The organism is Komagataeibacter melaceti (assembly GCF_003403295.1).
In the GTDB taxonomy this organism is placed as follows: domain Bacteria; phylum Pseudomonadota; class Alphaproteobacteria; order Acetobacterales; family Acetobacteraceae; genus Komagataeibacter; species Komagataeibacter melaceti.
In genome coordinates, this window is the sequence record NZ_QUWV01000028.1 from 1 (window position 1) to 42,368 (window position 42,368).

Below are 42,368 nucleotides of genomic sequence, written 5' to 3' on the forward strand. Positions count from 1 at the left end.
CCCCCGGCAGCCCCTCGAATGAAGCCGTGATGGTGCCGTCCGGATTGGTCTCCAGATCGACCGGGTAAGCGTAAAGCATCCTCATACCTCCAGATCGGTTTCGGTCAGTCCGAGATCCTTGATGATCTTGCGGAATGTCCCGGTGGCAATGTCACCGCGATGGTTCGACACCACGGTCGGCCTGCCGTTCAGCCGTACCACGATGTGCGACCCCTTTCCCTTACGTTCGGTCATGTCCCAGCCATTCTTGTTGGCAAGGCGGCGGAGACGGGCGAGGAGGTCAGCGGCTTTCATGTCCACAATATCGCGCACATATGCGCGAGTGTCAAATGAAATCGGTCATAAATGAACGAGAAAAACCACCCGCTTGCAAACCTGCGTAAACTCGGCTGCCGTCCGGCTGCACACCGGCCCGGGCAGCCGCACCTTTCCGCCATGCGTGGCTTCATGGCCCGGCAGGCCCCGGCAAGGCTGGACCGCAGCCATATCGACCCGCACCCGGCCATGCTGGGCAATGACCAGATCGGGGACTGTACAAGTGCGGGCATCGGCAACCACCTGCACGCCACGGCGGCGCTGGCCGGTTCCGATGTGGCGGGGATCACCACGGATGCGGCGGTACGGTTCTACAGCCTCTCCACCGGCTACGTGCCGGGCAACCCGGCCACGGATAATGGCGGCATCGAGGTGGACGTGCTGGGATACGCACAGCGTGAGGGCTACGCTCTGACCACACAGACGCTGTTCCCCCTGTGGGGCAGCGCCGACCCGGCCGACCTGAATGGGGTGCGCAACATCGCGGCTGGCCTGTCCGCCGCCTATCTGGGCGTGCAGCTGGCGGATGCGGATATGTGGCAGGACCAGGACGGCAACCTGCCGCCGGTGTGGGATACGGACAGTCCCGCAGCCCATGGCGACCCCACGCCGGGCAGCGCGGGCGGGCACTGCCTGCTGCTGTGGGATTATACCGGCACGGCGGATACCGACCTCGTGACGCTGCTGACATGGGGCACGAAGCAGAAGGCCACGTGGCGATGGGTGCGCTCGCGCATCATGGAGGCGCACGGCCTGGCATGGCGGCAGCTCCTGCCCGCAGGGATGCTGTCACCCTCGGGGCAGGACTGGGAGGCACTGGTGGCCGCGAATGATGCCTATCTGGATGGCGCAGCATGAGCGGCCCCCATGGGGCTGACCGGGTGGTGTTCGTCCTCGCCAGCCTGTTCGGCATGGCCGGGTGCGCGCTCCAGCCCGGACCGGTGCACACCACCATCCCGCAGGCCATGGCCTCCATCCAGAGCAGCCTCGCGCAGGCCGGGGTGGTTTCGGTCTCGCATGCCGGTGACTGGACGGCCGCGCAGCAGGCCCGGTTTGCGCAGGCGGTGCGCGCGGCCCAGTGCGGGCAGCACACGCCCGACCCCGTGGTTGGCACGATTGCGGGGGATGTGACGCTGCAACTGTCCGGCGGCTTCACGCAGGGCGGGCAGTTCAGCGTGGGAACGATCACCACAGCACCGACCTTCGGGATCGAGGGTGACGCCAGCCGCACGCGCGGGCAGACGGTCAGCCTGCCGGTGGCCTACGCCCCGCTGTCATCCCTGCCGGATGTGGAGATGTCACGGCAGCTTGGTTACGAAACGGAGATGCTGTCTCAGAACGATGACACCCGGCACACCGAAGCAGCCCGACTGACTGCTGATCGGGATGAGTTGGAAAAAAGGGTTCGCAGCCTGCTTGATAGCTGGAGCATAAGCGAGTGCATCGACCACATACCGGTCAAGCCATTCGCGGGCATCCACAGACGATCCAGATAGAAGCGAATCGCAAGAATCCGCTCTGGTCCACTGGACCAGAATCACATATTCGAATCGCAGCGATTTTTAATTTATTGGGCAACAATATAACGGAAAACTACCATTTTTGCGGGAGTGCCCTGTTTTGGTAAGGGAGAGGTCGACAGTTCAATCCTGTCCAGCAGCACCATGATTTCCCCCGATATTTCCATATTCCCGGTTTACCTGCCATATGCGCGGGTCAATCATGCATATCCGCCCGTGGGGCCTGTGCATGTCCGGCCCTGCCATGCCCCCGCGCTATGGGGGCGGAAAAGCTGGTGGAACCCCGGTATGTCCTAAAAGCGGTTTCACGCCTGCTTTCCCACGCGCTACGTGGGGGCCGTGCGGGAAAACGCCCATAATGCAACGCCCGTCAAAACCGGACAGGACATGCCCACATGGATGGCCCATGGGGTTGCCTGTATTTTCTGGAGTTACGGATGCGTATTCTTGTTACTGGCACGGCGGGATTCATCGGCTATCACGTCGCCCGCCGCCTGCTGCGCGACGGGCACGCCGTAACGGGCATTGATGGCATGACAGCCTATTACGACGTGGCGCTCAAGCGCAGGCGACACGCCATGCTACGCGAATCCGCCGGGTTTACCTGCCATGAATTCCTGCTGGAAGACGCACAGGCACTTGCGGATGTCTTTACCGGATGCGAACCGGAACTGGTGATCCACCTGGCGGCACAGGCAGGCGTGCGCTACAGCATGGAAAATCCGCAGGCCTATATCAACGCCAACATCATCGGCACCTGCAACGTGCTGGAACAGGCCCGCGCGCACCCGCCCCGGCATCTCATGCTTGCCTCCACGTCCTCGGTCTATGGGGCAAACCGGAGCGTGCCGTTTGCCGAATCCCAGCGCTGCGACCATCCGCTCAGCCTCTATGCCGCAACCAAGAAGGCGACCGAGGATCTGGCCCACTCCTATTCCCACCTGTGGAACCTGCCCATTACCATATGCCGCTTCTTCACGGTTTATGGCCCGTGGGGGCGCCCGGACATGGCGCTGTTCCGGTTTACGGCCAATACGCTCCAGGGCAGGCCGATCGACGTTTACAATAACGGCGATATGGCGCGTGATTTTACTTATATTGATGATGTGGTTGAGGCGGTCCGCCGTCTCTCCACCACGCCGCCACGGGGGCCGGGGGAGAGTGACGCCGGCGCAAGCCCGGTCGCGCCGTGCCGGGTCGTCAATATTGGCAGCGGCAGGCCGGTCAGCCTGCTGGCGTTCATCGAATCCATTGAAAAGGCATTGGGCACGCCGTGCATCCGCAACGACCTGCCCATGCAGCCCGGTGACATGCCACGCACATGGGCAGACTGTTCCGCCCTGCGTGCCCTGACCGGCTTTACGCCTGACACCTCCGTGCAGGCGGGGGTGGAGGCGTTCGTTGCGTGGTACAGGACCTGTTACGCCACCACTGTGGCCAGCCCGGCCGCGCAGTAGCGAAAAGCCTCAGCCCCGCGCCGCGTTATCCAGCCCAAGCGCCGCCATATCGGCTGGCGGGGCGGCCAGCATGCAGGCAACGCCGGTTGTGCTGTCCACGACCATGCGGATATCCACCGGACCTTCCGCGCCGAACAGGTCCGATGTCACGCCATAGGCCGGGCGCAGCGGTTCATCCTGACCGGCCTCATGCCGGGCGATCTCGGTCATGATGCGGGCCAGCGCGCGCTCAAGCCCCTCCATCACGCGGGAGGGGGCAAGGCGGGGACGGTCCGGCGCGCCTTCACCCGTGCAATGCAGTTCCAGCAGTCGCGCCCAGGACGCTGCCGGAATGAACATGGGCATACGCGTGCCGTCATTATGGCGCTCGGCATGCATGATGCGGCGCGTATTGGCCAGGCCGATCACGTCAATGCGCGGCAGGTCATCGCCAATACGGGCGTCAATGGTGCGGGGGGTCTCAGCCATGGGGCATTGTCCGGTCAAATTTCTGCGGAAGTTTCAGGATATCCTGTGCCGACAGCGCGGGAGAAATGAAGAAGCCCTGTATCCGCTCCGGCGCCATGTCCATGACCAGATCAAACTGCTCACGGGTCTCGACCCCTTCCACCGTTACTTCCATGCCCAGCCCCTGCCCCATCTCAATCAGGCTGGACAGGACCATGCACGCACCGGGGCTGCCTACGATGTTCTCCACAATGGACTGGTCGATCTTGATCTGGGAAAAGGGCAGTTCGCGCAGGTGGCTCAGGACGGTCATGCCCTTGCCGAAATTATCCAGCGCGATCCTGAACCCGCCCTGCGCAAGGTCGCGCAGGTGCCGCAGGCCCTGATCCGCCCGGCGGCCATGCAGCATGGCTTCGGTCACTTCCAGCACGAAACTGTCCGGTGACATGCCAAAGCGTTTCAGCGCGTCTTCCAGTTCGCGGCGATAGTCATCCCGCACCAGATCCATCCGTGACAGGTTGATGGCAAGCTGGCGTGGCGGCAGGCCGTGATCCTTCCAGATGGTGGCGTCACGCTGGAAGGATTCGATCATGCACGGGCCCATGGCCTGCGCCAGCCCGGCATCGGTAAACACGTCGGAAAAATCTTCCGCCGCAAGCAGCCCGCGCTGGGGGTGGTGCCAGCGCAGCAGGGCCTCGATCTGGTCAATCTGCAGGGTGCGGCAGTTCAGGACGGGCTGGTAATATACCTCGAACTGGTTGCGCTCGACACCACAGCGCGCCTCGCTCAAAATCGTCACACGGGCCTGCGCGCGCTCACGCAGGGCCTTCGTGAACATCTGGGACTGCTTGCCCCCTGCGCGCTTGGCGGCGTACATCGCCATGTCGGCGTTTTTCTGCACGTCCTCCATCGTATCAGTGCCGTCCAGCAGCACGGCCCCGATGCTGCCCGCGACACTTACGGTAACCGTCTCGATATCTATGGGGCGCTCCAGAATGGCCTGAAGGCGGTCCATGTACCGATCAAGCGGCATGTCCTCAAGCGTGCGGTGCAGAATTACCGCGAACTCATCACCCCCCAGCCTGCTGACCGGATCATCGGGGTGGGTCAGTTCGATCAGGCGCGAGGCAATGGCGCGCAGCACCGTGTCGCCCGCGTGGTGGCCATGCACGTCGTTGATCTGCTTGAAGCCGTCCAGGTCAAACATGAGCAGCGCGGGCTGGACCGTGCCCGGTTCGCGGCAGCGCGCGATCTCGTCCGCCAGCGCGGTGTTGAACCCGCCACGGTTGAGCAGGCCGGTCAGCGTATCCGTTTCCGCCAGTTCACACAGGCGGTCGCGGGTGTTCATGAGTTCGGTAATCTCGAAACGGCTGGCGACATAGCCCTGAATCTGGCCGTTTTTATCAATTTTTGGGATGATGGTGGTCGCGACCCAGTACAGCGTGCCGTCCTTGGCGCGGTTGCAGATATTGCCCTGCCACAGTTCGCCGGTCGTGATCGTGCGGTACATGTCACGGAAGAAATTCGCGTCATGATACCCGGAATTGACGATACGATGGGTGGAACCGATCAGTTCCTCACGCGAATACTGGCTGATTTCACAAAAGCGGTCATTTACATACGTAATTACGCCCCTGCTGTCGGTAATGGCGACAATCAGGATATTATCTACCAGATCCGCCCAGAAATCCGCATCCTGACGTGTCAGTGCCCGCAGCCGGTCATCGTGTTGCAATGCCATTTTCCCGTCTGGAAATCATAATAGATAATATGGAATACTTCATTAAAATCAACTCGGCATTCAGCCTGTTACACGCGTACTATCTGCCTGCGCGTGGTCCTGTTTTTGGTTATGACTGTACACCCGCTCCCGCCGGGCCCTGCTTACCTGCCGCGGGGGTAATAAACGAGCCACGCTCCTGACCAGTCCGGAACCAATTTTCCAGTTCGGCCGGGGGCAGTGGTTTGGCAAAAAGGTAACCCTGCATAACATCGCAATGCAATTTTTCCAAAAGACGATGCTGCTGTACCGTCTCCACCCCTTCGGTCACGACCGTCAGCCCCAGCCTGCTGCCAATCCCGATCACCGCCATGGTCACGGCCTGGGCGTTGGCGTCATGCTCGAAATCATTGATGAAGCTGCGGTCGATCTTGATCTCGCTCAGCGGCAGGCGTGTCAGCCGCGAAAGTGAGGAATAGCCCGTGCCGAAATCATCCATCGACAGGCCGACCTCAAGCTTGCGGATGGCATGCAGCACGTCTTCCGTATCCCCGCTGCCATCCATCATGACGCTTTCGGTAATTTCCACCGTCAGGCGGTCAGGCGTCAGGTTATGGTGCGCCAGCAGGTTGGCGATGAATTCAGGCAGCGCGCGGTTGCGGAAATGCACAGCCGACAGGTTGACCGAAACAGTCGGCACATGCATGCCCGCCTTGTCCCATTTGACCATCTGCTGGCACGCTTCCTGCAGGGACCACCGGCCGATCGCCTCGATCTGGCCGGTTTCCTCCGCCACCGCGATGAAGCGCGAGGGATAGATGTTGCCCAGCTTGGGGTGATGCCACCGTGACAGGGCCTCCACCCCGTACAGGCCGCCGGTCATGGTTTCCACCTGCGGCTGGTAATGCAGGTTGAGCAGGCCCTTGGCCAGCGCATCCCGCAATGCCGAGCCGAGCATGAGCCGCTCCTGCGCCACCTGGTTCTTTTCATGCCCGGCAAAGCGATAGACGCCGCGCCCGTCTTCCTTGGCCTGATGGGCCGCCACGTCGGCCAGGCTCAGCAGGGTCTCGCTGTCCGGCCCGTTCTCGGGGAAGGTGCATATCCCCACGCAGCAGGAGATGCTGAGCGTGTTTTCACCCACCTGCAGCGGCTTGCCGATGGCGTTGATCAGCTTTTCGGCAAACTGTTCGGCTTTTTCGTGCGTACAGTCGGGAATGACGATGATGAATTCATCCCCGCCCGAGCGGCTGACGATGCAGTCATCATGCACCTGCGAGCGGATGCGCCGCCCGATCTCGATCAGGAAACGGTCGGCATTTACATGGCCAAGCGCGTCATTGATGTCACGGAAGCGGTCGATATCGACCATGAACAGCGAAAACCGGCTGTCGCCACCGCGCATGATCAGCCGGTCGATGATGTTGTGCAGCGAGGTCCGGTTGAGCAGCCCGGTCAGGCGGTCAAAATTGGAGAGCTTGGCGATATGCAGCCGTGTCTCGTTCTGCTCGATCGCCAGGGCGCAGAACGGCACGCATGTCGAGACCACGCGTTCGGGCCATTCCCGCGCCGTATCACCGCCGCGCATGTAAACGGCGAAAATGCCCATCACCTGCCCCGTGCGCGAGATGATGGGGGAGGAACAGCACCGCTCCAGCCCCAGCGAACGGGCGACGGACTGGTAGCTGGACCACACGACCGCATTGGTGGCCGCCGGGTCCTGCCCCAGTGCGGCAAGCTGTTCGTCCGTAATGACAATGCTGTCCAGCGCGGTGCGGAAGCGCGTGGGCATGCCGGGCGACGCCAGTACCTGAAGGTGGCGCGCACGGTCGATCAGGATCAGGGCCGCCATGGCATCGGGCACGAAGCGGTCCACCCGGCGGCACAGCAGGTCGCCCACTTCCCTGATCGTCTGGTCGGATGCCAGGGCCTGGAGCACGTCGTTCTGGAGGATGAGGATCTTGCGCTGGCGGCTCTGTTCCGTCACATCCTTCATGACGGCGATGTAGTAGATCTTGCTGGTGTCAGTCAGTTGCACGCGCGAGATCGAGAGCTCACCGGTTACATGCTCGCCATTGGCGCGCTGGAACTCCACCTCACGCGATGTACCAACAATCCGGCCGATTCCCGTGGCGCGGTTACGGTCAATGAACTCGTTATGCTGGACGCGGTCGGGCACGGGTACGAGACAGTCCACATTCTGCCCCATGACTTCCTCACGCGACAGGCCCCATATCTTCTCGGCCGCCGGGTTGAAGAAGATGATGCAGTTATGCTCATCAATCACAACCATGGGATCAATCGCCTGCTCCATGGCGGAAAGCAGGACATCGGCGCTAATCTTCGGCTGATCCACCGTAAACTCCAGACATCGGCGCGACTGCTGCACCACTGAGACTACCCTATCCTGACTCGTGCAGGCCCGCAGCCCATACCATGCCAGTCCCGATTGCGTCAGTCCCGTCATGGGCCAGCAACAAAGCGTCACACGCATGGTTGCCCTGTGCCGGGGCCGTGCGTGCGGTGGGCGTGAAGCGGCGCGATACGCCCGTTCGCCCTGCCATGCTCACAGTCTGCTCAGCCCCGCCAGCGTTCGAGATCCTGTGGTAACATGCCAGCCAGCGGGCGGCAGGCGTAAGCACTTTCGCTTTCGGGCTGGGGTATGTTCTGGCGCAGTTCGGCAGCCCCGGCCGAGACCGCGCGCCACGCCGCCTGTGCCAGCGCCTTGCGGCTGGGGAAGTCCGCCGGGTCCAGCGGCGGGTGCAGCAGCACGGTTGCCCGCATCGACCGCCATTTGAGCAGCTGCCACACATGCGGGCCCAGCTCCATATCCCCATACCATGCGAAGACCGGACGCCGCGCACGGTTGACCGGCACGCCCTCAAGCTGGTCATACACGACCGAAACCGGCTGGATCAGCGGGATCATGCCAGGCTTTGCCGCAATCAGGGCGGCCTCGCTGGGGGCTTCGGCCGGTTCCTTGCCCGGCGGCAGGCGTGGCGGCTTGGCTATGGCGAAAAAGGCCGAAAGGAAGGGCAGGACACGCGACCCGTCCGATGATGTCCCTTCGGGGAACAGGATCAGGTTGTCACCTTCCACCATGAGCCGGTGCAGCATCTCGTCACGTTCACGGCCCGTGGTGCTGCGCTGGCGGCTGACGAATATGGTCCGCCCGATGCGCGAGACCAGCCCCATGATGGGCCAGCCCTCAATATCGCCCTTGGCCACGAAATTGGAGGGCAGCACCGTGCCCAGCACCGGCACGTCAAGCCATGTGGAATGGTTGGAGACGTAAATGACCGGCCGCTCGCCACGCTGGCGCGCGCGCCGCCCGCCCACGCCGCCCGCTCTGCGGCCCACCACGCGGATACGCAGCGAAAGCAGCAGGCACAGCCCGCCCCAGACCATGCGCGTCCAACGTATCTTGGCCGTGCCGGGAAATAGCAGCAGCACCGCCTCGAACCCGACGGACAGCGGCACCCATACGGTAATGGCCGCAAGCCGCCCCACGCATCGGGCGGTGCGGGCATATTCACGCACCCGCCCCGAAGGGGCCACGGACATGGCGGCAATGGCCCGCGCGGCGTCCGACCCGGCTTCCGGCGCGATCACCCGCCGCGACGCACGCCGCGCGGACAGGGAGGTTACAGGTGACGGGGAACGACGCCGGATGAAGCGGCGGATAAAATCGGCGATCATGCGCCTATCCATAGCCCGCCATCATGGCGCACGACAATATACGCGAAACCGACAGCGGCCTGACGTGTCATGCGCGCAACGCCCGCAACATCGCGCAAGGCCCCGCCTGTAACGATCCGCACGCACCGTGCACGATGTCCGTACAGCCACGCGGCCACACCTGTCATTACTTGCGCCCCTGCGTGCCCTGACTGCTGGACCATGCGGAAATAGCGGTCCATGCTAGGGTCTGGCTTTCAGGAGTTTGTTTCATGTCCCGATGCAGCCGTCACGGCAGGGCCGCCGCCGTAACGACCGCCTTCATCATCCTTGCCACCCTCCCGCCCGCGCCGGTGCGGGCGGCGGATGGTGTGCTGAATGTGCTGACATGGTGCGATCATGAAGACCCCGAACTGCTCACCCCCTTCGAGCAGGCCAACAGCGTGCGCATCCACTTCAAGGACATTGACAGCACTGCCGCCGCCCGCGCCATCCTGCGCCAGTCACAGGCAGGGGACTGGGACGTGCTCATCATGGACGAGACCGATACCGCAGCCCTCGCCGCTGACGGGCTGCTGATGCCGCTGGACCCGGCAGCGTTCCCCACGGCGGAAGTGCCCGCCACGATCGGTGACCCGGCAATGGGGTCCTACCGGGGGGAACTGTATTCCGTGCCGGAAAAATACGACTACAACGCCGTGGCCTTCAACCGGGCGCGGGTTGACGCGGCGGACATGGACGACATCAACGCCATCTGGCAGCCGCGCTACCGTGGCCGCATCGCGATATATGACAGCTACCTGCCCGTGCTTTCCTATGTCGCGCTGTCCCTCGGGCGTGATCCCGCGCATCTGGATGATGCCGACCTGCCTGCCCTGCGCACCCGGCTGGCGGCCCTGCGCGCCAGCGCCGCCATTGTGGATGACATGCCCGGCGTGCAGCAGGCGCTGGCTGACGGGCAGGTGGATATTGTGGTGGGCGGTGGCGCATGGACCACCGCGGGCGTGGACGAGGACGGCACGGTCGCAACACCCGCCAGCCCGTCATCAGCGCCGCCGTCGGCACATCCCGACCTGACCTTTACCGTGCCCCGGCAGGGCGGCATGCGCTGGCAGCATGGGGTTTCGGTGCTTGCGACATCGCAGCGCAAGGCGCTTGCCCTTGCCTTCGCGCAGTACCTGCGCACACCGGCGGCGCAGGCGCGGCTTGCCACGTCCTCATGTTACTGGGGCATGCCGGCCAGTCCCCTCGCCCCGCTCGATCCCGCCGCGAAGACGGCCCTGCACTGGGATGACCAGCCCGCCTACATCGCGGCCAGCCATCCCTATCCCGTCATAGACCATGCGATGGACGGCAAGCTGCGCGCGCTGTGGGATGATGTAATGAAACAGGGCGCGCCCGTGGCACCGCCCACCCCCGCGCAGGAGGGCGGCGGCGATACGGCTCAGCCGTAATGCGGGCCGGGCTGGCGGGCCAGCGCACGCTCGGCCAGCAGGCCGAAGATCAGCCCCAGGCTGCCCCACAGCACAAGCTGCATGCCCAGCGCGGCCTCACGGAAGCGCCACAGCACGACGGCGGGGAAATTGTCCGGCACTTCACTGATATCCGGCAGCGCCCATTGCAGCAGGCCGACCAGCACCACGAAAATGGCCCCGCCACATAACGTGGCATTCCAGTTCCCCAGCCGTGCCGCCAGAGCGCGCCCGGCCAGCACCGCCAGCGTCAGCGCGCACAGTGAGAACACCACCATCTCGAAATACGCCGCAGTGCGGATGCCGATCGTCTCGGGCTGGCCCACGGCGGGCGGATTGGCGGGGTATTTGAGGTCAGGCACCATGACCACCGCCAGAAAACCCGCCCCCGCCAGCAGCATGGCCAGCATACGCGGTGAAAAACGGCCGATCCGGCCATAGGCGGTTGCGAAAACGAGCGAAAACAGGCCCCCATAGGCCGCGCCGTACATGACCGCGGCGGTCAGCAGGCCAAGGGAGGCCTGCACCCCACGGCTGACCAGTTCCGGCTCCGGCGACTCACCGGAGGCCGCATCCATGGCGGCCTCGACGGCAATGGCGAGATTGACCTGCGGTTCCCCGAACACCCGGGCGAACACGAAAGCAAGGCAGGCCGCGAGGATACCGGCCAGCATGCCGCGCAGCAGAAGGCGACCGGCCATTAGCGGGCACCCCCGCATGGGGCTACGGAAAGGATAATCATGGAAATCGGGTCTCCTGTCGGGAAAGCGCGTCCCGCAACGGAATTGGCCTTATCCACCTGAGGGGTCTGACTTCCGCATGCGCGCATGCGGTGCACAGTGGCGCGACCGTGCCGGACTCTCACCGGCTTCCCTCACATGGATGACGAAGGCGGCAGTCAATACCGCGCCTGCCACCAAGTCAATGCCGCCCCCGCCCTTACGGCGTGGTGGCGGACGGGGTGGTAGTGGCAGGGGTGGAGGCAGGAAGAGAAACCGGGCTGGCCCGGCCCTGCGCCGCGCGCCACTGGCGCAGCGCATCAAGCGTGTGGGTGACATGGCCATCGGGCGATAGCGCGCTGTAGGCGTAGATGACCCGCCCATCGGGGGCGATCACGTAGGAGGTGCGGTTGGCGCGGTTGAGCAGCGGCAGGCGGCTGTCATACATGCGCGCGATCCGGCCCTGCGGATCGGTGGCGACAGGAAAGCGACCATGCCCCTCGCTTACGGAAAAACGGTCCAGCGTGGGCATGTCATCGGTCGAGACGCCAATCACCGTAGCCCCCAGCGCCGTGTACTGGTCCATGGCGCTGGCGAAGTCATGCGCCTCCATGGTGCAGCCACGGGTAAAGGCAGCAGGGTAGAAATACAGCACGACCGGCCCCTTGCGCAGGGCATCGGCCAGGTGGAAGCTGAACTCGCTGCCATTGCGCGTGGCCTGCGCATCGAACATCGGGGCCTGGCTGCCAACCGGCAGGGCCGCACGCGCGGGCGAGAAGCAGACAAACCCGGCAAAGGCCATCACCCCCACCAGCGGCAGGCACAGTCCCGGCAGGCACCAGCGTGAACGCCTGTAAAAATACCGCATGCTTCCCCTCACCCCGCAGACAGGGTTACCAACTTCATGTGGTGGGTGGCAGGATCTGGCACCCTCCGCCGCCCAGCCGCTGGCAGACTTTCTGCGCAGCCTCGTGCGACAGGCCGGTCAGCCTTGCACGATAGACATGACCATGATGCGATGCAACGCTTGCGACCTGCGTTCGTACCCCGCTTACGGAAACTTTTGCCCGGGCCTGTCCTGCGGCCTGTTCCGCCTGCCCGGCCGAACCGAAGGCTCCCACCTGCACCGACCAGTCATGCCCGCCCGCCATGCTGATCACACCCGGCTGCCCGGCGGCCGGGGCCATGGGGGCGATGCCGCTCCGCTCACGCGCGCTCCATGCTGCGCGCACGGCCGCCGCCTGCGGGGAAAGGGCCAGCGTTTCGGTTGGCGGGGTATGCTGGGCCGAGGCCAGAAGCTTCCGCCCCCGGCTGCGTCCCTGCTGCTGCGCCTGTGCGCGGGCAAGGGCGCGCGCCTCGATCAGCATATCGGCCTGTGAGCGGTTGGCCGGGGTGACGCCGGCGATCCGTGGCCCGATGGAGGCGACGTAATCGCGCGTTTCCTTAGGCAGGGTGTGATAGCGGTCCAGAAAGTCATCCAGCCGCCCCGGCCCGCTGTTATAGGCGGCCAGAAAGCCGGGCGAGCCGTAAATATCGTACATTTCGCGGATATAGGCCGTGCCCGCGACGATGTTGTCATGTGGTTCGAACGCATCGGGACCGAGATTGTAGCGTGCGCGCATCTCGTCATAAGTGGGCGGCATGAGCTGCATGAGCCCCATGGCGCCGGGCAGCGAGGTCACGAACTGGCCGTTACGATAGAGCTGGCCGCCCGATTCGCGCTGCATGACCTGACGTATCCAGATGGCGGGCACGTCGAACCGCTGGGAGGCTTCGGTAATATAGGGACCCCACGGGTCCTCGGGCGGGCCGGGGGGGGTATAGCTGGCATGGGCGCGGGCACGGTAGGAATCGGCTTCGTGCAGCATCTGCTCGTCGCTCATCTGCCGTGGCCCGCCCTGGGCGCAGGCCGCCAGCAGGCCAACCAGCCCGAGCGCCAGCCATTGCAGGAAACGGCGGCTGGTGGGTGGCCTGGCCGTGTCGCCACCTATGTCAGATACCGCCCCTGCGCGCGCTGCCGCCATCTATTGTCGTGATCCCGCTCATGCCCCTGTCATCCATGCCGGATGGACCCGCATGGCCCACCCCGGGGGCAAAGGCCACGCACCATAACAGCGTGGCTCCGGCTTGTGCAATCCCGATGCGGACACCATGCGGAAATGGCGTTCCACGCCGTGGCGGGCGCTATTCCTCCACATAGGTGGCGGGGTCGCCCCCGGTGCGGTGGCCCGGCGCGTCCAGCGTGGCGAGGTCGCGCATGTCCTCATCCGTAAGCTGGAAGCTGAAGGCCTGCAGGTTGGCGCGCATGCGCTCGGGGTGGGCGCTTTTGGGAATGGGCACGGCGCCGGTCTGCACCACCCAGCGCAGCATGACCTGCGCGGGTGATTTGCCATGCCGCTCCGCCACGCGGCGCAGGGTCGGGTTTTCCAGTATCTGGCCCCGGCCCAGCGGGCTCCAGGCTTCGGTCAGGATGTCATGGCGGGCGTGGAAGGCGCGCTGCTCGGTTTGTGCGAAATCGACATGCATCTCGATCTGGTTGACGGCCGGGACCACGCCGGTCTCGTCAATCAGGCGCGTGATGTGCTCGGGCAGGAAGTTGGATACACCGATGGAGCGCGCCCGCCCCTGGTTGCGCAGCTCGATCAGGGCCTTCCAGCTTTCCACATACAGGTCCTTGCCGGGCAGCGGCCAGTGGATGAGGTAGAGGTCCACGTAGCTCATCTTCAGCAGTTGCAGGCTGCGGTCGAACGCGCGCAGCGTGCTGTCATAGCCCTGATCCGCGCCCCGCAGCTTGGTGGTGACGAAAATGTCCTCACGCCCGACATCATAGCTGACCAGCCCCGTGCCGACCCCGCTTTCATTGCCATAGCGCGATGCCGTGTCGAACAGCCGATACCCCACATCAAGCGCCTCGCGCACCGCGCTTTCGGCCTGCGGGTTGTCCATCGGGTAGGTGCCGAAGCCGATGGCGGGAATCCTGTAGCCGTCATTGAGGGGAAGCAGGGGGATGGTTGTCATGGTCGTTCCTTCGCCAGATGCGCCCGGCCGCGTGATGCCCTACATTGGAAGGGAGGACACTGGCGCGCTGGCCGGGACGGGACGTGATCGCCTGTACCCAGCCTAACGACACATGGCCGCATCCGGTTTATGCGCAGTTTTCAGGACTGGACTGCATATGGTTCATTGTCACCGCTCAGAAAGGACATCCATGACCGATCCATCCCCCACGCCCACCGCCGACCTGCACCACCAGATCCTGACGCTGGATACGCATGTCGATATTCCATGGCCCGACCGTGACGACTTCGCCACCGGCGCGCCATCACGGCGGGTGGACCTGCCGCGCATGCGCGCAGGCGGCATGGGGGCGGCGTGCCTCGTGGCCTATGTGGGCCAGGGCGGGTGCGATGCGGCGGGGCACATGGCGGCCTCCAGCCGGGCGCAGGCCATGCTGCGCGTGATCGGGGGGCTGGACCGGATCGCGGGGGTGCAGGTGTGCGACAGCGCCGGGGCCGTGCGCGCGGCCCATGCGGCGGGCGACATCGTCATCATCCCGGCGGTGGAGAACGGCTATGCGATCGGCGAAGACCTTTCGCTAATCGCCACGTTCCGCGATCTCGGCGCGCGTTACATGACGCTGACGCATAACGGGCATAACCGGCTGGCCGATTCGGCACGCCCCATGCTGCATCTGGGCGACCCGGACAGCATGCATGGCGGCCTTTCGGCGCTGGGGCGCGCTGCGGTGGCGGAGATGAACCGCGTGGGCATGCTGGTCGATATTTCCCACACGTCGCGCGATACGATGATGCAGGCGCTGGAACTGTCACGCGCGCCGGTCTTTGCCAGCCATTCGTGCGTGCGCAGCCTGTGCGACCACCCGCGCAACCTTGATGATGGTCAGCTTGACGCCCTGAAGGCCTGCGGGGGCGTGATCCACATCACCGCCATGGACGCCTTCCTGCGCCCGCGTGACGTGCGCGAGGTGCGCGCGGTCACGGTGGCGGATTTCGTGGACCATATTGATTACGCCGTGCAGCGAATCGGCATCGAGCATGTGGGCATCTCGTCCGATTTCGATGGCGGCGGCGGCATACGCGGCTGGGCCAACGCCGCGGAATCGGGCAACCTGACGGCGGAACTGCTGCGCCGGGGCTACGATCGCGCCCAGATCGCCGCACTGTGGGGGGAGAATTTCCTCCGCCTGATGCAACAGGCCGAGGACGTGGCCAGCGCGATGGCGTAACCACCTGTTTCCGCCTGCTCTGGATCACTTGCCCGCGACCGGCTATATCCTTTGCCGGATTGATGAACATGGGACAAGAAATGACCACCAGCACCGACTATAAAGTCAAGGATCTCTCTCTGGCCGAGTGGGGACGCAAGGAAATCTCCATCGCGGAAGGCGAAATGCCGGGTCTCATGGCGCTGCGCGCGGAGTATGGTGAGTCCAAGCCGCTGAAGGGCGCGCGCATTGCGGGCTGCCTGCACATGACGATCCAGACCGCGGTCCTGATCGAGACCCTGACGGCGCTGGGGGCCACGGTCCGCTGGTCTTCGTGCAACATCTTCTCGACGCAGGACCAGGCTGCCGCCGCCATCGCCGCGACGGGCGTGCCGGTCTTCGCATGGAAGGGCCTGACCGAGGACGAGTTCAACTGGTGCATCGAGCAGACGGTCCGCGGGCCGGATGGCTGGACGCCCAACATGATCCTGGATGATGGCGGCGACCTGACCATCCTCATGCATGACAAGTACCCCGACCTGCTCGAAGAGGTGCGCGGCATCTCCGAAGAGACGACAACGGGTGTCCACCGCCTGTGGGAAATGGCCAAGAAGGGCCTGCTGCGCGTTCCGGCCATCAACGTGAACGACAGCGTGACCAAGTCGAAGTTCGACAACCTGTACGGCTGCCGTGAAAGCCTGGTGGACGCCATCCGCCGTGGCACCGACGTGATGATGGCGGGCAAGGTTGCCGTGGTTGCCGGTTACGGTGACGTGGGCAAGGGTTCCGCCGCATCCCTGCGCAACGCGGGCTGCCGCGTGCTGGTGACGGAAGTCGACCCCATCTGCGCGCTGCAGGCCGCGATGGAAGGCTACGAGGTCGTGACCATGGAAGAAGCCGCCCCGCGCGGCGATATCTTCGTGACCGCCACGGGCAATGTGGACATCATCACGCTCGACCACATGCGCGAGATGAAGCACCGCGCCATCGTGTGCAACATCGGTCACTTCGATTCCGAAATTCAGATCGGTGCCCTGCGCAACTTCAAGTGGGACAACATCAAGCCGCAGGTCGATGAGGTCGTCTTCCCCGATGGCAAGCGCCTGATCGTCCTGTCCGAAGGCCGCCTGGTGAACCTGGGCAACGCGACGGGCCACCCGTCCTTCGTCATGTCCGCGTCGTTCACCAACCAGACGCTGGCCCAGATCGAACTGTGGACCGCACCGGAAAACAAGTACGAGAACAAGGTCTACACCCTGCCGAAGCACCTTGATGAAAAGGTCGCGGCACTGCATCTGGCCAAGGTGGGGGCCCACCTGTCCAAGATGACGCAGAAGCAGGCCGACTACATTGACGTGCCGGTGAACGGTCCGTTCAAGAACGACCTGTACCGTTACTAAGACCCCGCCAGAAGCCCCTGATACGCGTAACCGGCCCGGCATTCCGCCGGGCCGGAGCCTATGTTGGAGAACGAGACCATGAGCATCTTTGGTTCAATCATGTCCAAGATCTTCGCGTACACGGGCCTTGGCCATGCCGCCGCCACAACACCGGCGGCGGCCCCGGCAGCCACGGCCACGCCCGCCACGCCTGCGGCCACCCCTGCCCCGTCCCCCGCGCAGCCGGTGGATGTGGATGCAGTCCTGAGCGCAATGGCCGCGAAGAACCCGGAAAAGCTGAACTGGCAGACATCCATCGTTGACCTGCTCAAGCTTCTGGGGCTGGACAGCTCCCTGACCGCGCGCAAGGAACTGGCGGCCGAACTGCATTATGACGGGGATACGAACGATTCCGCGTCCATGAACATCTGGCTGCACGCACAGGTCATGCACAAACTGGCGCAGAACGGCGGCAAGGTTTCCCCCGACCTGCTGAAATAGTACCGGGCGGGATTGTTGCCGGGCGGGCGGACAGGTGGGTGGCCAGCGGCCACGCCACACCTGCCCGCCCGTTTCGTATGGCCCCGGACAGAACCGACACGACCACCGCGACACGCGGCATGATGGAGGGATACGCGATGGAGACCGTGCCCGATTTCCCCTTGACCGACAGCGCATCCCTGTCGTCGGACATGCCGTCGGCCCCCTCCGTTTCCAACGGGCTGGTCTGGGCCATCGCCTGCCAGCCGGGCCACCGCCCCGTCCGCCTGGATGACGAGCAGATTGTCCACGCGCTGGATGGCGGCTCCCCCGCCGGTCCCGAATCATGGGTCTGGCTGCATTACGATATTGTCCATACGGCCAGCCGCGCCCACATCCAGTCCATACCCTGCCTGCCCGAGGAGGTACGGCTTGCGCTGGGCAGCACCGACCGCGGCACGAACGTGGAGGCGGAAGGCGACATCGTGTACGGCGCACTGCCGGGCTTTGACGATGCAATGTCGGAAGATGACAAGAACCTTTCCGCATGGCGCTTCGCGGTGCTGCCCAACCTGCTGATCACCACACGCCGCCAGCCGGTCCCCGCACTTGGCATGGTCTATCGTGTGCTGCAACGCTCCGATTCATTCGATTCCCCCGCCGAGGTGGTGGATTATACCCTGCTGGAATTCGCCGATACGGTGCGGCGCAATATCGCCATGCTCGATGACAAGCTCGACCGGGCCGAGGACCTGCTGCTGACACTGGACCAGCACACGGATTTCGGGCGCATAAGCGGGCTGATCGGGCGCGTGCGCCGCCGTTCGACCGAATTGCGGCGCGTCATCTCGCCAGTGGACCGTATTTTCCATAACGAGGATCTGGAACTGCCCGAATGGGCGGAAGATGACATACGCGACCGTTCCCAACGCCAGATCCATGCGGCCCTTGATGACCTGCTGGCGCTACAGGACCGCGCACGCTCCCTGCAGGACGAACTGGCATCGGGCCAGGCGGAAGAAACCAACCGCCGCCTTTACACCGTGTCCATCGTGACCACGCTCATGCTGCCCGCAACCTTCGTTACCGGCTTTTTCGGCATGAATACCGGCGGCATGTTCCTAGCCTCGGGCGAACTGGGCACGGTCGAGGCGGGGGGCATCTGCTTCATATTCATGATGATTACATGGCTGCTGCTCAAGGTCATGAAGCTGCTGTAAGCCATGGCCCGCACAGCATATGGAATGTCCCGGCGGCATGGGGAGAGGGACATATTTCATTACGATCATATGTCCTTCTCAGCCGCCTGCCGCGCTGCTACCGTCATGTTCAGGATGCCATAAGCCATCCCGCCCCTAGACCTGCCTGGATATGAAATGACCGATTCCACCTGCCTGCCCGCCCTTGACCATGAACATTTCCTGCGGCGCGCCTTTGCCGTGGCGGAGCAGGCGCGGCTGGGGGGTGACCATCCCTTTGGCTGCATTCTGGTGGATGGGCAGGGCAATGTCGTGCTGGAACAGGGCAATGGCTACACGGCGGAAGGCGGCGACATGACCGCGCATGCGGAGCGCCTGCTGGCCACGCGCGCTTCCAAGAAATTTCCGCCTGCCGAACTGGCGTCATGCACGATGTACACCTCCGCCGAACCCTGTGCGATGTGTGCGGGGGCGGTGTACTGGAGCGGGATCGGCCGCGTCGTGTTCGGGCAGAGTGAACACGACCTGAAGGAAATGACCGGCAACCACCCGGAAAACCCGACACTCGACCTGCCCTGCCGCACGGTGTTTGCCGCAGGCCAGCGCCCGGTAGAGGTCATTGGCCCGATGCTGGAGGCAGAGGCGGCAGAACTCCAGCGCACGTTCTGGCGCACCAAGGAAGCCTGATTTCCCAAAGACTGTAGCAAGAATAATAAAAGTTTTTGGGTGCCGCCTTTTTTCAAAAAGGCGGCGTTACCTGATGCTTTTTGGAAAAAGCCTCACCAAAAACTTTCTTCTGACTGCCTGAAAATCACCCGGAACCTAAAACCCGGTCACGGTCTGCTGCCCGCTGGCCATGGAATAGGAGCAGGCGCGCTCCCCATCCGTTACGACCAGCCAGATGATGTTGCGCAGCCCCATGTAGAACTGCCCCGCATCACGCAGGGATGTGTAACCATGATGGCGGAACCATGAGGCCACGATGGTGGTCGGCTGGTTGCCAAAGGATTTACGGACCGTGTCCAGCAGCTTGCCGCACTGGTCGCGGTTGAAGCTGTCATGGTTTTCGTACCAGATCCCGACAAGGATGCTGTTCCGGCGCGGGTCGAAATCGGCCACGGGTGCGAGGTCACTGTCATAGCTGTCGGGCAGGCTGTCGATTTCATGCTGCATGGCGCGTTCGGCGCGGATCAGGCCCAGATCCATCATGGTCAGCTTGTCGGCAAATAATGTGCTGACCACCTGGGCCGCTGGCGTCTGGGCAGCAGCCGTGCCGCAATAGCTGCCAGCAAGGGCAAGAATCAGGAACAGATAACGCAAGATATCCCCCATGTCCGGACCGGTTCCCTGCATCCGTGGCATGGATGGGGTCTGCCGCCGCACGTCAATGGCCGCAAATTACATGTCATGACATGAATTAAATAAAAATAACCTTCCGATCCACGTGGGTTCCCTTGAAAGTCATGCAAATAAATCCTATCTGCCATGAAGGCAATGACTGACTTGGAGATGAAAGGGAGCCTGCGGCATGGAACGGATGAAGCTTGCCCTGCGGGGGTGGTTGCAGGTGCTGCGCGGTCAGATCGTCCGTGAAATGGGTTACGCCATTGGCAATGACAGACTTCAGCACCGTGGCGTGCTGATTGAAAAACGCGGGCACGGACTGATGTACCGCGCCCACCGCATGGGCATGACGGCCGCTCCGGCCCAGCCGGACCCGTATTCGCTGCCGCCCCGTTCCTGAAATCCGGGCGCCATATGGACCGGGGGAAAGACTCCCGGCCCCTGTTCACGAGTCGCCGGGTTTCCTCACATTATCCCCGCCTGCGCACAGGGCTATCCACAGGGTTGCCCGGATATTCGTCCCCCGAATCTGTGGATAAGGATACCGCCGGGGGCGTTAACGATGCCCCACCAGATGCTGGATATCGTCGCCCACATGGCGCAGCGCGTCACGGATGGACATATGGCGGCGGTTGCCCGCGGCCGAGACCACGGTAACGGTGGAGGTCATGCCCGCTGCCAGCACAAGGTCAGGTGGCACCCGGTCGATATGGACCCGCACCGGAATACGCTGCGCCAGCCGCACCCAGGTATAGACCGGGTCCACCGCGGGCAGCCCCTGTGTCGAGGTGGTGGCGTTGTTGCTGGCGATGCCGCGCGTAATGCTTTCCACATGACCGAACAGCGGTTCATGAAATCCCATGAGATCCAGCCGCACGGGGTCGCCTGTCCTGATGGCGTGGATTTTCGTTTCCTCGAAATAGCCATCCACCCAGTAGGAATCGGTATCGATGATCTGGATGTTGACCTGCCCGGCATTGGCATAGTCGCCTGAACGCATGGTCAGGTTGGTGATGTAGCCATTGATCGAACTGCGCACCTCGGTCCGTTCAAGGTTGATGCGCGCCTGCCGCAGGTCCGCCAGCGCGGCGGCATATTGCGCTTCCGCCTGTTCGGCCACGGCTTCGAACTGCTGCTTTTCCTCACCCGACACCGCAACGCCGGAAATCTGCTGGCGGCGCTCGAACTGTGATGTCTTGAACTCCAGGTCCGCGCGGCGCTCATTCACGGCGGCGGTGGCGACATCCACCTTTACCTGAAAGTCGAACGGGTCGATCACGTACAGGATGTCGCCCTTGTGGACGAACTGGTTATCGTGCACGCGCACTTCGTTGATCTGGCCGGAAATGCGCGGCGCGATATTGGCCACCTGCGCGCGGACCTGCCCGTTCCGTGTCCACGGAGAGGCGGTATAGTAATCCCACAGCACGACCGCCACGACCATCGCGACAAGCAGGATGATCAGCGTAATGGCCAGACGTACAAGACGGTTTGCATAAGCGAACAAGTCAGTATTCTTTCACAGGATCAGTGTATAGAGACCAACAAGGCAGATCAGCAGCCCGAATTGCGCCAGTGGCGGGTTCCATACGAACCGCCACAGCCGCAGCCATGACAGCACGGCCCGCAGCACGAACAGCGTACACAGCGCCAGCCCGAGGTTCATGACAAAGGCGGAAACAAGCACGCCCTCCACATCAACAACCTGTCGCATCAGCCTGCCTTCCGTCCATCAATGACGCCATAATGCTGCAGGTGCGGCCGGGCGGCCTGCCACGCACGCTGCACCGCGTTCAGCCCCGCCATGAGGTTCACCGCCGCGTACTGCGTCTGTTCGGGCAGGTGGCGCGTGGGGCCGGGCACGGCCTGCAGCGCCCTTTCCATCTGCCGGGTCACATCCCACGGGGCATGCAGGACCAGTTCGCGCTGCGCGATCTCGGCGGCGGGGCGCAGCATGCCAATCCTGCGCGCCTGCCTGGCATAGGCGCGCGCACGGGCCAGCGCGCTGTCCAGTTCCGTAAAGGCGGCGAAGCTTTCCATCTGGTTGCGGTTGGTGGGGGTGGGCGGCAGGCGTTCGATCCAGAACTGCACCTGGGCCAGCCGGTCATAGGCGCGGGTCAGGCGGGGGGCACCTTCGGCCTCGCCGCGCCCGGCCATCTGGCGTTCCAGCGCGCGCACGATGCTCGCGGCCATCCAGAACCGCTGCCTGCGCGGGGAAGGCGGAAACAGCAGCACAAGGATGATGAACGCCAGAAGGGCCGCCAGCAGGTAGAAGATGTTGCGGTTGAGGAATTCGGTCGGGTTATAGCTCTGGTGGTTGTCCAGCCCCAGTATGGCGAAGAAGAACACCCCGTAATTGAAACCGATGGCCGCCGTTGTGGGGCGCATGAGCAGCAGGCAGGCCACCAGTGTCTGCGGGAGCAGGCTCAGGGCCAGGAACGGCATGTCCGCCCCGTGCAGCAGCACGACAAAGTTCAGCACCGCCGCCGTCAGCACGCTGCACGGGATACCGATCACGGCCCCCATGCCAAAGCGGGCCGTATCCACGTTCGTTGCAGCCAGTGTCAGGGTCAGCGCGGTCTGGGCCAGCGCCACCGTCGCCCCCGGCAGGCCGGTGATGACACAGACCCCGGCGGCCAGAGAAAAACCGATCAGCACCCGCAGCGCGCCAATCAGCGCCAGCCCGTAATTGGGCTGCGTGGCGATCCGCACGGTGCCGGTATTGGGAAAGCGCCCTTCCTCCCCCGCCAGCCGGGCCTGCCCGGCATGGATACCGGTGCGGGCCTCCAGCATGCGGGCCGCGCGTTCGATGGCGAAGGCTTCATCCGCATTGGGAATGTGGTGGGGCAGTTCCGCGCGCATCCTGTCGAGGATATGGGCACTGAATCCCGCCTGGTCGGTGCGCAGGTCGGTCTGGCTGGCGATGCGGGCAATGGCCTGCTCAATGACGGGATGGATATTGCCATGCCCCGTATGGCGGCCAAGGCCACGTGCACAGTCCAGCACCGTCAGCATGGAGACCATGGCCAGCCGCGCGCCGTTGGCCCGTGCGCCGCCACCTTCCAGTTCCGTGCGTGCGTAGGAAAGCTTCGTGGTCAGCGCGAGGATGCGCGCGGCCAGCTGCACATCGGCCTGTGCGCCACGGTCATACATGTGCACCAGTGCGGCACGCGCGGTCTCGCTTATGGGGCGGGTCAACTGTTTCAGCCCGTCCGCCAGCCCGCGCCATGCCTCGGGCGAGCCGGACATGATGTTGACCACCGCCACCGCGAACACCCCGATGGAAATGGCCGATGCGCGCGACAGGGCGACGTTGAAGACATCCTGCGGCCGGTCAATGCAGTTTACGGCCACCAGCGCCACGGTATAGCCCGACAGCAGCGCGCCATAGGAGCGGAAATCCCGCTCCAGCGAGCCCACGAATGCGCAGGCGGCCAGCCACAGCGCCACACCGCCCAGAAACGGCCCGCGCTGTTCATTCCAGACCGCCACCAGCACAATGGACACGCCCATGCCCACGACCGTGCCCAGCAGCCGGTAAAATGCCTTGGAAAGGGCCTGCCCGCGCAGCGGCTGCGCCAGGATCATGACCGTAACCCCCACCAGCAGCGGGTTGTCGATCTGGACCCAGAAGGCCGTTGCCAGCCCGATGACAAGGGAACACCACGTACGCAGGCTGAAACCCGCCCAGCCCGGGGGCAGCCTGTCCACCCATGGTAAGAACGCGCGCGCCATGTCGTGCAGGCGTCGTGCGCTTCCTGCCTCTATGTCTGGCATGGGCTCCCTGACCGTTCAGTGGCTTACTGTACCTGATACACCCAAAGTTGCTGTATATTCATAACAAATCATGAACACGAAAGTATCCGCCCGCCGCTCAGGCCGGGGAGACCACACGGTGGAGGACGACCTCACCCACGATGATCAGCGCAGGGCTGCCTATACCTGCCCCGGTTGCCTGCTGGACCAGCGTGCCCAGTGTTCCGGTCAGCACGCGCTGGTCCGCGCGGGTGCCGCGTTCGACAATCGCGGCAGGCCAGTCCGGCGGCAGGCCGTGATCCATCAGTTGGGCGCACAGCGCAGGCAGGGCGGATACGCCCATGTAGATGACAACCGTCTGCCCCGGCCGGGCCATGCTGTCCCATGGCAGGTGCAGCGTGCCATCGGCGCGGGCATGGCCGGTCACGAACATGCATGCCTGCGCGCAGTCGCGGTGCGTCAGGGGGATACCGGCATAGGCCGCGCACCCGTTTGCCGCCGTAATGCCGGGCACGACCTGAAAGGGGATGGCCGCGTCCATCAGGGCCTCGATCTCCTCACCGCCGCGGCCGAACACGAACGGGTCGCCCCCCTTCAGGCGCAGGACCCGCTGGCCCGCCTGCGCGCGGCGCACCAGTTCGGCGTTGATCTCCTCCTGCGGCATGGTGTGCCTGTTGCGGCGCTTGCCCACGAAAACCAGTTCCGCATCCCGGCGCACCCGGTCCAGCAGCGCGGGGGAGAGAAGCTGGTCATACAGCACGCTGTCCGCATTCTGCATCATGTGCAGCGCGCGCAGGGTCAGCAGGTCCGGATCACCCGGCCCCGCGCCCACCAGCCAGACCTCGCCACGCGCGGTGGTTCCGGCGATGATGTCATCCAGTATGGCGCGCGCGCGGGCGGTTTCGCCCTGCCGGGCCGCCTGCGCGCCCGCCCCGTCCAGAAAGGTTTCCCATACCCGCCTGCGGCGCACGATGTCAGGGCAGACGCGGCCGACATACTCACGCTGGGCCTGCATGAACAGGGCCAGTTCACCCGTGCCCTCGGGTATGGCGCTTTCCACCTGTTCGCGCAGGCGACGCGCCAGCACGGGCGCTGCCCCCCCGGTCGAGATGGCGATGCGCACGAGGCCCCGGTGGATCTGCGCGGGCGTGATGAAGCTGGAGGGCAGCGGGTCATCCACCGCGCAGACGGGAATGTTCATCTCATGCGCGATGGATGCCGCCGCGCGGTTGATCTCGCGGTCATCGGTGGCGGCATAGACCAGACGGCAGCCCGGCATCGCGTCGCGCAGCGTGGTGGCGTCGGCGCTGGTGGCGATATGGGTGATCGTGCCCTCCTCCTCCCACCGGCGCATCTCGTCATCCAGACGGGCGGCGATGACCTGCACCCGCGCGCGGTGCGCCAGCAGCAGGCGCACCTTGTTGGCGGCGATCATGCCCCCGCCCACCACCAGCACCCGGACATTGTCCAGACGCAGCGCAAGGGGGAACCATGCGGGTTCGGAAATATTGGTCATACAGTCAAACAGCCGGTCACGCCGGCATCCCGTAGCTGGTGAAAGGCGGGGCAGTCATGGCATATGGTGCGGCATGCCGCGCCATATCAGTGGGAGGCGACGTTCTTCAACCCCTCGACATATCCCCAGCGGGCCCATGTCGAACGGTCCTTGACCGATCCCGGCGTGTTGGTGGCGCATGCGGCCAGCGACAGCATGATGGCGCAGAGACCAAGAACGGGAAGAAAACGGGCCAAAAAAACCTCCTGCATGACGCAATGGCCGACATAGCAGAAAAGCCCTGCCACCACCACGCCAATACATGAATTGATGTCGGCCGCCCCCCTCACACCGGGGCGGGAATGGTGGTAAGCACCATCCGCCCGGCCTGCCCCCGCATGCCGGGGCCGTGGAAAGGAACAGCGTGGATGCAGCCCATGGAAACCATAAATACCGTGAACGACCTGCGCATGCGTGTCAGGGCATGGAAACAGGCCGGGCTGCGCGTGGGCGTGGTGCCGACAATGGGCGCGCTGCATGCGGGCCATCTGTCGCTGGTGCGCGCGGCACGCGCGCAGGCGGACCGCGTCATCACCACGGTTTTCGTCAACCCGATGCAGTTCGACAACGCCGATGACCTGACCACCTACCCCCGCACGCTGGAGGCGGATGCCCGCCTGCTGGCCGATGCCGGGGTGGATGTGCTGTACGCCCCCACGGCGGCGCAGATGTACCCGCCCGGCTTCGCCACCCGCATTACCGTATCCGGCGTGTCGGAAGGGCTGTGCGGCGGCGCGCGGCCAGGGCATTTTGATGGCGTGGCGACAGTGGTGTGCAAGCTGTTCATGCAGACGCTGGCGGACTGCGCCTTTTTTGGGGAAAAGGATTTCCAGCAGGTGCAGGTCATTCGCCGCATGGTGGCCGACCTTGATCTGCCGATCGAGATCGTGACCTGCCCCACAATGCGGGAGCCGGACGGGCTGGCCCTGTCATCGCGCAACCGGCGGCTGGACGCGGAACAGCGCAAGGCGGCACTGACCCTGCCCCGCACGCTGGAAGACTGCGCGCGCGAGATCGCGGCGGGGGCGGATGTGGCGCAAACCCTGGCGCAGGCCACGGCCCGGCTGGCCGCCGCCGGTTTTGATCCGGTGGATTATGTGGAACTACGGGCCGAGGCCGACCTGCAACCCGTGGGTAAGATGGCCCCCGATACGCGCGCACGCCTGCTGGCGGCGGCGTGGATGGGGAGCGTGCGGCTGATAGATGGCGTGCCCGTCCCGCCCGTGGGCTGACGGAGGCTTCGGGGCCGGGAGACGCTTCCCGGCCTTATCCCGCGCGTATCAGGCGTCGAGCTTGCGGGCCTCATCGGGCAGCATGATGGGGATACCGTCACGCACCGGAAAGGCCAGCCCCGCGCGCTTGCTGATCAGTTCACTGGCCTCACGGTCATAGACCAGCGGCCCCTTGGTCACGGGGCAGACAAGAATGGACAGCAGCCGGGAATCAAGCGGCGGTGCGGGGGGCGTCGTTTCGGTCATGGCGGCATATCCCATGCAGGTTGCGATCATTCATGCGACATCGGTCATGAGGGGGATGCACCCTCCTCAGGCTCATGTCCAGCCCCGTCCAGCAGATTGCGCAGGATCTGCGCGCGGGCGGCGGGGGTCGGGGCTTCCAGCATCATCTGGCGCGGCGCGGTGCCAAACGGGCAGATCATGGGCAGCGTGACCAGAAGGGCGGCATCGTCCATCTGGCGCAGCGCGTCCCATTGCGTGCTTACGCCCTGCGACTCGCAGAAATCATGCAGTGCGTTGAGCAGCCCCTCCCGGTCAAAGGGAATGTCATCCCCGCTATCCGTCAGGTCCGCCACGAAGGATGAGGCGTCAATCCGCCCCACCCTGTAACCCCGGCGCAGCTCAGTCTCGCGCAGCAGGCGGAAGCGCGCGATGCCCGTAAGCGTAATGGCGTATGTGCCATCCATGCGCTCGGTCATGGCGGTAATGCGGCCCACGCAGCCAATGCCGTACAGTGGCGGGGTGTCGCTGTGGCCATCATCCATGCCCGCATCGATGTCATCATCGGGGCCGGTATCTTCCATGCCGTCAAACGGGCGGGGCTGGATCATGCCGATCAGGCGGTTGCCAGCCAGCGCGTCCTCCACCAGCGCGATATAGCGCGGCTCGAACACATTGAGCGGCAGGCGCCCCTGCGGCAGCAGCAGGGCCTCGTCAAGCGGGAACAGCCCTAGTTCCGCCGGGAAATCCGCCAGCGTCATTTCCCCCAGCTGGGGAATGCGGCGGGGGATGTCATCGTGGATTATGACGGTTCCCCTTCTGTCATACCGCGTCACGAAAACAGCAGCGAGGACATGCGCCGCCGTGCGGCGACCGTGGCGGGATCGGTCTGGCCCCATGCCTCGAACAGGCGGATGAGCTGCAGGCGGGCCGCATCATCATTCCACTGCCGGTCTTCCTTCATGATGGTCAGCAGTTCATCGGCGGCTTCCGCGCGCTTGCCTGCGGCGTTCAGGGCGGCGGAGAGTTCGAAGCGGGCGGCGTAATCCTTCGGGTTGGCCTTGATACGCGCGCGGATTTCCTCTGCTGCCTCGGCGGCCTTACGGCCTTCGCGCTTGAGTTCAAGGGCCGCGCGCGCGCCAGTTATCTCGGCATGGTCGGCAATGGCCGGGGGTACGTCGTTAAGCGCGGTTTCAGCGCCTTCGTCCTCGCCCATTTCAATGAAGGCACGGATCAGGCCACCCCATGCGGTGGGGTTTTCCGGCTCGATTTCCAGCACCTGCGAGAACAGGCCCGCCGCCGCTTCCGCCCGGCCTTCCTCCATCGCGGCGCGGGCCGCGTCGATCAAGTCTGCCGCGGGCAGCGCACCGCCGCCTGCCTTCAGCACGCCCTCGATAAAGCGGCGTACCTCGCTCTCCGGCTTGGCGCCCTGGAACAGGTCAAGGATCTGTCCCTGCCAGAAAGCCGCGACCAGCGGAACCGACTGGACCGGCAGGCCGATCTGGCCAAGCTGCTGCACCAGCGCGCGGTTGGCGTCCACATCAATCTTGACCAGCCGCACCCGCCCACCGGCCGCACGTACCACCTTTTCCAGCACGGGGGTAAGCTGCTTGCACGGGTTGCACCACGTAGCCCAGAAATCGACCAGCACGGGCATGTTGCGGCTTGCTTCCACCACATCACGCATGAAGGTGTTCTGGCTGCCCTCCATCACCGGGTCGGGCGCGCCACCCGTCCGGGCGGCGGCCGGTCCGGAAGTGGCGGGCCGTGGTGTCTGGCCGATAATGTAGTCCATGTGGTTCGGTATCCTGTCGGTCTGCAGCCAGCATGGGAAAGGGGGCGGCATCTGCCCTGATACCCATGATGGCCGGTTCTTGTCGCTACATCATAGATTGTCATTCTATCGCGTGCCCGCAACCATATCGGGGTGGGATGAAAAAAAATCACAAAAAACGTTTTATCCCCCTTGCGCACCCTGATTGTTTACCGTAAACACCGCCTCACCGCGACGGAGCGCGGGCGTAGCTCAGGGGTAGAGCACAACCTTGCCAAGGTTGGGGTCGTGGGTTCGAATCCCATCGCCCGCTCCAGATTTCCTCCAAGGAAATCAGACGGACACGAGAAAGCCGCCGCAAGGCGGCTTTCGTCGTTTTGGGCCCCTTGCCCGATGCATGCCCATTTGCAGCGCAGCCGCAGGAATATTCCCGCAGCCAAAAGCAAGTTTCTGGCAACACCGCCTTTTTGAAAAAAGGCGGCACCTAAAAACTTTTATCTTCTTTCATCAATAGTCCGTTCCAGATCAGCCCTTTTGTGCAGTCAGGTTGCACCGCCCCGCATGCCGCCTAATGCCCAACGGGATTGACCATGGCCATGCGGACCGTCTCAATCTCATCATCAAGATAGCCCACGATATCGGTATTGTCGTACACCCCGTCAAAACGGGTGGCGGACAGTTCCGCCCGCATGGCCATGAGCCGGTCCCGCCGGTGGGCAAGCTGGACCACGTAGCGCGCCACCCAGGCGGGTTCCTCGGGTTCGAATCGGGCATCAAGGGAAGCCTGTGTGCAGTTATCGGGCAGGTAGGGGTCGTGCATGAAAAGCGCCTCCATTTGTATGATAAAAATACACAAATTGGATGCAGGCCCTGACGGAATTCTCCTGCGCGGATTTATTTCCTTGCTGTATGTGTGTTTTTTTAGCACAGATTGTGTATGGAAAATACGCACACAACCACACAACCCGCCCCGGCGCCACGCCGCACCCGCCCACCCCGTGTTGACTGGCGCGCCCTCATGCCCGCCGTCACGCAGTTGCGCATGCAGGGCTGCTCCACCCGCGAGACAGCGCGCAGGCTGGGCCTGAACATCAAGACATTGGAGGCCTATCTGCGCCGGCACAGGATTCGCCACGCCATACCGATGGACCGGCCCGACCAGGTGCGGCGCAACTGCCTGAACTGTGACACTGCCTTTGTAGCCGATGGCCGTTTCCTGCGCCTGTGCCCGGAATGTCGCGCCATGTTCGGATAAATTTGCTCACATTTATGTTTGTCCGGAACCCGCCCGTCGCCCACCCGCTTTACCTGAGCATCACAGCGCATCAGGACCCTCCGGATATGAACGTGCCCCCCGATACCCGCGACAACACCATTCATGACATCCATATCCGCCTGTCCCTGCATCATGATCAGGTGGGACAGAACGCCACCACACCATCCGGATCACGCACAATGACCGCACAACGTCCTGCCCGGCGGGGAACACGCTCACTCGCCCTTATGGCGCTGGCCCTGGTTCTGGCCAGTCAGGGTCTGGCCGGGTGCAAGCGACACAACGAAACCGTGGGTGAAAAAGTGGATCGTTTTGGCGACAAGGTGCAGGACAAACTGGACCCGCCGAAAGGCCCGGCGGAAAAAGCCGGTCGTTCGATTGACCGCACCCTGAATAATGACTGACCGCCATTTCCTTCGGGCATGCGGCGTATGCTGAAGGGTATTTGAGATAGGAATATAAAACGTTTTCGAGTGCCGCCTTTTTTTCAAAAAAGGCGGCGTTTCCTGAAGCTTTTTGAAAAAAGCTTCACCAAAAACTTCTTTATGATTTCAGGGTATTCTTTGGGGGCCGTTCAGGTGGCCCCAAAAAGCAGCAGCATGGCCAGCAGGCATACGGAACAGATCCGTCATCCGCGCCATTTGCGCGGGTGTTCCGCTGCCTGCCTTCCTGCCTGTATCATTACAGCCAGCGCGGTTTACGCAGGCGGGGTATAGGACTGCACGTCCTCGACCGTATGGTTCAGCACGATCTTGTCATTATCGGTGGACTGCACCCATGACACCGGAATGGTGAAGGCACTTTCCGCCGGGCCATCCACGGTCACCTGAATTGTCGCATCGGCATTGACTGCGGTAAGGGTACCCATGCGGCCCGTGCCCGCTGCGATCACATCCTGACCCAGCATGGCCTGATTCATTTCCGTCATATTTTCCCTTTCCCTGTCCTGTATGGAATTGGTCAGGGGCATTGTTCATTCTGCGGGCGTAACCCGCACAATGGATATGCCCCCGGATGCCCATCGTTATGCAACGTGTGGTCGGGACACAAGTTGCCTACCAGTACTATTCCCGCTTTACCAGACCGGGCTCCATCTTATGCCCATAATGGAAATGGATAAGCTCCGACCAGTTCAGGATCACACAGCACGTGTTCCTGAACTATAGGAAATAGAACCGCCTTTTCACCCGCTTTTATTTATAAAACAAAAGCAGGGTTACTTTTCATCATGCTGTCAGTCCACGCCAAACTGGTGGCGCTGGGACATGACCTTGTTCAGGTCCTCATTATAACGGTGGTACGTACCTTTGGGCACGCAGCCCATTTCTTCCAGGTCTTCCAGCTTTATGCTGTCATTGAGCCAGGCATTGACCTCATTGAACTCGATCTTCTGCGGCACGTCACGCCCGCTGAAGACGACCGGGTCATCCTGACCCTGTACGTAGCCGAATTTCTTGAACACCCCATCGGCTGGCGGGTTGTGCTCCGCCATTTCGCCACACACTACGGATGCACCATCCATGGTGTGGACCGCGACATTACGGAACGTGGCGACATGCGGGTCCGCAAGGGTGGCCGCCGCGCGGCGCTCACCCTCGGCCACCAGCGCGGATGCGCCCCCGTGACCGGCCGCCCATGCCCCCGTGGTACCCAGACACCCCGAATACAGGGACAGGGATACGCCCAGTATGATGAACCTTTTCATGCTTCGCCTGCCCCGATCATTCAGATTGTCATAACCCTGCCTTTCCTGATGCGCTGACTGTCCCCATCGGTCAAGCAGGAGAAACAGGATCATATCTCCATCAAATACATAACGTGCGATAATACCAAGTCCCTGTTCCAGCCTCCTGAAATCCGTTAACAGGAATGGGAGCGCCAGACGCTGGCGTTTTCTGGCATTCTGCATAAAGGCCCGATCCCATGCCGCAGTTCCCCACACCCATGCCCCCCGCCACCACGCCGGGGGCACAGACAGGTTTCGTGCATGTGCGCGGCGCGCGTGAGCACAACCTGAAGGATGTGGACGTGGACCTGCCCCGTGACCGGCTGGTGGTGTTCACGGGGGTTTCGGGTTCGGGCAAATCCTCGCTCGCCTTTGGCACCCTGTATGCCGAGGCACAGCGCCGCTACCTTGAATCGGTCTCCCCCTACGCCCGGCGGCTGTTCCGCCAGATGCCGGTGCCCGATGTCACCGCGATAGAAGGGCTGCCCCCCGCCATCGCCCTGCAACAGCAGCGCGGCACGGGAACGGGCCGCTCCTCGGTCGGGAGCATCACCACGCTATCGAACCTGCTGCGCATGCTCTATTCCCGCGCGGGCCATTACCCGGCGGGCATGCAACGGCTTGAAGCGGAATCCTTTTCCACCAACACGCCCGCCGGGGCCTGCCCGCAATGCCACGGGCAGGGCCGCATCATGGACACGACCACGCAACTGCTGGTGCCTGACGATACGCTGTCCATCCGCCAGCGCGCCGTAGCCGCCTGGCCCACCGCGTGGCAGGGGCAGAACCTGCGTGACATCCTGATCACCAAGGGGGTGGACGTGGACTGCCCGTGGCGCGACCTGCCGGAAAAGACACGGGAATGGATACTCTATACGGAGGAAACGCCCACCTTCCCCGTCTATCCGGGGCTGGACCATGCCGCCGTGCAGCGTGCGATCCATGACCACATCCCCCCGGCCTATAACGGCACGTTCACAGGCGCGCGGCGCTATGTGCTGCATACCTTCGCCACATCACAAAGCGCCAACATGCGCAGGCGGGCCGAACGCTTCCTGACCGCAACGCCCTGCCCCACCTGCCATGGCCAGCGCCTTAACCCCGATGCGCTGCGCGTGACACTGGCCGGGCTGAACATTGCCCAGATGACCCGGCTGCCGCTTTCGGCCATTGCCCGCACGCTGGCCCCGCTGGCGGACGGCACGCTCCAGCCCGATGACACCCCGCAGGCAGGCGAGGCCACCGCCATTGCCGCCCGCCGCATCGCAACCGACCTGATCGCCCGCATCGCGGTACTGGAGCATCTGGGGCTGGGCTACCTGCAGGCCGACCGCGCCGTGACCACGCTCTCACCGGGGGAATACCAGCGCCTGCGGCTGGGCACGCAGATCCGCTCCAGCCTGTTTGGCGTGGTCTATGTGCTTGATGAACCCTCCAGCGGGCTGCACCCGGCCGATGCCCATAACCTGCTGGACGCGCTGATGGGACTGAAGGCGACGGGAAATTCCCTGTTCCTTGTCGAACACAACCTCTACCTGATCCGCCGCGCGGAATGGATTGTCGATGTCGGCCCCGATGCGGGCACGCACGGGGGCGAGGTGCTGTACAGCGGCCCGCCCGCGGGACTGCGCACCGTGCCGAATTCACGCACGGCACCCTATCTTACCGAGAGCACCACACCCATCGCGGGCACCCCACGCAAAGCCAGACAGTGGCTGAAACTGACGGGGATCACGTGGAACAACCTGCATGACCTGGCCGTGGAGATCCCGCTTGGCACGTTCATCACGGTGACGGGCCTTTCGGGGTCGGGCAAGTCCAGTCTGGTCAGCCAGGCGCTTCCCGCCCTCCTTTCCCGGGCGCTGGGCCAGAAACCGCCCGAGGACACGGACACCGAAAACCTGGAGGACCGCCCCATCGGCACCCCACAGGGGCAGGTGGCCGCGGGGCTGAGTGCCGTGAAACGGCTGGTCATGATCGACCAGAAACCCATCGGGCGCACGCCGCGCTCCAACCTTGCCACCTATACCGGCCTGTTCGACACCATCCGGCAGATATACGCCGCGACCGACCTTGCCCGCGCGCGGCATTACGATGCCGGGCGCTTCTCCTTCAACCTGCCCAAGGGACGCTGCCCCACATGCGAGGGCGCGGGATCGGTCATGGTGGAACTGCTGTTCCTGCCCAGCGTCTATTCACCCTGCCCCACATGCCACGGCACGCGCTACCAGCCCGATGTGCTGGAGGTGACGCTCCGGGGCAAATCCATTGCCGACGTGCTGGACATGACGGTGGATGAAGCCAGCACGTTCTTTGCCGACACCCCCGCCCTGAGCGCGGCGCTTGGCACCCTGCGGCAGGGCGGGCTGGGCTACCTCCGGCTGGGGCAGCCCGCGACCGAACTTTCGGGCGGGGAGGCACAGCGCATCAAGCTCGCCACCGAACTGCAGAAGCAGCGGCGCGGCCACACGCTCTATATCCTTGATGAACCGACCACCGGCCTGCACCCGGCCGATGTGGACCGGCTCCAGATCCACCTTCAGTCGCTGGTCGATGCAGGCCATACGGTCATGGTGGCCGAGCATGACATGCGCGTGGCCGCGCGTGGTGACTGGGTTATCGACATGGGGCCGGGCGCGGGCGATGACGGGGGACGCATTGTCGCCGCGGGCACGCCGCATGATGTCGCGCGCGCGCAGGGCAGCCGGACGGCCCCGTTCCTGCTGCCCCTGACGGGCTGAACATTCAGCCCGGCAGCACACCCCACAGGGCACAGACACCACCAAACGCCAGCAATGCGGCCACAAGTGTCATGAGGCTCCAGCTCCGCAATCCCTCGCGCACGGTTACGCCGCACATGCGCGTCACGATCCAGAACCCGGCATCATTGACATGGGACAGCGCCATGCCGCCCGCCCCCATGGCCAGCGCCACCAGCGCCAGATGGGTCTGGTCCAGGTGCATGCGCCCGATCAGCGGGCCAAGGATGCCCGCCGTGGTCATGAGCGCCACCGTGGTCGGTCCCTGCGCCACGCGCAGGATCATGGTCAGGACAAAGGCCAGTACCAGCAGGGGCAGCCCCGTCGCGGCCAGCAAGGTGCCCAGCGCATCGCCCACGCCGCTGCCCACCAATACCTGCGCAAACGCGCCGCCAGCCCCCGTGATCAGGATGATGATGGCCGTGCCCGGCAGCGCCGCCGCCACCACATCGGACACCGTGGCCAGCGCCATGCCACGCCGCAGCCCAAGCAGCCACGCGCACAGCATCACATCCAGCCCAAGGGCGACAAAGGGAATACCCGCAAACACCAGCACCGAGCGCATCCGCCCCGGCGCCATGAGTTCCCCTGCCAGCGTGCCCGCCACCATCAGCACCACCGGCACGATGATGACCGTAGCGATCTCGACACCACTGACCGGCCTGCGCGCGCTGGCCTGCATGAACAGGCGGGCGGGTTCATCCGCCACGTCATCGGTCTGGCGGGCATGCCGCGCCTCATCCACCACGGCGCGGATATCGGCCGAGCAGCCAAAGGGGCGTGCCATGATCGGGCGGGTAAAGACATAGGTCAGCCCGGTCACCACCGCTGCCAGCGGCAGGCCCAGCAGCAGCATGTGGCCAGCCCCCACATCCAGCGCGCCCGCCACGGCCACCGCCCCCGGATGCGGCGGCAGGAGCGCATGCACCGTCAGCATGGTCACGGCCATCGGGATGCCGAATATGGCGGGCGGGCGGCCCGTCTGCCGCGCCATGCCATAGACCAGTGGCATGAGCATGATGACGCCGACCTCAAAGAAAACCGGAATCCCCACCCCGAAGGCGGCAATGACCAGCGCCAGCGGCACATGGGCGCTGCCCACGCGGCGCACCAGCGTGCCCGCCACCACCGCCGCCCCGCCGGAAAGGTCGATCATCCGGCCGATCATGGCCCCAAGCGCCACGATAATGGCGATATGGCCCATGGTGCGGCCCATGCTGCCCTGGATCGCATCGGCCAGCTTCGCCACGGGCATGCCGGTCAGCAGCGCAACCCCCACCGCAACAACCAGCAGCGCCACGAAGGGGTGCAGTCGCGCCCGGAGAATGAGCAGGAGCAGGACGGCAATGGAACCGGTGCCGGTCAGGATCAGCGCAAGCGGAGTCATGGGGGGGTCCGTGCAAAGGAACGGCCAGTCTCGCCCGGCCTCCATCCCCTTATCAGGCATACCGTCATGCCCCGCAATGCTGCCACGCATGAAAAGCAACGCACGCCCAAACGCGCACGATCCGATGGAACGGCACGGCGGGACAGTGTTCAGGCGCGCCGAACAGCAGCCCGCCCGCCGCCGTTCAGCCTATTGCGGTCAGGAGCAGGTGGTCAGGACTGGTGTTCCGGCGCGTGCCGGTGCTTCTTTTCACTTTCCTGCGGGGCGGGTTCGGCCAGCCAGTGGATGCGGACATTGCGCAGCTCGAAATTACGCTGCCCCTGCACGCCCATATCCCCGAACGGATCGTACACATCGCCGGTCACTTCGGCGCGGCACTGGTCATGGCGGCCGGTGTCCCCACATATCTGCTGCGCCTTGCGGAAGGAGGATTCCTCCATCGTGGGGCCATCAAGCGGGACCGAGCCGTTCCAGTCCACCTTGCCCGGCAGGTCGGCAATGCGGAACGCGGCGCAGTCCGCCCCGCCTGAACTGGCGGAGGTAATGTAGCATCCGCTCACACGCACCGGCTTGCCCACATACTGGCCCGCCGCCGTCTGGAACGTGGCGACATCAAGTTCCGTAACCGGGGCGGGAGGGGCCGCATGTCGCGCCTTCGTTTCGCGTGCCATGGCCGGGGTGCTGGCCATGCCCGCGGCCACCATGGCCAGCCCGGCCAGCACGCCGGAATGAAAACGTCGCCTCACGTCCCGTATTCCTTCTCTTTCGCTGCCAGCCCGCGCTGGCGATCCGAAAGGAAGTTTCTGCCATACATGCCGCCAATGTCACCACGGCATAGCGTGCGGGCAGCCATGCACGCGGCAGCGGTTACAGGGAGATCAGAAAGGGGAGGACTTCTGCCCGGCACCCTGCCCCAGATCGGCAAAATGCTGGGTTTCCGCACAGCCACGGAAGCGGTCCAGAACCGGCACGCTGCCCGACAGCCCGACACTCAGGGTGGTGTGGTCGCCAAATTTCACCACCGCCACATGGTTCCGCGCCATGGCGTCGAGCAGGCCGGTCAGGTCAGCGGGCTTGATGTCGGCCGCAAGGGTCGTGGCGTCATTGGCCTGCATGTGGAACACGCGGGTATAGGCGCCGACGGTTACGGTCATGTCGCCCTTTTCCCCTGTGGCCAGCGTCCAGTGGTCATCGGCGCTGCGCACCTGCAGCGAATCCGCATCGGCGCGGAACATCAGGATCTCGCTCTCCGACCCGGCAATGCACAGGTCGGTATGTACCCCCGCATCGGGCGTGTGATGGATCGCGACCCAGCCGCCGGCGCGTTCGTCCACCAGCATCTGGGAGGGGCTGGCTCCGCTGTTCACCTCTTCTGGCTGCATGGCGACGGGCACGGCCTGCGGCCTGTCGTCATATGACTGGGCCATTGCCCCACCAGAGAAGGAGACAAGCGCCAGACAGGCCAGGAAAAAATTCTGCTTCCTAATCACTTTGCAACAATCCCCATTGCAACAAAGACCGACGAATCGGGGTGGTGAAAAACCATACTGTCACTGTTACGTGACTTTGACATATATTGTCACAATTCCGGATACGCAAACGGTCACAACATGCCCGCCCCGCCTGACCGGGCGAAAGGACCATGACGCAGGATCATGGCAAATCTGCGACAAACCATGTCAACATCCGGGTCCTACCTGCCATGTCGGGCGTACCAATAATAGTAAAGAAGATTTTCATTTTCACTGTCCGCAGGCCAGTCCGGCCCGCCCGTGGCATTGGCCTGCGCCCGCGCCGCCGTTATCATGCGCGGCCAGAATACGTTTTTTACGCACCAAGGAAGGAAAAAGCCGGGATGCGCCTGCTACCTGCTGCCATCCTGGCAATCGGGACCCTGTGCGCCGCGCCCTGTGCGCAGGCGGCTGAACCGGACTGGATCTTCGCCAATAGCGGGGTGGAGGGCCAGCCGATGGTCATCTCCCACCAGGGTTCGCTGGATGTCATGTTCTACCGCTCGGCCAGCGGTACGGTCGGCCTTGCCATCCACCAGCGCCACGGCCACTACCGCAACCCCACCGGCGCGCAGACGGCCATGGTGGTGATCGGTAAATTCACCATAGCGCTCCAGACTTTCCTGAACGGCCAGAAATGGGACACGGCGGGGGGCGACCTCAGCCCCGACAACGTGCCCGCGCTGGTCGCGGCGCTGAAGACGGCGCACACCGGCACGCTGCTCCCCTACGAGCATGAACCGGTTTCCTTTTCGGTCGCGGGAGGCGCTGCCGCGCTGGATGACCTGGCGAAATACGCGCAGGCGCATGGCGAGAACCTGCCCCCGCCGCTGGGGCCAGCCCCTGCACCGCCGCCGCCGGGGATGGACATAGAAAAACTGGCCCATCACCCCTACGACACCCAGCATGGCCGCCGGATTACGCTGCCGCAGTACGACATTGCCGCCAACTGTGACCGGGCCCATGTGGAAATGCAGGACACGGATGGTGAATGTGTAACGGCCGAGCAGAAAAGCCAGGCCGCCCTGACCGCCCAGTGGACCCGTTACGACAGTGACCTGCGCGGGGCCTGCCTGTCGCTTGTGTCTGACCCGGGGCGGCTGGAGAAGTATCAGGCGCTGCTCATGTGCCTGTCGCGCTATCAGGATGACCGCCAGCAGTGGCAGCTTGTCTCCGGCTCCAGCGGTAGCGACGATATCCTGCCCCTCAAGAATACCGGCGAAGGCGGGGCCGCACCCGACCCGGCGGCCCATCGGTAAACAGCGGGCCGCCTGAAAGGCCCGTACCCGGCAATTCCGTCCTGTTCTTCCCCGCCTTTACACCTGCGGGCATATGATGGCATGGCCGGACGGATCATGCCCGCCCGTGACTATCCACAGGGCGTGATCTGCCTGTTTTTAGCTGTTTTCCCCGCCATGCGGTTTGCAACCGGCCGAGTCATCCACGCCCTTATCCACATTATCCGCCCAACCATCCACAAGGCGGGACATCAATCCGCGCCATGATGGCCGGTGCTGACACGTGCGCAGGCAATACGCCGGCCATCACGCAGCGAAGGATCAACCGTCATCTCGCCACGCGGCACCGGGCCATCGGCTATCCGGTGCCCCGTGCCCATGTGGCCCGACCATGTGGAATAGGACAGGGTACGATAGGTATCCGCCGCACAGTCATACATGACGGAAAACTGAACCGAGGCGAACGGCAGCCCGTGCCGGAGCATATCCTCGTCAAAATCCTGTATGAACGTGGCGGATGAATGGGTGCCGTGAACCTGCACCGAAGCCAGGTCGATATATTCATTGACGTTGTGCTGATAGGGCGGCAATTTCTGTAGTCTGGCGCTGCCATGGGCGGAAGGGGATGCAGGCTGTCCCTGCTGTACCTCAGCCGCGCGCGCACCAGCCGCCATGCCGCCGCAGGCGATACCCGCCGCCATCATGACCACTGCAACCCTGTATTCCATTTTCTCCCTTTCATGCGTGCGGGTCATGCCCGCGCGTGCCGGACCCTGATTGATGACACTGTTTTGCAGGATCAGGTCGATAGCAGCAAGCCAAACAGCCCGGAACAGCAGTTCTCCGCCCCCAGATGACGGAAATGGTTCATGAAGCCCTTTTTTTATGCCCTGCCCCTGGCCGCCCTGCTGGTCCTGCCCGCCATCATGGCGCAGGCTGCCCCGCTGCCCGTTACGCTGGCGCGCGCGCCGTTTGGCACCACCGCGAACGGACAGGCGGTCGAACGGTTCACGCTGGCCAGCATAACGGGCATGCGCGTGCAGATCCTGACCTATGGCGGCACCATTTCCGCCATCGAGGCACCAGACCGCGCGGGCCATGTAGCGGATGTCGTGCTGGGTTTCCCGACGCTGGCGGGCTACACCGGGGACAGCGCGCAGGGTGGGCTGTTCTTCGGCTCCACGGTCGGGCGGGTGGCCAACCGGATCGCGCAGGGCACCTTCCGGCTTGATGGCCATACCTACCACATCCCCGCCACCGAAGGGACCACCGCCCTGCATGGCGGGCGCATCGGGTTTGACAAGCATGTCTGGACGGTCGAAGGCACCACGGCCACCGCGCATGACGCCAGCGTGACGCTGGGGCTTGTCAGCCCGGACGGGGACCAGGGTTTTCCCGGCACGCTGAGCACGCATGTGACCTTTACGCTCAATGACCGCAACGAACTCTCGCTGCATTACCGCGCAACAACCGACCGCCCCACCATCGTGAACCTGACGAACCACAGCTATTTCAACCTCGGTGGCGAGGGGAGCGGTTCGGTCGAAAACCACGTACTGCGCATCAACGCGGACAGTTACACCCCGGTGGATGCCCATTCGATCCCGCTGGGCACCATCGCACCGGTTGCGGGCACACCACTCGATTTCCGCACGCCCCACCGCATTGGCGAGCGGCTGCGCGATACGACACCGCAGATGATGATTACCCACGGCTATGACCAGAACTGGGTTGTCAACGCCCGGCCTGCATCCGTTCCGGTGCTGGCCGCGCGCCTGGTGGACCCGGCATCGGGCCGGACGCTGGATGTGCTGACCACCCAGCCCGGGTTGCAGGTCTATACGGGCAATGCGCTTGACGGACGCTACACAGGCCCCTCCGGCCGGACCTACCGCCAGACCGATGGCGTGGCCCTTGAGGCCGAGCATTATCCCGACAGCCCCAACCACCCGAATTTCCCGGGTATAGAACTATGGCCGGGCCAGACTTATGATGAGACGACCATCTATCGCCTCGGGGTGGAACCGGAACCCCGCGCCCACGGTTAAGGGCGCGGGCTGCATCCTGCTGTCCGCCCTCATCCGCCCCGTGGCCGCGAAGTGATACAGGAAGCTGAAATGAAGAAAATTACCGTGCTGCTGCTGCTTGCCGGCCTCGGTGCATGTCAGGCGAACCAGCCACCGGCCGATGCCACCCAGAGCGGCGGCGTGGGCGGCGTGACCGGGTCACCGGGCCAGAACGCGCCTGATGACGGGCCGGGTGGTTCCGGCGGGCCGGGAATGGGCAACTAGTCCCGGCCACCACTTATGTTGACAAGGCCGATCCCCAGCAGGCCAAGCCCGGCCAGGCCCTCGGCCACCATCCATGAAACCGGCCCGATTCCATCCGCCGTCATACCGCGTACCAGAACGCCCACGCTGCCAACCATCAGCAGCAGGGACATGATCGTCGCCCATTTCAAAATCTTGCCGCGGTTCATTGATCTCTTCACTGTCTGTCGGTCCCGCTACTGTTCCAGACCGGTTGCGTACTTTCTATCACCTTGTTGGCCCGGTCGTCCAAACACAGCATGCGCAGCCGCAATGCGCCTGTCGCGCAACAGGCACGCGATCATGCAGATGTGATCTGCCAGCGCGCCATTTCCCGGCTGTCACGCACGTTAACGACGGCACGCGCCTCATGCATCCCCCAGCCGGACCCGCCCTATGGAAAACAGGAACCAGCCGGTAATACCGCTGTCCGGCCAGCAGGAATGGACAGCGTATATGCGTCATATCGTACGCATATGGCGCGCTTACCCTTATGTCCTGATACACCTGTGGGAAGGGGACTGAAGGCGTCTCGCCCCCTGTCGCACCTATTCCTGCCGCAGGTCCGATGCGGGGAACCATTCATCATTTCCCGTGCTGTCATTACGCACGCGGACCTGGTCGTTTTCTATAATCTCGACAACCGTACCCTTCTCGCCGCGCTGTTCGGGTTTGAGTGCGGCATCATCATTGACCACGACAATATCACCCACCTTGAAACTCATTCCATGACCTCCTCAATTCCACGCCGCGCCACCGGGGCGCATGCAGGGCACGACAGGTTCCATGCGCCTGTTCCCGCCCTGCCGGATGGAAATACCCCCTGTATTTCCGTCCCCCCTGTCAAGACAGGCACCCGACATGCAGGCATGCGGCAAAGCCCCTTGGATCAGGGCGCACCCATCTTATCTGTAAGGGACCGGGCACAGAAAGTGACCCGCTTACCATAACGACAGGACGCCATCATGAGCAAAGCAGCTACCAGTGGTCCCGACGCACAGGGCAAGTACAGCCTTGAGGTAAATATCGGCGGGCTGACGGAGGCACTCTCCGGCTTCAGTTCCAAGATGGAAGCAGAGGATTACGCCGTCTCCCTGCTGCGCCGGGTCAAGGAACTGGCCAAGGCCGATGGCCTGAAATAACCAGACAGACAACGCGGCCGGGCAGTGCGCGACAATGCGCGCCGCCCGGTCGCGTCGTGATGCGTGCGGCCACTGGCCCGCATCAATACCGGCACGCCCGGAACCTTTCCTTATTCATACCCTTTTTTCCTGATACAGGTACACACCTGACAGGCTCAGCCCTGTTAAGCGTAATGGAAAAAAGGAACGCCAGCCCCATGAAACGACTGATCCGACCCCTGTCGGCACTGGCGCTGGCCGCTGGTCTCGCCGCCTGCGCGGATGGCCCGCCCGGCCCCTATTATGGCGGATACGCAGGCTATGGCGGTTATGGGTATGATGGCGGCTATTACGGCGGATATGGCGATTATTATGGCGGCGTGCCCGTCTATTACGGCGGCGGCTGGCGTGGACGCGGTGGCGGCCCACGCTATGACGGGCGTGGCGGTGGCCCCCGTGGTGGAGGACATGACGGTGGACGCGGCCCAGGAGGCGGCGGACCGGGACGTGGCCCCGGCGGGGGCGGGCCTGGCGGTGGCCACGGTGGGGG

General features: G+C 64.0%; 48 protein-coding genes, 1 tRNA gene and 1 riboswitch. Of the genes, 20 read left to right on the forward strand and 29 right to left on the reverse strand.

Annotated features, from left to right (window positions below):
• Positions 1-81 precede the first annotated feature (81 nt).
• Complete coding sequence (locus tag DY926_RS03385) at positions 82-294, reverse strand: type II toxin-antitoxin system HicA family toxin (RefSeq protein WP_116702111.1); 213 nt, start codon at positions 292-294, stop codon at positions 82-84.
• Positions 295-435: 141 nt separating this feature from the next.
• Between DY926_RS03385 and DY926_RS03390 the strand changes: the two genes are divergently transcribed.
• The 3 genes from DY926_RS03390 (at position 436) to DY926_RS03400 (ending at position 3,292) form a co-directional block, all read left to right on the forward strand.
• A complete protein-coding gene (locus DY926_RS03390) occupies positions 436-1,173 on the forward strand; it encodes a hypothetical protein (RefSeq protein WP_408886029.1) in 738 nt (245 codons plus the stop codon).
• Positions 1,170-1,811: a hypothetical protein gene (locus tag DY926_RS03395; RefSeq protein WP_116702082.1), complete on the forward strand. Its 642-nt coding sequence runs from the start codon at positions 1,170-1,172 to the stop codon at positions 1,809-1,811. The genes DY926_RS03390 and DY926_RS03395 overlap by 4 nt, the downstream gene beginning before the upstream one ends.
• A 461-nt stretch (positions 1,812-2,272) precedes the next feature.
• Positions 2,273-3,292, forward strand: a complete 1,020-nt coding sequence (locus DY926_RS03400; protein ID WP_116702112.1) for an NAD-dependent epimerase/dehydratase family protein — start codon at positions 2,273-2,275, stop codon at positions 3,290-3,292.
• Positions 3,293-3,301: 9 nt separating this feature from the next.
• Here DY926_RS03400 and DY926_RS03405 read toward each other — a convergent pair whose 3' ends face one another.
• The 6 genes from DY926_RS03405 to DY926_RS17215 form a co-directional block, all read right to left on the reverse strand.
• The gene (locus DY926_RS03405) at positions 3,302-3,760 is read right to left on the reverse strand and encodes a hypothetical protein (protein ID WP_116702083.1); all 459 of its coding nucleotides are present in this window, start codon (positions 3,758-3,760) and stop codon (positions 3,302-3,304) included.
• Positions 3,753-5,480, reverse strand: coding sequence for a putative bifunctional diguanylate cyclase/phosphodiesterase (locus DY926_RS03410; protein ID WP_116702084.1), 1,728 nt, complete (start codon positions 5,478-5,480; stop codon positions 3,753-3,755). The genes DY926_RS03405 and DY926_RS03410 overlap by 8 nt, the downstream gene beginning before the upstream one ends.
• A gap of 109 nt (positions 5,481-5,589) precedes the next feature.
• Positions 5,590-7,770 (reverse strand): EAL domain-containing protein, encoded by a 2,181-nt coding sequence (locus tag DY926_RS03415; protein ID WP_241503037.1) that lies wholly within the window; start codon positions 7,768-7,770, stop codon positions 5,590-5,592.
• A gap of 88 nt (positions 7,771-7,858) precedes the next feature.
• Positions 7,859-8,020 (reverse strand): hypothetical protein, encoded by a 162-nt coding sequence (locus tag DY926_RS17475; RefSeq protein WP_186336065.1) that lies wholly within the window; start codon positions 8,018-8,020, stop codon positions 7,859-7,861.
• Between the two features lie 13 nt (positions 8,021-8,033).
• The gene (locus tag DY926_RS03420; RefSeq protein ID WP_241503030.1) at positions 8,034-9,155 is read right to left on the reverse strand and encodes a lysophospholipid acyltransferase family protein; all 1,122 of its coding nucleotides are present in this window, start codon (positions 9,153-9,155) and stop codon (positions 8,034-8,036) included.
• Positions 9,152-9,322, reverse strand: a complete 171-nt coding sequence (locus DY926_RS17215) for a hypothetical protein (RefSeq protein ID WP_158551912.1) — start codon at positions 9,320-9,322, stop codon at positions 9,152-9,154. Before DY926_RS17215 ends, DY926_RS03420 begins: the two co-directional genes overlap by 4 nt.
• A gap of 84 nt (positions 9,323-9,406) precedes the next feature.
• Here DY926_RS17215 and DY926_RS03425 point away from each other — a divergent pair, with 84 nt between their 5' ends.
• Positions 9,407-10,588 carry an extracellular solute-binding protein gene (locus DY926_RS03425; protein WP_116702087.1) on the forward strand — a complete coding sequence of 394 codons (1,182 nt, stop codon included), beginning with the start codon at positions 9,407-9,409 and terminating at the stop codon, positions 10,586-10,588.
• Here the strand turns inward: DY926_RS03425 and DY926_RS03430 are convergent.
• The 4 genes from DY926_RS03430 to DY926_RS03445 form a co-directional block, all read right to left on the reverse strand.
• Positions 10,579-11,307 (reverse strand): CbtA family protein, encoded by a 729-nt coding sequence (locus DY926_RS03430; RefSeq protein ID WP_116702088.1) that lies wholly within the window; start codon positions 11,305-11,307, stop codon positions 10,579-10,581. The two genes, DY926_RS03425 and DY926_RS03430, sit on opposite strands and share 10 nt — an antisense overlap.
• A 28-nt stretch (positions 11,308-11,335) precedes the next feature.
• Positions 11,336-11,535: riboswitch (cobalamin riboswitch) on the reverse strand.
• Between the two features lie 10 nt (positions 11,536-11,545).
• Positions 11,546-12,193 (reverse strand): peroxiredoxin, encoded by a 648-nt coding sequence (locus DY926_RS03435; RefSeq protein ID WP_116702089.1) that lies wholly within the window; start codon positions 12,191-12,193, stop codon positions 11,546-11,548.
• A 34-nt stretch (positions 12,194-12,227) separates the two neighbouring features.
• On the reverse strand, positions 12,228-13,349 hold the full coding sequence (locus DY926_RS03440; protein ID WP_116702090.1) for a lytic transglycosylase domain-containing protein: 1,122 nt from the start codon (positions 13,347-13,349) through the stop codon (positions 12,228-12,230).
• Between the two features lie 160 nt (positions 13,350-13,509).
• The gene (locus DY926_RS03445; protein ID WP_116702091.1) at positions 13,510-14,343 is read right to left on the reverse strand and encodes an aldo/keto reductase; all 834 of its coding nucleotides are present in this window, start codon (positions 14,341-14,343) and stop codon (positions 13,510-13,512) included.
• A gap of 190 nt (positions 14,344-14,533) precedes the next feature.
• On the opposite strand from DY926_RS03445, the gene DY926_RS03450 reads away from it, so the two are divergent.
• From DY926_RS03450 to DY926_RS03470, 5 genes are all read left to right on the forward strand, one after another.
• Entirely contained in the window at positions 14,534-15,571 is a 1,038-nt protein-coding gene (locus DY926_RS03450; RefSeq protein WP_116702092.1) for a dipeptidase, read from the forward strand.
• 80 nt (positions 15,572-15,651) lie between these two features.
• Positions 15,652-16,950, forward strand: coding sequence for an adenosylhomocysteinase (ahcY, locus tag DY926_RS03455; RefSeq protein WP_116702093.1), 1,299 nt, complete (start codon positions 15,652-15,654; stop codon positions 16,948-16,950).
• Between the two features lie 78 nt (positions 16,951-17,028).
• Entirely contained in the window at positions 17,029-17,430 is a 402-nt protein-coding gene (locus DY926_RS03460) for a DUF3597 domain-containing protein (RefSeq protein WP_116702113.1), read from the forward strand.
• A 137-nt stretch (positions 17,431-17,567) separates the two neighbouring features.
• Positions 17,568-18,629: a transporter gene (locus DY926_RS03465; RefSeq protein ID WP_116702094.1), complete on the forward strand. Its 1,062-nt coding sequence runs from the start codon at positions 17,568-17,570 to the stop codon at positions 18,627-18,629.
• A 156-nt stretch (positions 18,630-18,785) separates the two neighbouring features.
• On the forward strand, positions 18,786-19,295 hold the full coding sequence (locus tag DY926_RS03470) for a nucleoside deaminase (protein ID WP_116702095.1): 510 nt from the start codon (positions 18,786-18,788) through the stop codon (positions 19,293-19,295).
• A gap of 135 nt (positions 19,296-19,430) precedes the next feature.
• Here the strand turns inward: DY926_RS03470 and DY926_RS03475 are convergent, their stop codons facing one another.
• Entirely contained in the window at positions 19,431-19,940 is a 510-nt protein-coding gene (locus tag DY926_RS03475) for a hypothetical protein (RefSeq protein WP_116702096.1), read from the reverse strand.
• Positions 19,941-20,136: 196 nt separating this feature from the next.
• Between DY926_RS03475 and DY926_RS03480 the strand changes: the two genes are divergently transcribed.
• Positions 20,137-20,352 (forward strand): hypothetical protein, encoded by a 216-nt coding sequence (locus tag DY926_RS03480; RefSeq protein WP_116702097.1) that lies wholly within the window; start codon positions 20,137-20,139, stop codon positions 20,350-20,352.
• Between the two features lie 156 nt (positions 20,353-20,508).
• Here the strand turns inward: DY926_RS03480 and DY926_RS03485 are convergent, their stop codons facing one another.
• From DY926_RS03485 to DY926_RS17480, 5 genes are all read right to left on the reverse strand, one after another.
• A complete protein-coding gene (locus DY926_RS03485; protein WP_116702098.1) occupies positions 20,509-21,459 on the reverse strand; it encodes an efflux RND transporter periplasmic adaptor subunit in 951 nt (316 codons plus the stop codon).
• Between the two features lie 12 nt (positions 21,460-21,471).
• Positions 21,472-21,666 carry a DUF1656 domain-containing protein gene (locus DY926_RS03490; RefSeq protein WP_116702099.1) on the reverse strand — a complete coding sequence of 65 codons (195 nt, stop codon included), beginning with the start codon at positions 21,664-21,666 and terminating at the stop codon, positions 21,472-21,474.
• The gene (locus DY926_RS03495; RefSeq protein ID WP_116702100.1) at positions 21,666-23,729 is read right to left on the reverse strand and encodes an FUSC family protein; all 2,064 of its coding nucleotides are present in this window, start codon (positions 23,727-23,729) and stop codon (positions 21,666-21,668) included. Before DY926_RS03495 ends, DY926_RS03490 begins: the two co-directional genes overlap by 1 nt.
• Before the next feature lie 97 nt (positions 23,730-23,826).
• On the reverse strand, positions 23,827-25,224 hold the full coding sequence (cysG, locus tag DY926_RS03500) for a siroheme synthase CysG (protein WP_116702101.1): 1,398 nt from the start codon (positions 25,222-25,224) through the stop codon (positions 23,827-23,829).
• Positions 25,225-25,310: 86 nt separating this feature from the next.
• A complete protein-coding gene (locus DY926_RS17480; protein ID WP_186336060.1) occupies positions 25,311-25,460 on the reverse strand; it encodes a hypothetical protein in 150 nt (49 codons plus the stop codon).
• A 180-nt stretch (positions 25,461-25,640) separates the two neighbouring features.
• On the opposite strand from DY926_RS17480, the gene panC reads away from it, so the two are divergent.
• The gene (gene panC, locus DY926_RS03510) at positions 25,641-26,495 is read left to right on the forward strand and encodes a pantoate--beta-alanine ligase (protein WP_116702114.1); all 855 of its coding nucleotides are present in this window, start codon (positions 25,641-25,643) and stop codon (positions 26,493-26,495) included.
• 48 nt (positions 26,496-26,543) lie between these two features.
• Here panC and DY926_RS03515 read toward each other — a convergent pair whose 3' ends face one another.
• From DY926_RS03515 to DY926_RS03525, 3 genes are read right to left on the reverse strand one after another with little or no spacing between them, the layout of a single operon-like run.
• Positions 26,544-26,741: a Trm112 family protein gene (locus tag DY926_RS03515; RefSeq protein WP_116702115.1), complete on the reverse strand. Its 198-nt coding sequence runs from the start codon at positions 26,739-26,741 to the stop codon at positions 26,544-26,546.
• Positions 26,742-26,785: 44 nt separating this feature from the next.
• On the reverse strand, positions 26,786-27,553 hold the full coding sequence (locus tag DY926_RS03520; RefSeq protein ID WP_116702103.1) for an LON peptidase substrate-binding domain-containing protein: 768 nt from the start codon (positions 27,551-27,553) through the stop codon (positions 26,786-26,788).
• The gene (locus DY926_RS03525; protein ID WP_116702104.1) at positions 27,550-28,512 is read right to left on the reverse strand and encodes a tetratricopeptide repeat protein; all 963 of its coding nucleotides are present in this window, start codon (positions 28,510-28,512) and stop codon (positions 27,550-27,552) included. The genes DY926_RS03520 and DY926_RS03525 overlap by 4 nt, the downstream gene beginning before the upstream one ends.
• 220 nt (positions 28,513-28,732) lie before the next feature.
• Between DY926_RS03525 and DY926_RS03530 the strand changes: the two genes are divergently transcribed.
• Positions 28,733-28,807 (forward strand) — tRNA-Gly (locus tag DY926_RS03530).
• Between the two features lie 252 nt (positions 28,808-29,059).
• Here the strand turns inward: DY926_RS03530 and DY926_RS03535 are convergent.
• Positions 29,060-29,311, reverse strand: a complete 252-nt coding sequence (locus tag DY926_RS03535; RefSeq protein ID WP_116702116.1) for a hypothetical protein — start codon at positions 29,309-29,311, stop codon at positions 29,060-29,062.
• A 117-nt stretch (positions 29,312-29,428) separates the two neighbouring features.
• On the opposite strand from DY926_RS03535, the gene DY926_RS03540 reads away from it, so the two are divergent.
• Both DY926_RS03540 and DY926_RS03545 read left to right on the forward strand, forming a co-directional pair.
• Positions 29,429-29,746, forward strand: coding sequence for a helix-turn-helix transcriptional regulator (locus tag DY926_RS03540; protein ID WP_116702105.1), 318 nt, complete (start codon positions 29,429-29,431; stop codon positions 29,744-29,746).
• A gap of 86 nt (positions 29,747-29,832) precedes the next feature.
• A complete protein-coding gene (locus DY926_RS03545; RefSeq protein ID WP_241503031.1) occupies positions 29,833-30,171 on the forward strand; it encodes a hypothetical protein in 339 nt (112 codons plus the stop codon).
• Between the two features lie 293 nt (positions 30,172-30,464).
• On the opposite strand, the gene DY926_RS03550 is transcribed toward DY926_RS03545, so the two are convergent.
• Together DY926_RS03550 and DY926_RS03555 are read right to left on the reverse strand one after the other, a co-directional pair.
• Complete coding sequence (locus tag DY926_RS03550; protein WP_116702118.1) at positions 30,465-30,695, reverse strand: DUF2171 domain-containing protein; 231 nt, start codon at positions 30,693-30,695, stop codon at positions 30,465-30,467.
• Positions 30,696-31,001: 306 nt separating this feature from the next.
• Positions 31,002-31,472 (reverse strand): hypothetical protein, encoded by a 471-nt coding sequence (locus DY926_RS03555; protein WP_241503032.1) that lies wholly within the window; start codon positions 31,470-31,472, stop codon positions 31,002-31,004.
• Positions 31,473-31,711: 239 nt separating this feature from the next.
• On the opposite strand from DY926_RS03555, the gene DY926_RS03560 reads away from it, so the two are divergent.
• The gene (locus DY926_RS03560; RefSeq protein ID WP_116702120.1) at positions 31,712-34,234 is read left to right on the forward strand and encodes an excinuclease ABC subunit UvrA; all 2,523 of its coding nucleotides are present in this window, start codon (positions 31,712-31,714) and stop codon (positions 34,232-34,234) included.
• A 4-nt stretch (positions 34,235-34,238) separates the two neighbouring features.
• On the opposite strand, the gene DY926_RS03565 is transcribed toward DY926_RS03560, so the two are convergent.
• From DY926_RS03565 to DY926_RS03575, 3 genes are all read right to left on the reverse strand, one after another.
• The gene (locus DY926_RS03565) at positions 34,239-35,639 is read right to left on the reverse strand and encodes a GntT/GntP/DsdX family permease (protein ID WP_116702121.1); all 1,401 of its coding nucleotides are present in this window, start codon (positions 35,637-35,639) and stop codon (positions 34,239-34,241) included.
• A gap of 212 nt (positions 35,640-35,851) precedes the next feature.
• On the reverse strand, positions 35,852-36,385 hold the full coding sequence (locus DY926_RS03570) for a hypothetical protein (protein ID WP_241503033.1): 534 nt from the start codon (positions 36,383-36,385) through the stop codon (positions 35,852-35,854).
• A 132-nt stretch (positions 36,386-36,517) separates the two neighbouring features.
• Complete coding sequence (locus DY926_RS03575; RefSeq protein WP_241503034.1) at positions 36,518-37,129, reverse strand: hypothetical protein; 612 nt, start codon at positions 37,127-37,129, stop codon at positions 36,518-36,520.
• Positions 37,130-37,494: 365 nt separating this feature from the next.
• On the opposite strand from DY926_RS03575, the gene DY926_RS03580 reads away from it, so the two are divergent.
• On the forward strand, positions 37,495-38,409 hold the full coding sequence (locus DY926_RS03580; RefSeq protein WP_116702107.1) for a hypothetical protein: 915 nt from the start codon (positions 37,495-37,497) through the stop codon (positions 38,407-38,409).
• A gap of 230 nt (positions 38,410-38,639) precedes the next feature.
• Here DY926_RS03580 and DY926_RS03585 read toward each other — a convergent pair whose 3' ends face one another.
• The gene (locus tag DY926_RS03585) at positions 38,640-39,143 is read right to left on the reverse strand and encodes a surface-adhesin E family protein (RefSeq protein WP_116702108.1); all 504 of its coding nucleotides are present in this window, start codon (positions 39,141-39,143) and stop codon (positions 38,640-38,642) included.
• A 114-nt stretch (positions 39,144-39,257) separates the two neighbouring features.
• On the opposite strand from DY926_RS03585, the gene DY926_RS03590 reads away from it, so the two are divergent.
• Together DY926_RS03590 and DY926_RS17485 are read left to right on the forward strand one after the other, a co-directional pair.
• Positions 39,258-40,436: an aldose epimerase family protein gene (locus tag DY926_RS03590; protein ID WP_116702109.1), complete on the forward strand. Its 1,179-nt coding sequence runs from the start codon at positions 39,258-39,260 to the stop codon at positions 40,434-40,436.
• A gap of 69 nt (positions 40,437-40,505) precedes the next feature.
• Positions 40,506-40,679 carry a hypothetical protein gene (locus DY926_RS17485; RefSeq protein WP_186336061.1) on the forward strand — a complete coding sequence of 58 codons (174 nt, stop codon included), beginning with the start codon at positions 40,506-40,508 and terminating at the stop codon, positions 40,677-40,679.
• Here the strand turns inward: DY926_RS17485 and DY926_RS03595 are convergent.
• Complete coding sequence (locus tag DY926_RS03595) at positions 40,676-40,831, reverse strand: hypothetical protein (protein ID WP_241503035.1); 156 nt, start codon at positions 40,829-40,831, stop codon at positions 40,676-40,678. The two genes, DY926_RS17485 and DY926_RS03595, sit on opposite strands and share 4 nt — an antisense overlap.
• 414 nt (positions 40,832-41,245) lie before the next feature.
• The gene (locus DY926_RS17490; RefSeq protein ID WP_186336062.1) at positions 41,246-41,422 is read right to left on the reverse strand and encodes a hypothetical protein; all 177 of its coding nucleotides are present in this window, start codon (positions 41,420-41,422) and stop codon (positions 41,246-41,248) included.
• 240 nt (positions 41,423-41,662) lie between these two features.
• Between DY926_RS17490 and DY926_RS17495 the strand changes: the two genes are divergently transcribed.
• Together DY926_RS17495 and DY926_RS17500 are read left to right on the forward strand one after the other, a co-directional pair.
• Entirely contained in the window at positions 41,663-41,839 is a 177-nt protein-coding gene (locus DY926_RS17495; RefSeq protein ID WP_186336063.1) for a hypothetical protein, read from the forward strand.
• A 300-nt stretch (positions 41,840-42,139) separates the two neighbouring features.
• Positions 42,140-42,368 (forward strand): hypothetical protein (locus tag DY926_RS17500; RefSeq protein ID WP_196778564.1); only part of this gene is annotated, 229 nt, incomplete at its 3' end.

Coding starts and splice junctions, on each gene's coding strand:
- DY926_RS03385 (WP_116702111.1), bottom strand. CDS start 294: ATGAAAGCCGCTGACCTCCTCGCCCGTCTCCGCCGCCTTGCCAACAAG.
- DY926_RS03390 (WP_408886029.1), top strand. CDS start 436: ATGCGTGGCTTCATGGCCCGGCAGGCCCCGGCAAGGCTGGACCGCAGC.
- DY926_RS03395 (WP_116702082.1), top strand. CDS start 1,170: ATGAGCGGCCCCCATGGGGCTGACCGGGTGGTGTTCGTCCTCGCCAGC.
- DY926_RS03400 (WP_116702112.1), top strand. CDS start 2,273: ATGCGTATTCTTGTTACTGGCACGGCGGGATTCATCGGCTATCACGTC.
- DY926_RS03405 (WP_116702083.1), bottom strand. CDS start 3,760: ATGGCTGAGACCCCCCGCACCATTGACGCCCGTATTGGCGATGACCTG.
- DY926_RS03410 (WP_116702084.1), bottom strand. CDS start 5,480: ATGGCATTGCAACACGATGACCGGCTGCGGGCACTGACACGTCAGGAT.
- DY926_RS03415 (WP_241503037.1), bottom strand. CDS start 7,770: ATGGAGCAGGCGATTGATCCCATGGTTGTGATTGATGAGCATAACTGC.
- DY926_RS17475 (WP_186336065.1), bottom strand. CDS start 8,020: ATGGCAGGGCGAACGGGCGTATCGCGCCGCTTCACGCCCACCGCACGC.
- DY926_RS03420 (WP_241503030.1), bottom strand. CDS start 9,155: ATGATCGCCGATTTTATCCGCCGCTTCATCCGGCGTCGTTCCCCGTCA.
- DY926_RS17215 (WP_158551912.1), bottom strand. CDS start 9,322: ATGACAGGTGTGGCCGCGTGGCTGTACGGACATCGTGCACGGTGCGTG.
- DY926_RS03425 (WP_116702087.1), top strand. CDS start 9,407: ATGTCCCGATGCAGCCGTCACGGCAGGGCCGCCGCCGTAACGACCGCC.
- DY926_RS03430 (WP_116702088.1), bottom strand. CDS start 11,307: ATGGCCGGTCGCCTTCTGCTGCGCGGCATGCTGGCCGGTATCCTCGCG.
- DY926_RS03435 (WP_116702089.1), bottom strand. CDS start 12,193: ATGCGGTATTTTTACAGGCGTTCACGCTGGTGCCTGCCGGGACTGTGC.
- DY926_RS03440 (WP_116702090.1), bottom strand. CDS start 13,349: ATGGCGGCAGCGCGCGCAGGGGCGGTATCTGACATAGGTGGCGACACG.
- DY926_RS03445 (WP_116702091.1), bottom strand. CDS start 14,343: ATGACAACCATCCCCCTGCTTCCCCTCAATGACGGCTACAGGATTCCC.
- DY926_RS03450 (WP_116702092.1), top strand. CDS start 14,534: ATGACCGATCCATCCCCCACGCCCACCGCCGACCTGCACCACCAGATC.
- ahcY (WP_116702093.1), top strand. CDS start 15,652: ATGACCACCAGCACCGACTATAAAGTCAAGGATCTCTCTCTGGCCGAG.
- DY926_RS03460 (WP_116702113.1), top strand. CDS start 17,029: ATGAGCATCTTTGGTTCAATCATGTCCAAGATCTTCGCGTACACGGGC.
- DY926_RS03465 (WP_116702094.1), top strand. CDS start 17,568: ATGGAGACCGTGCCCGATTTCCCCTTGACCGACAGCGCATCCCTGTCG.
- DY926_RS03470 (WP_116702095.1), top strand. CDS start 18,786: ATGACCGATTCCACCTGCCTGCCCGCCCTTGACCATGAACATTTCCTG.
- DY926_RS03475 (WP_116702096.1), bottom strand. CDS start 19,940: ATGGGGGATATCTTGCGTTATCTGTTCCTGATTCTTGCCCTTGCTGGC.
- DY926_RS03480 (WP_116702097.1), top strand. CDS start 20,137: ATGGAACGGATGAAGCTTGCCCTGCGGGGGTGGTTGCAGGTGCTGCGC.
- DY926_RS03490 (WP_116702099.1), bottom strand. CDS start 21,666: ATGCGACAGGTTGTTGATGTGGAGGGCGTGCTTGTTTCCGCCTTTGTC.
- DY926_RS03495 (WP_116702100.1), bottom strand. CDS start 23,729: ATGCCAGACATAGAGGCAGGAAGCGCACGACGCCTGCACGACATGGCG.
- cysG (WP_116702101.1), bottom strand. CDS start 25,224: ATGACCAATATTTCCGAACCCGCATGGTTCCCCCTTGCGCTGCGTCTG.
- panC (WP_116702114.1), top strand. CDS start 25,641: ATGGAAACCATAAATACCGTGAACGACCTGCGCATGCGTGTCAGGGCA.
- DY926_RS03515 (WP_116702115.1), bottom strand. CDS start 26,741: ATGACCGAAACGACGCCCCCCGCACCGCCGCTTGATTCCCGGCTGCTG.
- DY926_RS03525 (WP_116702104.1), bottom strand. CDS start 28,512: ATGGACTACATTATCGGCCAGACACCACGGCCCGCCACTTCCGGACCG.
- DY926_RS03535 (WP_116702116.1), bottom strand. CDS start 29,311: ATGCACGACCCCTACCTGCCCGATAACTGCACACAGGCTTCCCTTGAT.
- DY926_RS03540 (WP_116702105.1), top strand. CDS start 29,429: ATGGAAAATACGCACACAACCACACAACCCGCCCCGGCGCCACGCCGC.
- DY926_RS03545 (WP_241503031.1), top strand. CDS start 29,833: ATGAACGTGCCCCCCGATACCCGCGACAACACCATTCATGACATCCAT.
- DY926_RS03550 (WP_116702118.1), bottom strand. CDS start 30,695: ATGACGGAAATGAATCAGGCCATGCTGGGTCAGGATGTGATCGCAGCG.
- DY926_RS03555 (WP_241503032.1), bottom strand. CDS start 31,472: ATGAAAAGGTTCATCATACTGGGCGTATCCCTGTCCCTGTATTCGGGG.
- DY926_RS03560 (WP_116702120.1), top strand. CDS start 31,712: ATGCCCCCCGCCACCACGCCGGGGGCACAGACAGGTTTCGTGCATGTG.
- DY926_RS03565 (WP_116702121.1), bottom strand. CDS start 35,639: ATGACTCCGCTTGCGCTGATCCTGACCGGCACCGGTTCCATTGCCGTC.
- DY926_RS03580 (WP_116702107.1), top strand. CDS start 37,495: ATGCGCCTGCTACCTGCTGCCATCCTGGCAATCGGGACCCTGTGCGCC.
- DY926_RS03585 (WP_116702108.1), bottom strand. CDS start 39,143: ATGACCCGCACGCATGAAAGGGAGAAAATGGAATACAGGGTTGCAGTG.
- DY926_RS03590 (WP_116702109.1), top strand. CDS start 39,258: ATGAAGCCCTTTTTTTATGCCCTGCCCCTGGCCGCCCTGCTGGTCCTG.
- DY926_RS17485 (WP_186336061.1), top strand. CDS start 40,506: ATGAAGAAAATTACCGTGCTGCTGCTGCTTGCCGGCCTCGGTGCATGT.
- DY926_RS03595 (WP_241503035.1), bottom strand. CDS start 40,831: ATGTCCCTGCTGCTGATGGTTGGCAGCGTGGGCGTTCTGGTACGCGGT.
- DY926_RS17490 (WP_186336062.1), bottom strand. CDS start 41,422: ATGAGTTTCAAGGTGGGTGATATTGTCGTGGTCAATGATGATGCCGCA.
- DY926_RS17495 (WP_186336063.1), top strand. CDS start 41,663: ATGAGCAAAGCAGCTACCAGTGGTCCCGACGCACAGGGCAAGTACAGC.